The organism is Micromonospora sp. CMU55-4 (assembly GCF_011602315.1).
Lineage (GTDB): Bacteria > Actinomycetota > Actinomycetes > Mycobacteriales > Micromonosporaceae > Micromonospora > Micromonospora chalcea.
Map to the genome: position 1 here is coordinate 461,373 of NZ_JAAOLH010000004.1, position 55,959 is coordinate 517,331.

The 55,959-nt window shown below is 73.9% G+C and carries 53 protein-coding genes and 1 pseudogene (2 of these 54 running past the window's edge); 22 read left to right on the forward strand and 32 right to left on the reverse strand.

Features of this window, described 5'->3' with window-relative positions:
- Positions 1–2,405 carry the 5' portion of a SpoIIE family protein phosphatase gene (locus tag HA073_RS10360; RefSeq protein ID WP_166456237.1) on the reverse strand. The gene continues 1,750 nt to the left of window position 1, outside the view, so only the first 2,405 of its 4,155 coding nucleotides appear in the window; its start codon is at positions 2,403–2,405; its stop codon lies beyond the left edge, outside the window.
- A 257-nt stretch (positions 2,406–2,662) separates the two neighbouring features.
- Here HA073_RS10360 and HA073_RS10365 point away from each other — a divergent pair.
- The 4 genes and pseudogenes from HA073_RS10365 to HA073_RS10380 all read left to right on the forward strand — a co-directional run.
- Positions 2,663–3,967: pseudogene (locus HA073_RS10365) on the forward strand (PEP/pyruvate-binding domain-containing protein); the annotation flags it as partial.
- Between the two features lie 294 nt (positions 3,968–4,261).
- On the forward strand, positions 4,262–5,851 hold the full coding sequence (locus HA073_RS10370; RefSeq protein ID WP_043324274.1) for a DHA2 family efflux MFS transporter permease subunit: 1,590 nt from the start codon (positions 4,262–4,264) through the stop codon (positions 5,849–5,851).
- Between the two features lie 243 nt (positions 5,852–6,094).
- Complete coding sequence (locus HA073_RS10375) at positions 6,095–6,319, forward strand: DUF3040 domain-containing protein (RefSeq protein WP_064446063.1); 225 nt, start codon at positions 6,095–6,097, stop codon at positions 6,317–6,319.
- 35 nt (positions 6,320–6,354) lie between these two features.
- Positions 6,355–7,440 carry a PIN domain-containing protein gene (locus HA073_RS10380; protein WP_043324272.1) on the forward strand — a complete coding sequence of 362 codons (1,086 nt, stop codon included), beginning with the start codon at positions 6,355–6,357 and terminating at the stop codon, positions 7,438–7,440.
- Positions 7,441–7,620: 180 nt separating this feature from the next.
- Here HA073_RS10380 and HA073_RS10385 read toward each other — a convergent pair whose 3' ends face one another.
- Complete coding sequence (locus tag HA073_RS10385) at positions 7,621–8,862, reverse strand: hypothetical protein (RefSeq protein ID WP_309228006.1); 1,242 nt, start codon at positions 8,860–8,862, stop codon at positions 7,621–7,623.
- 91 nt (positions 8,863–8,953) lie between these two features.
- On the opposite strand from HA073_RS10385, the gene HA073_RS10390 reads away from it, so the two are divergent.
- Together HA073_RS10390 and HA073_RS10395 are read left to right on the forward strand one after the other, a co-directional pair.
- Positions 8,954–9,430 carry a molybdenum cofactor biosysynthesis protein gene (locus HA073_RS10390; protein WP_166456238.1) on the forward strand — a complete coding sequence of 159 codons (477 nt, stop codon included), beginning with the start codon at positions 8,954–8,956 and terminating at the stop codon, positions 9,428–9,430.
- Between the two features lie 153 nt (positions 9,431–9,583).
- Positions 9,584–10,150 carry a sigma-70 family RNA polymerase sigma factor gene (locus HA073_RS10395; RefSeq protein WP_043324268.1) on the forward strand — a complete coding sequence of 189 codons (567 nt, stop codon included), beginning with the start codon at positions 9,584–9,586 and terminating at the stop codon, positions 10,148–10,150.
- Between the two features lie 28 nt (positions 10,151–10,178).
- Here the strand turns inward: HA073_RS10395 and HA073_RS10400 are convergent, their stop codons facing one another.
- Positions 10,179–10,916 (reverse strand): zf-HC2 domain-containing protein, encoded by a 738-nt coding sequence (locus HA073_RS10400; RefSeq protein WP_166456239.1) that lies wholly within the window; start codon positions 10,914–10,916, stop codon positions 10,179–10,181.
- A gap of 49 nt (positions 10,917–10,965) precedes the next feature.
- Positions 10,966–12,792 (reverse strand): glycoside hydrolase family 15 protein, encoded by a 1,827-nt coding sequence (locus HA073_RS10405; protein ID WP_197494852.1) that lies wholly within the window; start codon positions 12,790–12,792, stop codon positions 10,966–10,968.
- A 52-nt stretch (positions 12,793–12,844) separates the two neighbouring features.
- Here HA073_RS10405 and HA073_RS31110 point away from each other — a divergent pair, with 52 nt between their 5' ends.
- From HA073_RS31110 to HA073_RS10420, 3 genes are read left to right on the forward strand one after another with little or no spacing between them, the layout of a single operon-like run.
- The gene (locus tag HA073_RS31110) at positions 12,845–14,047 is read left to right on the forward strand and encodes a D-arabinono-1,4-lactone oxidase (protein ID WP_030502307.1); all 1,203 of its coding nucleotides are present in this window, start codon (positions 12,845–12,847) and stop codon (positions 14,045–14,047) included.
- The gene (locus tag HA073_RS10415) at positions 14,044–14,421 is read left to right on the forward strand and encodes a sensory rhodopsin transducer (RefSeq protein WP_030502308.1); all 378 of its coding nucleotides are present in this window, start codon (positions 14,044–14,046) and stop codon (positions 14,419–14,421) included. Before HA073_RS31110 ends, HA073_RS10415 begins: the two co-directional genes overlap by 4 nt.
- Positions 14,422–14,454: 33 nt before the next feature.
- Positions 14,455–15,555, forward strand: coding sequence for an aromatic acid exporter family protein (locus HA073_RS10420; RefSeq protein WP_030502309.1), 1,101 nt, complete (start codon positions 14,455–14,457; stop codon positions 15,553–15,555).
- A gap of 9 nt (positions 15,556–15,564) precedes the next feature.
- Here the strand turns inward: HA073_RS10420 and HA073_RS10425 are convergent, their stop codons facing one another.
- The gene (locus HA073_RS10425) at positions 15,565–16,953 is read right to left on the reverse strand and encodes an acyl-CoA synthetase (protein ID WP_166456240.1); all 1,389 of its coding nucleotides are present in this window, start codon (positions 16,951–16,953) and stop codon (positions 15,565–15,567) included.
- Between the two features lie 111 nt (positions 16,954–17,064).
- On the opposite strand from HA073_RS10425, the gene HA073_RS10430 reads away from it, so the two are divergent.
- Positions 17,065–18,192 carry a CaiB/BaiF CoA-transferase family protein gene (locus tag HA073_RS10430; RefSeq protein ID WP_166456241.1) on the forward strand — a complete coding sequence of 376 codons (1,128 nt, stop codon included), beginning with the start codon at positions 17,065–17,067 and terminating at the stop codon, positions 18,190–18,192.
- A gap of 13 nt (positions 18,193–18,205) precedes the next feature.
- Here HA073_RS10430 and HA073_RS10435 read toward each other — a convergent pair whose 3' ends face one another.
- Together HA073_RS10435 and HA073_RS10440 are read right to left on the reverse strand one after the other, a co-directional pair.
- Entirely contained in the window at positions 18,206–18,622 is a 417-nt protein-coding gene (locus tag HA073_RS10435) for an ASCH domain-containing protein (RefSeq protein ID WP_166456242.1), read from the reverse strand.
- Between the two features lie 67 nt (positions 18,623–18,689).
- The gene (locus HA073_RS10440; protein ID WP_166456243.1) at positions 18,690–19,568 is read right to left on the reverse strand and encodes a S9 family peptidase; all 879 of its coding nucleotides are present in this window, start codon (positions 19,566–19,568) and stop codon (positions 18,690–18,692) included.
- A 108-nt stretch (positions 19,569–19,676) separates the two neighbouring features.
- Between HA073_RS10440 and HA073_RS10445 the strand changes: the two genes are divergently transcribed.
- Positions 19,677–20,213: a GNAT family N-acetyltransferase gene (locus HA073_RS10445; protein WP_064446059.1), complete on the forward strand. Its 537-nt coding sequence runs from the start codon at positions 19,677–19,679 to the stop codon at positions 20,211–20,213.
- A 1-nt stretch (position 20,214) separates the two neighbouring features.
- Here the strand turns inward: HA073_RS10445 and HA073_RS10450 are convergent, their stop codons facing one another.
- Complete coding sequence (locus HA073_RS10450) at positions 20,215–20,625, reverse strand: MmcQ/YjbR family DNA-binding protein (protein ID WP_166456244.1); 411 nt, start codon at positions 20,623–20,625, stop codon at positions 20,215–20,217.
- 162 nt (positions 20,626–20,787) lie between these two features.
- On the opposite strand from HA073_RS10450, the gene HA073_RS10455 reads away from it, so the two are divergent.
- Genes HA073_RS10455 through HA073_RS10465 form a run of 3 tightly spaced genes read left to right on the forward strand, consistent with a single transcriptional unit; the run spans position 20,788 to position 24,194 of the window.
- Positions 20,788–21,903 (forward strand): sialidase family protein, encoded by a 1,116-nt coding sequence (locus HA073_RS10455; protein ID WP_166456245.1) that lies wholly within the window; start codon positions 20,788–20,790, stop codon positions 21,901–21,903.
- Positions 21,900–22,196, forward strand: coding sequence for a MoaD/ThiS family protein (locus HA073_RS10460; protein WP_064446057.1), 297 nt, complete (start codon positions 21,900–21,902; stop codon positions 22,194–22,196). Before HA073_RS10455 ends, HA073_RS10460 begins: the two co-directional genes overlap by 4 nt.
- 48 nt (positions 22,197–22,244) lie before the next feature.
- On the forward strand, positions 22,245–24,194 hold the full coding sequence (locus HA073_RS10465) for a beta-propeller domain-containing protein (RefSeq protein WP_240925627.1): 1,950 nt from the start codon (positions 22,245–22,247) through the stop codon (positions 24,192–24,194).
- 49 nt (positions 24,195–24,243) lie between these two features.
- Here HA073_RS10465 and HA073_RS10470 read toward each other — a convergent pair whose 3' ends face one another.
- The 9 genes from HA073_RS10470 to HA073_RS10510 form a co-directional block, all read right to left on the reverse strand.
- Positions 24,244–24,858 (reverse strand): hypothetical protein, encoded by a 615-nt coding sequence (locus HA073_RS10470; protein WP_166456246.1) that lies wholly within the window; start codon positions 24,856–24,858, stop codon positions 24,244–24,246.
- Entirely contained in the window at positions 24,855–26,204 is a 1,350-nt protein-coding gene (locus HA073_RS10475; protein ID WP_166456247.1) for a hypothetical protein, read from the reverse strand. The genes HA073_RS10470 and HA073_RS10475 overlap by 4 nt, the downstream gene beginning before the upstream one ends.
- On the reverse strand, positions 26,204–26,998 hold the full coding sequence (locus tag HA073_RS10480; RefSeq protein ID WP_166456248.1) for an ABC transporter ATP-binding protein: 795 nt from the start codon (positions 26,996–26,998) through the stop codon (positions 26,204–26,206). Before HA073_RS10480 ends, HA073_RS10475 begins: the two co-directional genes overlap by 1 nt.
- Before the next feature lie 74 nt (positions 26,999–27,072).
- Complete coding sequence (locus tag HA073_RS10485; protein WP_166456249.1) at positions 27,073–27,885, reverse strand: zf-HC2 domain-containing protein; 813 nt, start codon at positions 27,883–27,885, stop codon at positions 27,073–27,075.
- Complete coding sequence (locus HA073_RS10490) at positions 27,882–28,466, reverse strand: RNA polymerase sigma factor (RefSeq protein ID WP_104113132.1); 585 nt, start codon at positions 28,464–28,466, stop codon at positions 27,882–27,884. The genes HA073_RS10485 and HA073_RS10490 overlap by 4 nt, the downstream gene beginning before the upstream one ends.
- Positions 28,467–28,530: 64 nt before the next feature.
- The gene (locus HA073_RS10495) at positions 28,531–29,697 is read right to left on the reverse strand and encodes a GDSL-type esterase/lipase family protein (protein ID WP_166456250.1); all 1,167 of its coding nucleotides are present in this window, start codon (positions 29,695–29,697) and stop codon (positions 28,531–28,533) included.
- 74 nt (positions 29,698–29,771) lie between these two features.
- Entirely contained in the window at positions 29,772–30,611 is an 840-nt protein-coding gene (locus HA073_RS10500) for a sugar phosphate isomerase/epimerase (RefSeq protein WP_166456251.1), read from the reverse strand.
- Positions 30,608–31,771: a dihydrodipicolinate synthase family protein gene (locus HA073_RS10505; protein ID WP_166456252.1), complete on the reverse strand. Its 1,164-nt coding sequence runs from the start codon at positions 31,769–31,771 to the stop codon at positions 30,608–30,610. Before HA073_RS10505 ends, HA073_RS10500 begins: the two co-directional genes overlap by 4 nt.
- Positions 31,768–32,919: a Gfo/Idh/MocA family protein gene (locus HA073_RS10510; protein ID WP_166456253.1), complete on the reverse strand. Its 1,152-nt coding sequence runs from the start codon at positions 32,917–32,919 to the stop codon at positions 31,768–31,770. Before HA073_RS10510 ends, HA073_RS10505 begins: the two co-directional genes overlap by 4 nt.
- A gap of 104 nt (positions 32,920–33,023) precedes the next feature.
- On the opposite strand from HA073_RS10510, the gene HA073_RS10515 reads away from it, so the two are divergent.
- Positions 33,024–34,046 (forward strand): LacI family DNA-binding transcriptional regulator, encoded by a 1,023-nt coding sequence (locus tag HA073_RS10515; protein WP_166456254.1) that lies wholly within the window; start codon positions 33,024–33,026, stop codon positions 34,044–34,046.
- Positions 34,047–34,085: 39 nt separating this feature from the next.
- Positions 34,086–34,595, forward strand: a complete 510-nt coding sequence (locus tag HA073_RS10520; RefSeq protein ID WP_064446045.1) for a pyridoxamine 5'-phosphate oxidase family protein — start codon at positions 34,086–34,088, stop codon at positions 34,593–34,595.
- A gap of 23 nt (positions 34,596–34,618) precedes the next feature.
- Here HA073_RS10520 and HA073_RS10525 read toward each other — a convergent pair whose 3' ends face one another.
- Positions 34,619–35,239 (reverse strand): class I SAM-dependent methyltransferase, encoded by a 621-nt coding sequence (locus tag HA073_RS10525; protein WP_166456255.1) that lies wholly within the window; start codon positions 35,237–35,239, stop codon positions 34,619–34,621.
- Between the two features lie 73 nt (positions 35,240–35,312).
- A complete protein-coding gene (locus tag HA073_RS10530) occupies positions 35,313–36,257 on the reverse strand; it encodes a sugar phosphate isomerase/epimerase (RefSeq protein WP_166456256.1) in 945 nt (314 codons plus the stop codon).
- 148 nt (positions 36,258–36,405) lie between these two features.
- Between HA073_RS10530 and HA073_RS10535 the strand changes: the two genes are divergently transcribed.
- Positions 36,406–36,819, forward strand: coding sequence for an NUDIX domain-containing protein (locus tag HA073_RS10535; protein WP_166456257.1), 414 nt, complete (start codon positions 36,406–36,408; stop codon positions 36,817–36,819).
- Here the strand turns inward: HA073_RS10535 and HA073_RS10540 are convergent.
- A complete protein-coding gene (locus HA073_RS10540; protein WP_166456258.1) occupies positions 36,816–37,712 on the reverse strand; it encodes an arginase family protein in 897 nt (298 codons plus the stop codon). The two genes, HA073_RS10535 and HA073_RS10540, sit on opposite strands and share 4 nt — an antisense overlap.
- Before the next feature lie 22 nt (positions 37,713–37,734).
- Positions 37,735–38,466, reverse strand: a complete 732-nt coding sequence (locus tag HA073_RS10545; RefSeq protein WP_064446040.1) for a class I SAM-dependent methyltransferase — start codon at positions 38,464–38,466, stop codon at positions 37,735–37,737.
- Positions 38,467–38,545: 79 nt separating this feature from the next.
- Here HA073_RS10545 and HA073_RS10550 point away from each other — a divergent pair, with 79 nt between their 5' ends.
- Positions 38,546–39,013, forward strand: coding sequence for a hypothetical protein (locus tag HA073_RS10550; RefSeq protein ID WP_309228007.1), 468 nt, complete (start codon positions 38,546–38,548; stop codon positions 39,011–39,013).
- Positions 39,014–39,048: 35 nt separating this feature from the next.
- Here the strand turns inward: HA073_RS10550 and HA073_RS10555 are convergent, their stop codons facing one another.
- A complete protein-coding gene (locus HA073_RS10555) occupies positions 39,049–40,947 on the reverse strand; it encodes a DUF2075 domain-containing protein (protein WP_166456259.1) in 1,899 nt (632 codons plus the stop codon).
- Between the two features lie 128 nt (positions 40,948–41,075).
- Complete coding sequence (locus HA073_RS10560; RefSeq protein ID WP_043324216.1) at positions 41,076–41,411, reverse strand: nucleotide pyrophosphohydrolase; 336 nt, start codon at positions 41,409–41,411, stop codon at positions 41,076–41,078.
- A gap of 235 nt (positions 41,412–41,646) precedes the next feature.
- On the opposite strand from HA073_RS10560, the gene HA073_RS10565 reads away from it, so the two are divergent.
- Genes HA073_RS10565 through HA073_RS10575 form a run of 3 tightly spaced genes read left to right on the forward strand, consistent with a single transcriptional unit; the run spans position 41,647 to position 46,318 of the window.
- Positions 41,647–42,237, forward strand: a complete 591-nt coding sequence (locus HA073_RS10565; protein WP_166456260.1) for a DUF7019 family protein — start codon at positions 41,647–41,649, stop codon at positions 42,235–42,237.
- A gap of 9 nt (positions 42,238–42,246) precedes the next feature.
- Positions 42,247–45,702, forward strand: coding sequence for a WD40 repeat domain-containing serine/threonine protein kinase (locus HA073_RS10570; RefSeq protein ID WP_166456261.1), 3,456 nt, complete (start codon positions 42,247–42,249; stop codon positions 45,700–45,702).
- Between the two features lie 4 nt (positions 45,703–45,706).
- Positions 45,707–46,318 carry a hypothetical protein gene (locus HA073_RS10575; RefSeq protein WP_104113106.1) on the forward strand — a complete coding sequence of 204 codons (612 nt, stop codon included), beginning with the start codon at positions 45,707–45,709 and terminating at the stop codon, positions 46,316–46,318.
- Position 46,319: 1 nt separating this feature from the next.
- Here HA073_RS10575 and HA073_RS10580 read toward each other — a convergent pair whose 3' ends face one another.
- The 3 genes from HA073_RS10580 to HA073_RS10590 are packed head-to-tail and all read right to left on the reverse strand — an operon-like array spanning position 46,320 to position 48,966.
- Positions 46,320–46,979 carry a response regulator transcription factor gene (locus HA073_RS10580; protein WP_166456262.1) on the reverse strand — a complete coding sequence of 220 codons (660 nt, stop codon included), beginning with the start codon at positions 46,977–46,979 and terminating at the stop codon, positions 46,320–46,322.
- Positions 46,976–48,130, reverse strand: coding sequence for a sensor histidine kinase (locus tag HA073_RS10585; protein ID WP_166456263.1), 1,155 nt, complete (start codon positions 48,128–48,130; stop codon positions 46,976–46,978). Before HA073_RS10585 ends, HA073_RS10580 begins: the two co-directional genes overlap by 4 nt.
- Complete coding sequence (locus tag HA073_RS10590) at positions 48,130–48,966, reverse strand: CPBP family intramembrane glutamic endopeptidase (protein WP_166456264.1); 837 nt, start codon at positions 48,964–48,966, stop codon at positions 48,130–48,132. The genes HA073_RS10585 and HA073_RS10590 overlap by 1 nt, the downstream gene beginning before the upstream one ends.
- 203 nt (positions 48,967–49,169) lie before the next feature.
- On the opposite strand from HA073_RS10590, the gene HA073_RS10595 reads away from it, so the two are divergent.
- The gene (locus tag HA073_RS10595) at positions 49,170–49,961 is read left to right on the forward strand and encodes a class I SAM-dependent methyltransferase (protein ID WP_166456265.1); all 792 of its coding nucleotides are present in this window, start codon (positions 49,170–49,172) and stop codon (positions 49,959–49,961) included.
- Between the two features lie 54 nt (positions 49,962–50,015).
- Here the strand turns inward: HA073_RS10595 and HA073_RS10600 are convergent, their stop codons facing one another.
- From HA073_RS10600 to HA073_RS10625, 6 genes are all read right to left on the reverse strand, one after another.
- Positions 50,016–50,489 carry a hypothetical protein gene (locus HA073_RS10600; protein WP_166456266.1) on the reverse strand — a complete coding sequence of 158 codons (474 nt, stop codon included), beginning with the start codon at positions 50,487–50,489 and terminating at the stop codon, positions 50,016–50,018.
- A gap of 14 nt (positions 50,490–50,503) precedes the next feature.
- Positions 50,504–51,793 carry a hypothetical protein gene (locus tag HA073_RS30575; RefSeq protein ID WP_309228008.1) on the reverse strand — a complete coding sequence of 430 codons (1,290 nt, stop codon included), beginning with the start codon at positions 51,791–51,793 and terminating at the stop codon, positions 50,504–50,506.
- Complete coding sequence (locus HA073_RS10610) at positions 51,790–52,071, reverse strand: type VII secretion target (RefSeq protein ID WP_166456307.1); 282 nt, start codon at positions 52,069–52,071, stop codon at positions 51,790–51,792. The genes HA073_RS30575 and HA073_RS10610 overlap by 4 nt, the downstream gene beginning before the upstream one ends.
- On the reverse strand, positions 52,068–52,499 hold the full coding sequence (locus tag HA073_RS10615) for a YbaB/EbfC family nucleoid-associated protein (protein ID WP_166456267.1): 432 nt from the start codon (positions 52,497–52,499) through the stop codon (positions 52,068–52,070). Before HA073_RS10615 ends, HA073_RS10610 begins: the two co-directional genes overlap by 4 nt.
- 123 nt (positions 52,500–52,622) lie before the next feature.
- Entirely contained in the window at positions 52,623–54,014 is a 1,392-nt protein-coding gene (locus HA073_RS10620; protein ID WP_166456268.1) for a pyridoxal-dependent decarboxylase, read from the reverse strand.
- A 9-nt stretch (positions 54,015–54,023) separates the two neighbouring features.
- Positions 54,024–55,959: the 3' portion of a BTAD domain-containing putative transcriptional regulator gene (locus tag HA073_RS10625; RefSeq protein WP_166456269.1), read on the reverse strand. It continues 23 nt past the right edge of the window; only the last 1,936 of its 1,959 coding nucleotides appear in the window; the start codon falls outside the window, past its right edge; the stop codon is at positions 54,024–54,026.

Here is a 55,959-nt window from a genome sequence, read left to right on the forward strand (position 1 = left end):
GGCAGGCCCTCGGTCCCGTAGCCGAGGACGTCGGTGAACGCCGCGTTGATCTCGACCACGGCGCCGTCCTCGTCGCAGACGAAGAACGCCTCCTGCAGCGAGTCGACGAGCGCGGTGCGCCAGCGCGCGTGGTGGTTGCGCAGCCGCGCCAGCTCCACGTTGGCGCGTACGCGGGCCAGCAGCTCGGCGGCCGGGAACGGCTTGACCAGGTAGTCGTCGGCGCCGGCCTCCAGCCCTTCGATCGAGGCCTCCTGGCCGGCGCGGGCGGACAGCAGCAGCACCGGCGTGCCGGCCGTACGGGGATCGGCGCGCAACGCGGCCACCAGTTGCAGGCCGTCGAGCCGGGGCATCATCACGTCGCTGACCACCAGGTCGGGCGTCTGCGCGCGGGCGGCGTCCAGCGCGGCACGCCCGTCGGCGACCGTGTGCACCTCGTGTCCGGCCGAGCGCAGCAGCCGGGTGAGGTACTCCCGCATGTCGGCGTTGTCGTCGGCCACCAGGACGCGGGCCGGCGCGCCGCCGGGCAGCGGATGCACCGGGCCGTCCGTGGCGGCGGGCCCGTCCTCGCCGACAACGGCGCCCGGGTCGGCGGGCAGCCAGCGCAGCGCCTCCTGCACGAACGGCTCGGCCGACCCGGGCGCCCGGCCGGCGCCGGCCGGGGTGAGCGCGTCGGCGGGCAGGTGAGCGGCGCCGAACGGCAACCGGACGGTGAAGGTGGTGCCGCGGCCCACAGTGCTGTCCGCGTCGATGTCGCCGCCGTGCAGCGAGACCAGTTCCTTGACCAGGGCGAGGCCGATGCCGCTGCCCTCGCCGGAGCGGGACCGGGCGTTCTCGATGCGGTGGAACCGCTCGAACAGGCGCGGCATCTCCTCGGCCGGGACGCCGATGCCGGTGTCGGAGATCCGCAGCACGGCCATCCCGTGCTCGGCGTCCATCCGCACCCGCACCGTCCCGTCGAAGGTGAACTTCAGCGCGTTGCTGAGCAGGTTGAGCACCACCTTCTCCCACATGCCCCGATCCACGTGCACCGGCTCGGGCAGGGGCGCGCAGTCGACCTCGAAGGAGAGGCCGGCGCGCTCGATCGCCGACCGGAAGACGCTGGCCAGGTCGGCGGTCACCGCGGCCAGATCCACCGGCTCGTAGCGGGCCTGCATCCGGCCCGCCTCGATGCGGGAGAAGTCGAGCAGGCTGTTGACCAGCTTGCCCAGGCGCAGCCCGTTGCGGCGGATGACGTCCAGCTCCGTGCGGACCCGCTCGTCGGCGTCGTGCAGCCGGCCGCGCAGCTCGTCCACCGGCCCCATGATCAACGTGAGCGGGGTGCGGAACTCGTGACTGATGTTGGAGAAGAAGGCGGTCTTGGCGCGGTCCAGTTCGGCGAGCTCCTCGGCCCGCCGCTGCTGCGCCTGGTAGCTGCGGGCGCTCGCGATTCCGGTCGCCAGGTGCCCGGCGGTCAGCTCCACGAAGCCGCGGTAGCCGTCGTCCAGCGCCCGGTAGCGGTTGAGTCCCGCCACCAGGAACCCGTACGGCGCGCCGCCCTGCTGCCGTAGCGGCACCAGCAGGGCCTCGGCCGGCGGGGCGGGCCAGACACCCGCGGGCAGGTCCGCGAAGGCCGGGCCGTCGAGCGTCACCCGTACCGGGTCGCCCTCGGTGAGCGCGCCGGCCGGCCACGGGGCGGCGGGGTCGGTGAGGGACAGCGTGGCCGGGGCCGCCGGGTGACCGGCCGGCAGCCCGGTCGCCTCCGCCAGCCGGGCGTCGCCGTCCTGGTCGTACAGGTAGGTGAGCGTGAACGGCAGGTCCTGCGGGTTGCGGGCCAGCTGGCGGCTGACGAACGTGAGCGTCTCCTGCTCGGTGCGGATGACGCTCGGGTCCGAGCCGAGGTCGCGCAGCGTGGCCATCCGCCGCTCGCCGATGACCCGCTCGGTGTCCTCGCTGACCACGCAGAGCATCCCGACGAGGCTGCCGTCGTCGTCGCGCAGCGGGCTGTAGGAGAACGTGTGGTACGTCTCCTCCCGGTAGCCGGCCCGCTCCAGGAACAGCAGCAGCCCCTCGTCCCAGGTCGCCTCGCCGGTGCGCAGCACGGTGTCGACGCGGGGACCGATGTCGTCCCAGATCTCGGTCCACACCTCGTTCGCCGGGCGGCCCAGCGCCCACGGGTACTTGCGGCCGAGCGTGTCCCGCCGGTAGGCGGCGTTGCAGAAGAACGTGAGCTGCGGTCCCCAGGCCATCCACATCGGGAACCGGGAGGACAGCAGGATCCGCACCGAGGTCCGCAGGCTCTGCGGCCAGGTGTCCGGCGGCCCGAGCGGGTGCGCGGACCAGTCGACGCGCGCCAGGTCCGGCCCGATCTCGCCGTCGACGGCGAAGACGTCGGCGCGCGTATGCGGGTCGGTGTCAGCGCCGCTCATCGCCCGAGTCTCCCCCACCCCGTCCGATCCCGCTCGTCCGGGCCGCGTCGCGGCCTCGTGATCGCTTCTTGCCCCGTCGCGCCCCCGGCACTCCACCCGGGGCGGGGAGATCTGACTCACGTGACGGCAGCGGGTCAGGGCAGGGGTTCGTGGTGCGGCAAAACGAAAGGCTGCGGCATAACGAAAGGCAAGGAGACAGATCTCCTTGCCACTATCAATGTATATCGCACCCCCGGTCTTGCCGCAAGGCCCCGGTGATGCCGCAGAATCATCGGCCGATGCGGGTTGAGCTGCGAAAACGGGGGCACGGCATGACCGGACGGTACGTGTGGCAACTGCACGAGGTGGACGAGGCGCGGATCGCCGCGGTCGGCGGCAAGGGCGCGCACCTGGGGGCGCTGACGCGGATCGACGGGGTGCGCGTACCCAGGGGTTTCTGCGTGACGACGGACGCCTTCCGGCTGGTGGCGCGGACGCCGGCGTTGGCCGGCCCGCTGGACCGGCTGGCCCGCGCGGACGCGGACGACCCGGCGGCGCTGCGCACGGCCGCCGCCGAGGTCCGTCGCGCCGTCGAGCGGACCGCCCTGCCCGGCGACGTCGCGGCGGCGGTCACCGCCGCGCTGGCCGCGCTCGGGGCGGACGCCGCGTACGCGGTGCGCTCCAGCGCGACCGCGGAGGACCTGCCGGACGCCTCGTTCGCCGGCCAGCAGGACACCTACCTCAACGTGGTCGGCACGGCCGAGGTGCTGCGGCACGTCAGCCGCTGCTGGGCCTCGCTGTTCACCGACCGGGCGGTGACCTACCGGCGGCGCCACGGCATCGACGACCGCGCCGTGGACATGGCGGTGGTGGTGCAGCGGATGGTCTTCCCGGACGCCGCCGGGGTTCTGTTCACCGCCGACCCGGTCACCGGCGACCGGCGGGTGGTCTCGGTGGAGGCGGGCTTCGGGCTGGGCGAGGCCCTGGTCTCCGGCCTGGTGAACCCGGACGTGTTCACGGTGCGCGACGGCGCTGTCGTCGGCCGGCGGATCGGCGCGAAGTCACGGGCCGTGCACGCGGCGCCCGGCGGCGGCACCCTGCAGGCGCCCGTCGACCCGGCGCGGCAGGCCCAGCCGGCGCTGACCGACGCGCAGGCGGTACGCCTCGCCGCGCTGGGCCGGCGGATCGAGGCGTACTTCGGCTGCCCGCAGGACGTCGAGTGGGCGGTGACCGGGGACGACGTCCACATCCTGCAGAGCCGGCCGATCACCACGCTGTTCCCGGTGCCGGCTGCCGCCGCCGACGGGACGTTCCACGTCTACCTGTCGGTCGGCCACCAGCAGATGATGACCGACGCGATGAAGCCGCTGGGCCTGTCGATGTGGCGGCTGACCGCCATGGCGCCGATGCACGAGGCGGGCGGCCGGCTGTTCGTCGACGCCACACCGCACCTGGCCACCCCGGCGGGCCGTACCGCGTTCCTGGGCATGATCGGCCGGGCCGACCCGCTCACCCGGGACGCGCTGGAGACGGTCCTCGCCCGCGACGTCGTACCGGCCGCGCCGGACCCGGCCCCGGCCGGCCTGCGAGCTGCCCGGACGTGTGATGACCTTCGTCACGTCGCCGGAGCGCCCACAGCCCCGCCGAGGTTCACGAATCGGCGCGCAACCACCCTTTTCCGTGAGCCGCCGGCCCGCCGTACGGCCGTGCGCAGGCCCGGGACGCCTCGTCCGTCGGCATAATCCGCCCCGGTCTGTCGCCGGTCGTGGTTAGGCTTCCCGCCGGACGTCGCCCCGCCGCGCGTTCCGCCCGCGCCCGGACGGTGCGTGGCGACCCCCACCGCCTTCGGCAGCCGAACCGGATCCAGGAGACCGTTAGTGACCCAGCAACCCGTCGCGACGTCGACAAAGCTCGACGCCGCGGTGCTCAAGGTGGCCGGCGTCGTCGTGCTCGGCGCGATCATGTCGATCCTCGACGTGACAGTCGTCAGCGTGGCGCTCCCGACGTTCCAGAGCGAGTTCGACGCCTCGTACGCGCGCGTCGCGTGGACCATGACGGGCTACACGCTCGCGCTGGCCACGGTGATCCCGCTCAGCGGCTGGGCCGCCGACCGGTTCGGCACGAAACGTCTCTACATGGTGGCGCTGGCGCTGTTCACCATCGGCTCCGGGCTCTGCGCCACCGCCGACTCGATCGGCGAGCTGATCGCCTGGCGTGTGGTCCAGGGCCTCGGCGGCGGCATGCTCATGCCGCTCGGCATGACCATCATGACCCGGGCCGCCGGCCCGCACCGCATCGGCCGCCTGATGGCAGTGCTCGGCATCCCGATGCTGCTCGGCCCGATCACCGGCCCGATCCTCGGCGGCTGGCTGATCGACGTCGCCAGCTGGCACTGGATCTTCCTGATCAACCTGCCGATCGGCGTGGTCGCGCTGATCTACGCCCAGCTCGCGCTGCCGAAGGACAACGCCGAGCCGTCCCAGGCGTTCGACTTCCTCGGCATGCTGATGCTGTCGCCGGGTCTGGCCCTGTTCCTGTACGGCATCTCCACGCTGCCCGAGACCGGCACGATCGCCGACACCAAGGTCTGGCTGCCGATGCTGGCCGGCGGCGCGCTCGTGGTCGCCTTCGTGGCCTACTCGTTCCGGCCCCGCCACCCGCTGCTCGACCTGCGGCTGTTCCGCAACCGCAACCTCACCATCGCCTCGATCACCATGTTCGTGTTCATCATCGCGTTCATGGGCGCGGGCCTGCTGTTCCCGAGCTACTTCCTGCAGGTACGCGGCGAGACGACGCTCGCCGCGGGCCTGCTGATCGCGCCGCAGGGCATCGGCGCCATGCTGACCATGCCGATCGCGGGCACGCTCGCGGACCGGGTGCCGGTCGGCCGGACGGTGCCCTTCGCGCTGGTGCTCATCGCGGCCGGGTTCTTCACCTTCACGCAGCTCGGCACCGACACCTCGTACTGGCTGCTCTGCGGCTCGCTGTTCGTGATGGGCCTCGGCATGGGCGGCACGATGATGCCGATCATGACCTCGGCGCTGAAGACGCTCAGCGCCGCCGAGGTGGCGCGCGGCTCCACGCTGGTCAACATTCTCCAGCAGATCGGCGGATCGATCGGCGCCGCGATCATGTCGGTCATCCTCACCAGCGAGCTGAACGGCTCGCGGCCCATCCCCGGCGTGACCGACCCGGGCACCGGCGCCCCGCTGACCGAATCCCAGCTCGCCATCGCCGCACAGCAGCGGCCCGAGCTGATCCAGCAGTTCCCGGTGCCGCCGTCGCTCATCGAGCGAGGGCTCGACTACGCCGCGGGCGCCTTCTCGACCACGTTCTGGGTCGCGTTCGGGCTGGTGCTGCTCACCTTCGTCCCGGCCGCCTTCCTGCCGCGCCGGCGTGAGCCGTCGCACCTGCTCGACGGCGAGACGGGCGAGGACAAGCAGCCGATGGCGCTGCCGATCCACTGACCGCCGCCGTGACCGGGGCCGGACGCCTGAGCGTCCGGCCCCGCGCCACATCGGTGCGGTGCCGCCCGCCGTGCCGGGTGGGCGCGTTGTCGGCCACCGCTGGTGTCCTCGCGCTGTGGGCCTGCCCGGCCGTGTCGGCGTGGCTTTCGCCGCCGGGACCGTGCCGGCGGGGCCAACCCGCCACCGGGGCCGTGACGAGCGCCTACGATCGGCACAGGGGGCCGGCGGGGAGAGGCGGGCAGCGTGAGCGCAGACGACGCGCAGCGGTCGGCGCGACGGCGTAACCGCATGCTGCTCGCGGGCCTGCTCGCCGTCGTCGGGCTCATCCTGCTGCTGCTCGGGCTCACCGTCGCCAGCGGCACCGTCGCCGGCGTCGAGGTGGTGCTGGCGCTGCTGCTCCTGGTCAGCAGCTACGCGATCCAGCGGCTGGCCCGCCGCGAGACGGTCTACCGCGACGAGCGGCGCTGACCGGCGCGGCGGTCCGGCCGGGCTAGGCTGCCAGTGTGGATCACGAAGACCGGATCGCGCTGTTCCTCGACTACGAGAACCTGGCCCTGGGCGTACGCGACCACCACGGTGGTGGTGCGTTCGACTTCCGGCCGATCGCCGACGCGCTCGCCGAGCGGGGGCGGGTGGTGGTGCGCCGGGCGTACGCGGACTGGTCGTACTTCGACGAGGACCGGCGGATGCTCACCCGGTCGCACGTCGAGCTGATCGAGATCCCGCAGCGGATGGGCGCCTCCCGCAAGAACGCCGCGGACATCAAGATGGCGGTGGACGCGGTCGAGCTGGCGTTCGAACGCGGCTACATCTCCACGTTCGTGATCTGCACCGGCGACAGCGACTTCACTCCGCTGGTCCACAAGCTGCGCGAACTCAACAAGCGGGTGATCGGTGTGGGGGTGGAGAAGTCCACCTCGGCGTTGCTGCCGCCGGCCTGCGACGAGTTCCTCTACTACGACCGCCTCGAAGGCGTCGACGTGCCGCCGCCGTCCGCCCGCCGGTCGCGTCCGGCCCGGACGGCGCCGCCCGGGCCGGTGGCGGAACCGGTGGCGGAGGTCGCGCCGGAAGCCGCTGCGGCCGAGGAGGGGCGGGCCCGGGACGTCGACACGCTCGCCGTCCAGCTCGTGCAGACGGTGGCCGGCATGCAGGGCAGCTCCAGCGGTGACGTGACCGCGTCCGCGCTCAAGCGCGCGCTGCTGCGTAAGGACCCGACGTTCAGCGAGTCCGACTACGGCTTCCGTACCTTCGGCGAGCTGCTGCGCCACCTCGCCGCGCGCAACGTGGTGGAGCTGGCGGCGGGGCCGGCGAAGGGCGACCCGGAGGTGTCGCTTCCGGAACAGGGCGACCGGGACGTCGCGTTCGGGCTGCTGCGATCAGTGGTGGTGGACCTGGCCGGGGAGGGCGGCGCGGTCGCGCTGTCCGGGTTGAAGGACCAGCTCCGGCGCGCCCGCCCCGACTTCAGCGAGAAAAAGCTCGGATATCGCAGCTTCCTGCAGTTCTGCAAGGCGGCCGCGACGGGCGGCGCGGTCGAGCTGCGCTGGAGCCCAGAAGACGGCGACTACCTCCTGACCCCCCATACCCCCTGACCCCCACCCCACCCGCCCCTCGCCCTTCGTTCCCGCGATCTTGCACTTGCGGCCCGCCTAAAGCGGGATGAATCCGGCATCTGCGGGGCGCGAAGTGCAAGATCGACGGCGAGGGTGAGGCGGGGTGACCGCGAGGGCGGGACGGCGGGGAAGTGGGAGAGCGGCGAGCGTGGGGCGGGGTCAGGGGAGGGTTGCGTCTTGCTGGGCTGTTGCGCCGGAACCGACGGCCAGGCCGAGGTGCAGGCCCACCAGGTCCAGGACGCTCGGCTCGGCGGATGCGGCGGACGGGCTCGGCTCCGCTGTCGGATCGGGCTCGCCGGTCGGAACCGGATCAGCCGTCGGGCTCACGCTCGGCGCCGGCGTCGCCGGACCGGCGGCGGGTGGGCCGGACGATTCGACGATCACGGGCGTACGGCCGCTCACGTGCGTCGACGGGGATCCGGCGGCAGGTGGCGCGGTGGTGGGGACCCGATCACCCGAACCGGCGGCCGGAGGTCGCGGCGCGGGCCGGGGCGGCCGGGACGCGGGGGGAGACGACGGGTTGACCGGGGTCGCCACGGGCGGCACTGACGAAACGGCCGGTGGGGGTGCGGTCGCCGGGTGGGTCGCGGTTCGGGCTGCCGGGTCGGTCTGCCCGGCGGTCGCGGTCCAGGTGCCGGCGGAGGTGACGCCCAGCAGTACGGCCATCGCTGCGACGCCCGCCGCGGCCAGCCGCTGGGGGAGCGCCCGTTCGGCGGGGGCGTCCCACGGCCCGAGTGGCCGGGGTGGGCGGGGCCGGGCGGCCCGGTGGGCGGACCACAGCGCCTCGACGTCCTCCACCACCGCGGTGCGCGTACCGGTGGCGTCGGCGTGGGCCAGGGTGAGGTAGAACCGGGCGTTCGCCGCGCCCGGCGCCGGCACGCGCAGACCCGCCGGTGCGCCGCCGTCCGTGCCGTGCAGCAGGGTGACCGGACGGCCGGGGTGGTGCCCGAGTCCGCGCAGAGTCGGCAGGGGCCACTCCCGGCCGACGCCGGGCCCGGTGAAGGCGACCCGCCGGTCGGTCACCACGGCGGCGCCGCTGGCGATCACGCGCAGCCCGGCCGGTAGCGGGCCCTCGGCCGGGTCGAGACATCCGGCGAGCGTGCCGTCCGGCACCGGCAGTCCGGGTAGGTGCCGGGCCGTGGCCTCGACGAGGTCGACGGTGGGCAGGATGCGGTAGACGACCTCACCGTCGTCCAGTGGCACCGGTAGCGGGGTGCCCGTCAGGACGCACCCGTGGAAGCCGGCCGCCTCGATCCGCAGCCGGTCGAGGTGCTCCGCGCGCCGCCGCCAGGCCCGCGCCGCCGTCTCGTACGCCTGGCGCCGGCGCTCGTTCTCGCGCCGCGCCCAGGACAGCCGCCGCCGGAGATGAGCCCCGATCGCGTCGGGTCGCCTCGCCGTCACACCTGGTACAACGGCCTGCCCACTGCGCGGATACGTGAGTGCGGCTATCGTCCGGTTTGGCGGTGGTATGCCCGCGATTACACTTCGGGGCATGCCGCGGATCGTCCAGTTGCTGGCCTCGCCCGTGCACCGGTACGTGGGCCGCCCCGCGGACGGGCCCGCCCCCGCGCCGCCGGGTGAACTGGTCGAGCGGGTGGAGGTGCGCGCCGGGCTCGGCATCGTCGGGGACCGCTACTTCAGCCGCCCGGCGCACCGGCAGGCGAGCGTCACGCTGATCGCGCGGGAGTCGCTGCCGCCCGGGGCGGACCTCACCCAGCTGCGGCGCAACGTGCTGACCGACGGCATCCCGGTGGACGAGCTGGTCGGCCGGGTGCTCACGCTCGACTCCGGCGACGGTCCGGTCCGCCTGCGGGTGCACCGGGCCGCGCCGCCGTGCGCCTGGCTCGACGTGGTGGTCGCGCCCGGCACCTGGAAGGCGATGCGTCGCCGGGGCGGTGTGCGCTGCGCGCCGCTCACCGACGGCGTCCTGCGGGTCGGGCCGGTCACCGTCTCCGTCGACGACGACTGACCCGGTTCGGGAACTTTTCCCGCCCGCCGGCCGACCAACCGGAGGTCGCCGACAGTCAGGCCCGGTGGCAGGAGGGACGCCAGGGATGAACCGAGCGGGCAGCGGATCCGTACCGTCGGGCATGACGATGTCGGGCCGGCGGGCCGGCCGAGGATGAGCCCGGACGCCGACGACGAGCAGGTGACCGGGTGGGCCCGGAGCGCCGCCCGTGGTGACCGGCTGGCCGCTGCCGCGTTCGTCCGTGCCCTCCAGGCGCCGGTGTGGCGGTTCCTCGCCCACCTGGCCGGGCCGGCCGAGGCCGACGACCTGGCCCAGGAGACGTTCCTGCGCGCGCTGCGCAGCCTGCCCGGCTTCGCGGGCCGGTCGTCGGCGCGTACCTGGGTCTTCACCATCGCCCGCCGGGTCGCGGTGGACCACGTGCGGGCGGCGACCGCGCGGCCCCGGACGGCCGCGCTGGCGGACTGGCAGGCCGCCGCCGAGGCGGCCGGGGCGGTGACCCGCGGCGGGGACGACGGGGTGGTGTTGCGCGGGCTCATCGCGGCGCTCGCCCCGGACCGCCGGGAGGCGTTCGTGGCCACCCAGGTGCTGGGCCTGTCCTACGCCGAGGCCGCCGAGGTGTGCGGCTGCCCGGTCGGCACGATCCGGTCACGGGTCGCCCGCGCCCGGGAGGACCTGGCCGCCGCCTGGTCCGGCGACGTCCGTGACCGCCGGGCCCGCTGACACCCGCGGGCCCCGGCCGTCCGGCGGTTCAGGCCGCGCGCCGGTTGCGGGCCTGTGCGGGGTACGGGCCCGGCTGCACCAGCCGCAGCGGCGCCGGCGCGGCCGGTTCCTCGGTGCGCAGCGCCCACCGCGATCCGCTCGACCGGCCCCGCCCGGGCGGCGTGTCGCCGGGGCGCCAGCCCGGCCGGGACAGCACCAGCATCACGGCCCAGCCGACCAGCAGGAAGCCGTGGCTGACCAGCCGGGTCATCGCGACCTGACCGGTGATCAGGTCGTTCACCGACAGCAGCACCAGCGTGGCGACGAACGCGCTGAGCATCGGCAGCAGGCCGGACGGCGTGGTCCGGCGTGCCGCCACGTAGAGGAACCCGGCGCCGACTGCTACGTTCCACGCCGCCGACTCGTGCCACAGGTGCTGGCCGGAGGTGTGGGCGTGCGCGACCACCGCCTCCCGGCCGATCTGGGCCAGGCCGAGTACGAGCTGCACCGCGCCGAGCAGCCCGAGCGCCCCGCGCAGTCCGAGCGCGATCCGCTGGCGGCGGCTCGGCCGGGGCGGCGGCGCGGCGGCGAGCACCGCGTCGACCAGGTCGGGTACGCGCGGGGCGAGCTGCGTACGGGCCCGCCGGGTGACCGCCGCGGCCGAGTCGAACCAGCCCCGGCAGCCGGCGCAGCCGGTCAGGTGCGCCTCGGCCGCCTCGATCTCCGAGCTGGACGCCTCACCGTCCAGCTGTGCCGACAGGATTTCCCGCCACTGCTCACACGCCATACAAGGATAGTCGTCCGGACCGGCGCGCTGGTTCCCGGCGGGGTGCCGGTCACGCCGCCGCGGCCGCTGACCGTTCCGCCCACGCGTGCAGCGCGTCCCGGTCGCCCGCCGAGTCCAGGTTCAGCGCAGCCTCGATCAGTGCCAGATGGGTGAACGCTTGCGGGAAGTTGCCCAGCGCCGTGCCGTCGGGCGCGCGTTCCTCCGGATGCAGGCCGAGCGGCCCGGCCCGGCCGGCCAGCCGGTCGAAGATGTCCCGCGCCTCGCCGTGCCGGCCGGCCAGTACCAGCGCCGAGACCAGCTCGAAGGAGCAGAGCAGGAACGCCCCCTCGGTGCCGGGCAGCCCGTCGTCGGCCCGGTAGCGCCGGATCAGGTCGGGTGCGACGGCGAGGTCGGCGCGGATCCGTTCGACGGTGGCGACCACTCGGGCGTCGTCGCCGGGCAGGAACCCGACGAGCGGCATCCGCAGCAGCGAGGCGTCCGGCTCGGTCCCGCCGTACGCCATGACGAAACTGCCGGCGCGCTCGTCGTACCCGCGGTCGAGCACCTCGGCGTGCAGCGCGTCACGTTCCCGGCGCCACCGGTCCACCGGCGCGGCGCCGTCGCCGAGCAGCCCGGCGAGGCGGATGCCCCGGTCCAGGCAGACCCAGGTCATCACCTTCGAGTAGACGTAGTGCCGGCACGGGCCGCGGATCTCCCACACCCCGTGGTCCGGTTCCCGCCAGCGCTCCGCCATGGTCTCGACGTGCCGCCGCAGCAGCGCCCACTGCGGGCCGGTCAGCTCGCCGGTGAGCAGCTGGTAGGCAAGCGCCGCGTCGAGGATGTGCCCGTACGTGTCGAACTGGATCTGGTTCGCCGCCTCGTTGCCGACCCGCACCGGCGCCGAGCCGGCGTAGCCGGACAGGTGCGGCAGCTCACGCTCCTCGGTGGCGTGGCCGTGGATGCCGACGAGCGGCGCGAGCGGATGCTGCCGCGCGCAGATGCCGAGCAGGAACCGCAGATAGCGGCGGCCCTCCTCGGCGTGGCCCAGGCGGAACAGCGCGAGCAGCAGCAGCGCCGCGTCCCGGTGCCAGGTGAAGCGGTAGTCCCAGTTGCGGACCCCGCCGATCTCCTCGGGCAGCGATGTGGTCGGGGCGGCCAGCAGCGCGCCGGTCTCGTCGTAGGACAGGCCGCGCAGCACCAGGGCGCTGTGCCGGACCGCGCCGGCCGCGAAGCCCGTGTAGTCGCCGCGCGCCGACCACGCCCGCCAGCTGTCGGCGGTCCGCTCGGTCAGCTCCTCGGCGTCGGCGAGGGCGGGCACCGGGTCGGCGTACCCGAGAAGCAGCGTCGCGTCCTGCCCGGCGCGCAGCTCCGCCTCGGCGACGAGCGTGCCGTCCTCGACGGTGACCGGCAGGTCGGTGCGCAGCCGCAGCGGCGTGCCGTCGGCGTGCCAGCCGTTACCGTCGCGCCGCCAGCGCACCGGGCGTGCCCCGTACCCGGGCCGGGGCGTCAGCTCGGCGCGGACCCGCAGCACACCGTCGGTGATTCGCAGCCGGCGCACCAGCGCCCGCTCGGCGTGGATCGGCCGGTCGGCGGCGCCGGGCCGGACCGCGAGCAGGTCCTCGCCGGCCGCCGCGCCGGACGGGGCGGCCCAGTCGTTCTCCAGCACCAGCGTGTCCGGCCGGTAGCGGCGCCGCGGCGCCGGGCAGCCGGCGACGGTGAGCGTGAACCGGCCGCCGGTGTCCCGGTCGAGCAGCCGGGCCGCGACCGCGTCGCCCGCCGCGTCCGGTACGCAGAACCACTCGACCGCCCCGTCCGGTGCGACGAGCGCCGTGGTGTGCGTGTCGGACAGGAACGCGTACGCGTCGATCGGCGGGAACGACAGCGGCGGCTCGGACACGGCGGTGACTACCCGGCGCGGGCACGGGTAAGCGGGCCGGGGAGGGGCCGCTGTGACACGCGAGTTCGTGAACTGGTCCGGCAGTCTCCGCTTTACACCGGCGGACCGGGCCGAGCCGGCCGACGAGGCCGAGGTGTGCGACCTGGTGCGCCGTGCCCGGGCCACGCGCGCGACCGTCCGGCCGGTCGGCTCGGGGCACTCGTCCAGCCCGCTGGTGCGTACCGACGGGATCCTGCTGAGCCTGGACCGGATGGCCGGGGTGATCTCCGACGACGGGCGGGTCGCGACCGCGTGGGCCGGCACGAAGCTGCGGGCGCTGGGCGAAGGGCTCTACGACGCCGGGCTGGCCATGGACAACCTGGGCGACGTCGACTACCAGTCGATCGCTGGGGCGACCGCCACCGGCACCCACGGCACCGGCATCGGATTTGGGAACCTGAGCACCCAGGTCACCGGCGTGCGCCTGGTCACCGGCACCGGCGACGTGCTGGACGTCGACGCGCGGCGCAACCCGGAGCTGCTGCCGGCGGTGCGCCTCTCCCTCGGCGCGCTCGGCGTGGTCACCCAGGTCACGCTCGACGTGCAGCCGACCTACCAACTGCACCGCCGCTCCTGGTGCGCGCACCTGGACTGGACCCTGGACCACCTCGCCGTGCTGCAGCACACCAACCGCAACATGGACTTCTACTGGTACCCGCGCAGCGACCAGACGCAGATCCGGGTGATCAACCGCACCGACACGGACGCCGCGCCGGACCGGGCACAGCCCCGGCTGCCGGACGGCGAGCCGCGGCAGAGCCAGGTCGGGCCCACCCACCGCACCATTCCCCGGCACCGGGAGCTGCGCTTCGAGGAGATCGAGTACATGCTGCCGTCGGAGGCGTTCCCGGCCTGCTTCGCCGAGGTGCGCCGCCGGGTGCGCGACCGGCACCGCCGGGTGGCCGCCTGGCGGGTCCTGGTCCGCACCATCGCCGCCGACGACATCTGGCTCAGCAACGCCTACGGCCGCCCCACCACCACGATCGCCTGCCTGCAGAACACCTCGCTGCCGTACGACGAGTACTTCCGGGACATGGAGGCGGTGTTCCGGCACTACGGCGGACGCCCGCACTGGGGCAAGAAGCACTGGCTCGGCGCGCGGGAGCTGCGTCCCCTCTATCCCCGCTGGGACGACTTCCAGGCGGTGCGCCGCCGGCTCGACCCGGACGGGGTGTTCCTCACCCCGGACCTGGCCCGGCTGCTGGAGGAGTCGTGAGCGCGCCGGTCGGCGCCCGGGTCTGGGTGGTGCCGGGCGGGCACGTGCCGTTCCCCGCGCACGGCCCGGAACCGGCGTTCACCGCCTTCGACCAGCTCTGCGTGCTCAACGCCGCCGACGAGGACGCCGAGCTGGAGCTGGACTTCTACTACCAGGACGTCGAACCGGTCGGACCGTACCGGCTACTGGTCGGCGCCCGCCGGATCCGGCACGTACGGGTGAACGACCTGATCGACCCGGAGGCGGTGCGACTGGACCGCCCGTACGGCTGCGTGCTGCGTTCCCCGGTCCCGGTGGTGGTGCAGTTCCTGCGCCAGGACACCCGGCTGCCCGGCGTGGTGGCGCTGACCGGCACGATGGCGTACCCCGGGTGAGGTTCGGGCGGGCGACCGCGGGTACCCGGCCGCATGCGGGATGCCGTCGACCGGGTACGCGACGCCGGGCGGTCCAGCCGCCGGCGACTGGGCACGTACTTCATCGTGGCGGTCCAGGCCGGCCTCGCGGCCACGCTGGCCTGGACGGTGGCCCGCGAGGTGCTCGGCAACCCCGACCCGACGTTCGCGCCGGCCGCGGCGGTCAGCGTCATCGCCGCCTCGCTCGGCAACCGCACCCGGCGGACCGTGGAGCTGGTGGTCGGGGTGGTCCTCGGCATCGTCGTCGGTGACCTGCTGGTGCATCTGTTCGGCACCGGGCCGTGGCAGACCGGCGTGATCGTGTTCCTGGCGGTCTCCGCGGCGGTGCTCGTACGCGGTACCGGCGCGCTCGTCACCCAGGCCGGCGGTACGGCGGTGCTGGTCGCCACGCTGACCCCGGTGTCGCCCGACCTGGAGCTGCCCCGGACCCTCAACGCGCTCGTCGGCGGCGCCGTCGGCCTGCTCGTGGTGCTGGTGATCGCGCCGCTGAACCCGCTGCGCGCGGTCCGCCGCGTGGCAGACCCGGCGCTCGACACGTTCGCCAGTCAGATGACCGCGTCGGCGGAGGCGCTTGCACACGCCGACGTGCGCGCGGCCGACGAGGTGCTGGCCCGGATGCGCGCCGCCGAGACGGAACTGGACCGGATCGACGAGATGGTCGGCGCCGCCGACGAGGTGGTCCGGTTCTCCCCGGTGCGCTGGCGGCGACGACGCGCCCTGGCCGCGTATCGGCACGGCGCCGAGCACCTGGACCGGGCGTTCCGCAACAGCCGGGGCATGGTGCGCCGCATCGGCACCGCGTTACGGGACCGGGAGCCGGTGCCGCCGCACCTGCCCGCCGCGCTGGAGCACTTCAGCGAGGCGATCCGGCTGCTGCACCGGGCGTTCCTGGCCGCCGAGGAGCCGGCCGCCGCCCGGGAGCGGGTGCTGCGCGCGGTCCGCGACGCGGGCGAGGCGTGCCGGCAGGAGATCGGCTTCTCCGGCACCATCGTGGTCTCGCAGTTGCGGACCGTCGCCAACGACCTGCTGCGTGCCACAGGCGTGCCGGCGGACGAGGCCCGCCGTCAGGTCCGCCGCGCGGCAGCGGCCCGCTGAGAGGGCCGCTCACGCCTCGGTCAGCAGGGTCTTCTGCACCTTGCCCATCGCGTTGCGGGGCAGCGCGCCGACCAGCCGTACCTGCCGGGGGCGCTTGTGCGCGGACAGGTGCCGCGCCACGAAGTCGATCAGCTCGGCCTCGGCCACGCCGTCGCCGACCACGTACGCGGTCACCTGCTGCCCCAGGTCGGGGTGGGGCGTGCCGACCACCGCCGCCTCCCGCACACCCGGGTGGGCCAGCAGCGCGTCCTCCACCTCGCCGGCCCCGATCCGGTACCCGCCGCTTTTGATCAGGTCGGTGGCGGCCCGGCCGACGATGCGGTGGACGCCGTCCGGGTCGACCGTGGCGACGTCGCCGGTGCGGAACCAGCCGTCGGCGGTGCGGGTGGCCGCGTCGGCGTCCGGCCGGTTCAGGTAACCGTCGAACAGCGTGCCGCCGCGTACCTGCAGCTCACCCATGGCCGCGCCGTCCGCCGGCAGCGGGTCGCCGTGCTCGTCCCGCACCCGCGTGTGCACGCCGGGCAGCGGCACACCCACGGTGCCGGGCCGCCGGGGAACGTCCGCGCGGGCGCTCACCGTCACGAGCGTCTCGGTCATGCCGTACCGCTCCAGCGGCCGGTGCCCGGTCAGCCCGGCCAGCGCCGCGAAGACCGGATCGGGCAGCGCCGCGCTGCCGGACACGAGCAGCCGGGCGCCGCGCAGCGCCCGCGCCGCCGCGGGTTGCGCCGCGATCCGCGACCAGATCGTGGGTACGCCGAAGTACAGCGAGCCGCCCGCCGCCGCGTACCGTTCGGGGTGGGGACGGCCGACGTGGCGCAGGCGGCTGCCGACGCGCAGCGGGCCGAGCACGCCCAGCACCAGCCCGTGCACGTGGAACAGCGGCAGCCCGTGGACCAGCAGGTCGTCCGGTGTCCAGGCCCAGGCGTCGGCGAGCCCGTCCAGGCAGGCGGCGACCGCGCGGCGGGACAGCATCGCGCCCTTGGGCGCGCCGGTGTAGAGGATCAGCGCGGTGGCCGCCGGGTCGGGCTCGGGATGGCTGGTGTCCGAGCGCCGGGCCAGGTCCAGCGGCACGAGCGGCGGCGAATGGGCTTTCCGTGTGCCCGGCGCCGCCAGCAGCACCTCCGCGCCGTAGTCACGCAGGATGTGGTCGCGTTCCATCGGTCCGGCGTCGGGCGGCACCGGCACCACCGCCGCGCCGGCGAGCAGCCCGCCGACCACGCCGACCACCGTCTCCAGGGTCGCCGTCGCGGGCACCGCCACCCGGGCCGCGCCGCGCAGGTCGTCGGCGACCGCGGTGGCCGCCCGGCGCAGCTCCACCCAGGACAGCGAGCGGTCCTGCACCCGGATCGCGCCCGGGCGCTCGTCGGTGGCTTCGGCGAGCCGGCTGAGCAGCGGCACGGGCACCCCTTTCCGGTACGTCCCCGAGGCGACCGTAGCCGGACGGGCCACCCCGGCCGGGTGGGCCGTCAGGAATGTGTCATCGTGGTCGGCGGCGAGAAAGGGGTCGGCATGTCGGGTCCGTTGCACGGGGTGCTGGTCGCCGACTTCTCCCGCATCCTCGCCGGGCCGTACGCGACGATGCTCCTGGCGGACCTCGGCGCGGACGTGGTCAAGGTGGAGTCACCGGGCGGCGACGACACCCGCGGCTGGCGGCCCCCGGTCCGCGACGACGTCTCCACCTACTACCTGGCGGTCAACCGCAACAAGCGCTCACTGGTGCTCGACCTGACCGACCCCGGCGACCTGACGCTGGCGCACCGGCTGGCCGACCGGGCCGACGTGCTGATCCAGAATTTCCGTCCGGGCGCGCTGCGCCGCTTCGGCCTCGACCACGACACGGTCACCGCCCGCAACGCCCGCCTGGTGTACGCCTCGATCAGCGGCTTCGGCGCCGCCGGGGGTGCCGACCTGCCCGGGTACGACCTCATGGTGCAGGCCGCCGCCGGGCTGATGAGCCTCACCGGGGACGCCGACGGCCCGCCCTACAAGGCCGGTGTCGCGGTGTTCGACGTGATCGCCGGGCTGCACGCGGCGGTCGGGATCCTGGCCGCGCTGCGGCACCGCGAGGAGACCGGGCGCGGGCAGCACGTCACGGTGGACCTGCTCTCGTCGGCGCTGTCCGGGCTGGTCAACCACACCAGCGCGCACGTGGCCGGGGCCGCGCAGCCGCACCGGATGGGCAACGCGCATCCGAGCATCGTGCCGTACGAGCCGCTGCCCACCGCCGACGGCGAACTGGTGGTGATCGCCGGCAACGACGCGCAGTTCCGTACCCTCTGCCGGGTGCTGGGCGTGCCGGAACTGGCCGGCGACGCGCGGTTCCGGCGCAACGCCGACCGCGTCGCGCACCGCGACGAGCTGCGGCCGCTGCTGGTGGCGGCGCTGTCCCGGCGCGGCAGCGCGGAGTGGTTCGGCGAGCTGCGCGCGGCGGGCGTGCCGTGCAGCCCGATCAACTCGGTGGCCGAGGGCGTGGCGCTGGCGCAGGGGCTGGGCCTGGAGCCGGTGGCGACGACCGGCGGCGTGCCGGGGATCCGCAACCCGATCGGCCTGTCCGGCACCCCGCCGCGCTACGAGCTGCCGCCCCCGCAGCTGGACGAGCACGGCGACCAGCTGCGCGCCTGGCTCGCCGCCCCCTGAGCCGGGCGCGCGGTCAGAGCGTCTCGACCAGGCGGAAGCGTTCCAGCACGGCCATGGTGTCGTCGTCGACGGTGAACGCCGGGTCGCCGAGCCAGCCGCGGTAGTCCTCGCCGTGCCAGAACCGCTCGTGGCCGGCCCGCCAGGCGGCGACCGACTCGTAGCCCTCGCCCTCGTCCCGCGCGTGGTCGAGATCGACGTCGCCGAGGCGGGCGACGCGGACCTCGACCAGCTCGATCACCGCCACGGGCCGGCCGTCGGAGTCGATCACCGCCGAGCGGGTACCGACGGCCGGCAGTGGCTCGCCGTCGATCTCGTAGTCCTGGACCAGCGCGGTAGTGGTGCTCTTGCTCCCGTCGAGCACCGCGGCGACGAGCTGGTCGCGCAGCGGGCCGGGGAAGGCGAACTCGAACGTGGGCAGCGCGGCATCCATGCCCGGCAGGCTAGCCGTCGGCGGCGGCGCGGCGCGCGGAGAATTGGAGGCGGAACCGGCAGCCCGCTCAGCCGGCCGGCGGCAGCAGGCGGTCCAGCCAGCCCAACAGCACCCGCTCGTACTGCGGGCTGACGCTGTCCAGGTCCTCACCCTCGCCGAGCGTGGGCGCGTGGTCGCAGCCCGCCAGCCGGGCCACCGTCAGCTCGGCGTCGCGGGCCGCCCGCCGCCACACCTCGAGGCTGTCCTCGATCGGGATCCAGGCGTCCGTCTCGCCCCAGCAGAGCAGCACCGGGCAGGTCAGCCGCGCCAGCACCGGCGCCGGGTCGTAGTCCATGTCGGTCCACGTGCCGGGCGTGGCGGGCAGTTCCTCGGGCAGGGACGCCAGTGGGAACCAGGGGTGGCGCACGGCGACGTCCAGCTCCGCCTGCGCCACCGCGCGTGGCACGTCGCCGCGCAGGTAGTCCTCGGCGAGCGCGCGCAGCCGGGTCAGCTCCACCACGTCGGCCGGCCCGTACCCGTGCCGGCGCAACTGCTCAGCGGTGCCGTAGCGCATCTGCCTCGCGGGGCTCACCCCGCTGCAACCGACCAGGACCAGGAAGTCGACCGGGTGCCGGGTGGCGGTCAGCGCCGCCGCCCACGCGCCCTGGCTGAACCCCCACAACCCGACCGGGACCGCCCCGACGTGCCGGCGCAGCTCGGTGAGCGCGGCGGAGGCGTCGTCGGCCTGGTCGGCCAGCGGCACGTCGTGCCCGTCGACGCGGGGGCGGCGGTCGTAGCGCAGCACCGCGATCCCGGCCCTGGGCAGCAGCCGGGCCAGGTGCGCGTACAGGAAGTGGGAACGCTGCCCGGCGTGCGAGCCGTGCAGCACCACCAGGCCTCCCCGTACCGGCGCGGCCGGCAGGTCGAGGACCGCGGGCAGGCCCGCCGTGCCGATCGTCGTCTCCATGCCGGGCAGTGAACCACCAGCCGTCCCGCCCCGTGGTCCCGGCCGCCGGCCGCGACGCCCGCGTGCGTACGCTGACCAGGTACGCAGCCGCGACCGTGGAGAACCGCCATGACCAGCCCCGCATCCCGTACCGTCCGGGTCGCCCGCCCCGGCGACGTGGCCGCCCTCGTCGACCTGATCGAGTCGGCGTACCGGGGTGAGCGCAGCCGGCAGGGCTGGACCCACGAGGCGGACCTGCTGGCCGGGCAGCGCACCGACCCGGACATGGTCGCCTCGGCGGTCACCGCCCCGGACGGCGTGGTGCTGGTCGCCGAGCAGGACGGTGACCTGCTCGCCTGCTGCCAGCTGGAACGCCGCGACGACCACGTCTACTTCGGGATGTTCGCGGTGGCCCCCGGCCGGCAGGGCGGCGGCCTGGGCCGGGAGCTGCTGGCCGAGGCCGAGCGGTACGCGACGCAGCAGTGGCATGCCGGTGAGATGCGGATGACCGTGATCGTCCAGCGCGACGACCTGATCGCCTGGTACGAGCGGCGCGGCTACGTCCGCACCGGCGAGCTGAGCCCGTTCCCGTACGGCGACGAGCGCTTCGGCGTGCCGCTGCGGCCGGACCTGGCGTTCGAGACGCTGCGCAAGAAGCTCGGCTGATTCAGCCGGGCCGGTCGACGAGGGCGACCAGCTTCTTCGGGGCCAGCACGCAGTAGCTCTCGGTGAGCAGCTCGGCGACCTCGGTCCAGTCCGAGTCCGCGTCGAGTCGCAGGCCGACCACGTCGGCGGCCCAGTCCGGCTTGAAGAAGTGCGGCCCGGCCGCGAGTAGCCCGGCGATCTCGTCGCCGGGGGAGCGGAACGTCATCACGCAGACCGGCTCGTCGGTCGCCGCCGCCCGCGCGTACGCGGCCTGGTGGCCGGGGTCGACGGTGAGCACGTGGGCGAACGTGCGGCCGCGCACGCGCCACCGCACACCCACCCAGGCCGGCTCCTCGTAGGCGTCGGGCAGGCCGAGGCAGACCGGGCGCAGGCGGTCGAGGTGCTCGGGCGGAACGTCTCCGGGACCGGTCATGCCCGCACGCTAGCCGCAGCCCCCGACATTCCCGCCGTACCGGCGTGGCGCCCGGCCGCCGCGCGTCCGGCGGAGAAATGTCAAGCCTGGGAGTACCACGACGATGAGTTTCGGCGAGGCCCGCGGTCAGTGCAGGGAAGACACCTGGATGGAGGACGAGACATGAGCGGCGTACGGGTACTTGTCGGCACGCGCAAGGGCGCGTTCATTCTGACGTCGGACGGCAAGCGCGACGACTGGACCGTCGACGGACCGCACTTCGGCGGATGGGAGATCTACCACCTCACAGGTTCACCCGTCGAACCGGACCGGCTCTACGCGTCCCAGTCCGGCGGCTGGTTCGGGCAGCTGATCCAGCGTTCGGACGACGGCGGCCGGAACTGGACGACAGTCGGCAACGACTTCGCCTACAGCGGCGAGGTCGGGCAGCACCTCTGGTACGACGGCACCCCGCGCCCGTGGGAGTTCAAGCGGATCTGGCACCTGGAGCCGTCCCGCCACGACCCCGACACCGTGTACGCGGGCGGTGAGGACGCCGCGCTCTACCTGTCCACCGACGGCGGCCAGAAGTGGTCCGAGCTGACCGCGCTGCGGCAGCACCCGACCGGCCCGTCCTGGCAGCCCGGCGCGGGCGGGATGTGCCTGCACACGATCATCCTCGACGCGGCCGACCGGGACCGGATCTACGTCGCGATCTCGGCGGCGGGCGCGTTCCGCAGCGACGACGGCGGCGCGAGCTGGCTGCCGATCAACAAGGGACTTCGTTCCGGCGAGATCCCCGACACCGACTCCGAGGTGGGGCACTGCGTGCACCGTCTCGCCCAGCACCCGTCCCGGCCGGACACGCTGTTCATGCAGAAGCACTGGGACGTCATGCGCACCGACGACGCCGGCGGCAACTGGCGGGAGATCAGCGGCGACCTGCCGACGGACTTCGGCTTCCCGATCGCGGTGCACGCACACGAGCCGGAGACGGTCTACGTGGTGCCGATCACCAGCGACTCGCTGCACTACCCGCCGGAGGGCAAGCTGCGCGTCTACCGCAGCCGTACCGGCGGTGAGCACTGGGAGCCGCTGACCGAAGGGCTGCCGCAGTCGCACTGCTACGTCAACGTGCTGCGCGACGCGATGGCCGTCGACACGCTCGACCCCTGCGGAATCTACTTCGGCACCACCGGCGGTCAGGTCTACCACTCGGCCGACGGCGGCAACACCTGGGCGCCGATCGTGCGTGACCTGCCGGCCGTGCTCTCGGTCGAGGTCCAGGTGCTGCCGTGATCCGGGTGGTGCTGCCGGCGCACCTGAAGAACCTGGCGCACGTCACCGGCGAGGTACGCGTCGAGGTGGCCGGGCCGCCCACCCAGCGGGAGGTGCTCGACGCGCTGGAGGCCGCGTACCCGATGCTGCTCGGCACGATCCGCGACCGGCACAGCGGGAAGCGCCGGCCGTTCGTCCGCTTCTACGCCTGCGAGCTGGACCTGTCGAACGAGTCGCCGGACGATCCGCTGCCCGAGGAGGTCGTCAAGGGCAAGGAGCCGTTCATCGTGCTCGGCGCGATGGCCGGCGGCTGAGCGCGTTCGGCCGGGAACCGCGCTCGCCGCGGCCACGTCTGACGGCCCATGACCTTTCGCAGATTCCGGACGATCGGATGGACGCTGGCCGCCGCGCTGGCCCTCGGTGGCTGCACCGCGTCACCCTCGGCCGATCCGCCGCCCACCGGCCGGCCCGTTCCGGCCGGTGGGTTGCGGCTCGTCGCGTTCGACTCCTGCGACGAGGCGCTACGGCAGATCCGGGCGGCCGCTCGGGCGGCGGTGGGACCGTGGGGTCTCGGGCCGGGCCGCGACCTGCTCCGGTTCGGCGCGGAGGCCGGGGCCGACAGCGGCACCCAGAAGGCGGCCGGGTCGGCGTCCACTCCGGACTTCTCCGGGACGAACGTGCACGAGGCCGGCGTGGACGAGCCGGACCTGGTCAAGACCGACGGCCGGCGCATCGTCACGTACGGCCGGGGCGTGCTGACGGTCGTCGACCCGGCGACCCGCCGGCAGACCGGCCGGCTGGCGCTCGATCCGGCCGCCGACCGGTTCTCCGGGCAGGAGGGCAGCCTGCTGCTGCACGGGGACCGCGCGCTCGTGCTGCTGCGCGCCGGAAGGGTCCCAGAGTCCACGGTGCCCGGTCGGCGTCCCGCACCCGGCGTGGTCGGGCAGGCCCGGCTGGTCCTGGTCGACCTCGCCGCAGCGCCGCGCGTCGTCGGCGAGTACCGGGTCGACGGCCGGATGGTCGACGCACGGCAGGTCGGCGCGACCGCCCGCATCGTGATCAGTTCCGGTCACCGGCTCGAGTTTCCGCAGCAGCCGGGGGAGCGTACCGACGCGCAGCGGATCGCCGCGAACCGCGCGGTCATCGACAAGGCCACGCTCGACGACTGGCTGCCCCGGTACGAGGTCCGCGACAGCGTCCGCACTGTCGGCAGCGGTCGGGTCGGCTGCGATCGGGTGAGTCGGCCGGCCGGCTTCTCCGCCGCCTCGACGCTCACCGTGCTCAGCTTCGACCTGGGCGCGTCCGCGCTCGGCGCCGGTGACCCGGTCACCGTGTTCGCGGACGGCGACACGGTGTACAGCAACGGTCGACGCCTCTACGTCGCCGCCGACCAGCGCTGGCGGACGTGGCGCGCCGCGTCACCGGAGGCGCGCGACGTCAGCACCGAGATCTATCAGTTCGACACCGCCGCGGGCACGCCGCGCTTCGTCGCCGCCGGGTCGGTGCCCGGCTGGCTGATCAACCAGTACGCGCTGTCCGAGTGGGACGGTCACCTGCGGGTCGCCACCACCACCGGCGACACGTGGAGGCGGGAGAGGTCCTCCCAGTCGGGCGTCTACGTGCTGCGCGCCGACGGTCCCACGCTGAAGCGGGTCGGCGCGGTCACCGGCCTCGGCAAGGGCGAGCGGATCTTCGCGGTGCGGTTCGTCGGCGGTACCGGATACGTGGTCACGTTCCGGCAGACCGACCCGCTGTACGGCGTGGACCTGCGCGACCCGGCCGCGCCCCGGGTGACCGGCGAGCTGAAGATCAACGGGTATTCGGCGTACCTGCACCCGGCCGGCGACGGCCGCCTGATCGGCGTCGGCCAGGACGCCACTGACGAGGGGCAGGTGACGGGCACCCAGGTGTCGCTGTTCGACGTGGCCGACCCGGCCCGGCCCACCCGGATCGCCCAGCACCACGTCGCCCGTGGCTGGTCGGAGGCGGAGCACGACCCGCACGCGTTTCTCTACTGGCCGCCGGAGCGGCTGGTGGTGATCCCGGTGATGCAGTCGGGCGTGGACACCGATGGGCCCGACGGCACGAAGCGCCCGCCGTCCGGCGGCGTGCTGGCGTTGCGGGTCGGCGACAAGGGCTTCACGGTGGCCGGCGCGGTGGACCATCCGGGGAGCCTGGCCGACGGCGGCGAGCGGACGCCGATCCGCCGCTCGCTGATGATCGACGGTGTGCTCTGGACGGTCTCCGACGCCGGTCTCAAGGCGACCGCCCTGGCCGGCATGACCAGCCTGGCCTGGGTGCCGCTGACCTGACAGCGGCCGGGCCTCGCCGCGCGGTAGGCGTGCGACGAGGCCCGGCGCGTCACTGTTCCAGCGCCGCCTCGGCCGCCGCGACCTGCGGGCCGACCCGCAGCGCGTAGGCGACGACGCCGCCGAGGAGGAACGTCGTGGCGGTGACCGCGGCGATTCGGTTGCCCGGCTCCTGCGCCATCCACAGCGCCGCCTGCCGCCATTCCGGCCCGCCCGGCGCGGCCATGAAGGACGCCATGGCGGCCCAGGCGGTCGGCGCCTGCCAGGCGGCCCGGGCGCTGGCCAGCGCCGCGCCGAGGCCGACCAGCCCGATCAGCCCGGCCGTGTTGCGGGCCAGCACGGACAGCGGTCCGAAGTCGACGCCGAGGACGCGGGCGGCGGCCAGCAGCCCGACCACCGCCGCGGCGTACCCGAGCAGGTGCCCGGCCCGGCGCGGCGCCCACTGCCACGCGGCGGTCCGCTCCAGCGCCGGGTCGGTGCCGGCGAGCGTCGGCCCGAGCGGCGCGACCGCCAGCGCGGTGGTGAGCACGGCGAGGCCGGCGGGCACCTCGGGGCGGTCGGTGAAGCCGGCCCAGGCGACGGCCATCACGGCGACGGCGATAGCGGATCCGGCCAGGGCGGCGGGTAGCCGGCGGGACCGCACGTACAGCGGCAGCCAGCGGGTCACGGCGCGGCCCGTCCGGTGAGCGCCGGCATCAGGTCCGGCTCGCAGCGCGCGGCGGCGTCCCGCAGCGCGGTGATGCGCCGCAGCTGCTCCGGCTCGGGCAGGGCGCGCAGTTGCCGCACCCCGGCCCGGATCTCGTCCTGCTGCGTGTCGGTGTGCCGGTATCCGGTCCAGGAGTCCCACAGCCGGACCGTCTCGGCGTCGAGCAGCCAGGCCGCGGCGATCGCCGGGGCGATGTCGTCGCCGCTGCGCCCGCAGCCGTACCACATGGTGCCGCCGCCCAGGGCGATGCGCTCTGCCACGTCGGCGGCCCGGCCGGTGTCCGGGTCGACCTCCAGGAGGAACTGCACGGTGCCGGGTGCCGGCTTGGGCCGGTGCCACTGCTCGCTGTCGTTGCTGCCGATGGTGTCCAGCCGCAGTTCCACCGCGCGGGTCGGCGCGTCCGGCAGCTTTGCCAGCGCGCGCAGCCCTCGGCGGGCCTCGGTGGTGACCTCGGGCAGCAGATGCGCGTTGACGGCGGTGACGCACACCTGCGGCGTGCCGTCGGCGCAGACGTACCGGCGCGCTCCCGCGTCGAGCTGCCAGATCCCGGCGGGGCCGGGCACGCCGATCAGCACGAGACCCGCCACGCCACCGGCGAGGCCCGCGAACGCGCCGGCCCGGGTGAGCCACGACCCGCCCGCCGCCAGCAGCAGCCCGGCGAGCGCCAGCCCGGCCCCGAGCGCCAGCCGGCTGAGCAGAAGCCGGTCCGACAGCGTCTCCCACGGCGTGTCCGGCGGCCAGTTGATCATGAGGGACGGACTCGACAGCGTGCTGTCGACGCCCGCGATCAGGGACGTGCCCTCCTGCGCCACCAGCGCGGCGGCGGCCAGCAGCGGGGGCAGCAGCGGTGAGGACCACAGGCGGCCGACGGCCGTGCCACACCAGGCCGCGCCGACGAGCACCAGCACGTCGACCAGGGGCCCGGCGAGCCCGCGTACGCCGAGGTAGGCGCCGCCGGTGGCGACCAGCGCCGCGCCGCCGGCGAGCACGAGCAGGTGCGCGGCCGCGACGGCCACGCCGAGCGCGGTCATCGCGGGCAGCGCGCGCTGCCAGCGGGGCCGGCCGGTGCTGTTCATCAGCTCGTCGGCGCGGGTGCGCCGGTCCCGGCGGCCGAGCACCGCGCCGCCGGCCAGCGCCAGGGGCATCAGGAAGAACATGGCGGAGGAGTGCACGTAGCCCAACCGCAGCCACTGTCCCTGCCAGAAGCTGTACATGCTCGCGACGCCGAGGATCCCGATGGCGAGGAGCAGCACCGCCACGGCCGGCGCGTTCGAGCGGCGCAGTTCGACGCGTACCTGTCGGATCATCAGGCGCTCCGGTGCTGCTTGAGGAGGTACGAGTAGCCGCGCTCGGCGGCGCTGTCGCCGACGCCGCCGGTCTCGCCGTGGCGGATCAGGTCGGCGGGCAGGCCCTGGAACACGCGGGTGCCCTGGTCCATCAGGATGACGTCGGAGCAGGCCGCGACCACGTCCTCCACCAGGTGGGTGGAGACCAGCACGCAGGCGTCCGCGCCGAGTTCGCGGATCAGCTCACGGAACTCGACCCGCTGTTCCGGGTCCAGGCCGACTGTCGGTTCGTCGAGCAGCAGCAGGTCCGGTTCGTTCACGATCGCCTGGGCGATGCCGGCCCGGCGCAGCATGCCGCCGGACAGCGACTTGAGCTTGGCGTCGGCCCGGTCGGTGAGGCGTACCCGGTCGATGGCCCGCTGCGCCGCGCCCGGCACCGCGGCGGCGGGCATCTCCCGCAGCCAGGCCACGTACTCGACGTACTCCCGCACCGTGAACCGGGGGTAGTAGCCGAACTGCTGCGGCAGGTAGCCGAGCCGGCGGCGCATCGGCCGCAGCTCACGGGTCGTGGCGGCGTCCGCGCCGAGCAGCCGCAGCGTGCCGCCGTGCGGTTTGACCACTGTGGCGAGCGCGCGCATCAGGGTGCTCTTGCCGGCGCCGTTGGGGCCGAGCAGCCCGTGCACACCGGTGCCGAGCGTCAGGCCGAGGTTGTCGACGGCCAGGTGCCGCCCGGCCTTCACCGACAGTCCCACCGCCTCGATCCGCCAGGCGTGCCGGGTCGGCGCCACCTCGTCGGCGCTCACTGCGCGTACCAATGTCGTCTCCTTCTCGGGGCAGGGTCGTCCGCGGCGCCGGCGGGGCGCCGTGGCGTGGTTCCGGAGGGCCGGCGTCAGCCGGCGGGCCGCCGCAGGTGGTCGGCGCGCAGCACGGTCAGCGCGGTGAGCACGGCGGTGGCCGCCGCCCAGGCGGGCATGGTGGCGGGCCGGAGCAGGGCTTCGGTGACGGCGGCGGCGCGGGCCGCGTCGGCGTCGCCGGTGAACGACGCGGCCGCGACCGCGGTGAGCCAGCCGCCGCCGAGGACGGCGGCGGCCAGCGGCACGCCGACGCGGCTGCCGAGCAGCAGCGTCGCCGCGGTGAACGTCAGGCAGGGCAGCAGCCACAGCGCGGGGTTGCGGCCGACCGCCAGCCCGGCCACCGCGAGCACGGGCGCGACCAGGAGCAGAACCGCGAGGGTACGGCGCAGCAGCAGTTCCAGCCCGGCGCGGGCGGTGCCGGCGACCACCTCCCAGTTCGGGTTGGCGCGTCGGGACCAGGCCACCGCGAGCCCGGCCAGCGGCGCGACCGGCGCGAGCAGCAGCACCGTCGAGGGCTGCTCGGGGTAGTTGCGGTCCAGCAGCACCGCGGCGAGGATCGCCGTGCACGTCATCGCCGCCCAGGCCAGCAGCGACCAGTCGGTCCAGCGCAGCCACCACCGTCGCAGCGGTCGCCGGGGCACCGGTCGCGGCCCGGTGCGGGCCTGTGCCAGGATCGCCTCCCGGGCGCCGCCGAGCAGCGCCCGCAGCGGCGGCGCGGCCAGCTCGCCGAGCCGGTCGCGGCACTCGGCGCAGCCCTCCAGGTGCACCTCGATCGTCCAGGCGGCGGCGTCGTCGGGGCTGCCCGCCGCGTACGCGACCAGTGCCGGCGGGGGAACGTGAGCGGTCATGCCAGTGCCTCCCGTAGCGCGTTGCGGGCACGCCGCGCCCGGCTCTTCACGGTGCCCTCCGGCACCCCCAGCAGGACCGATGTCTCCCGGACGGTCAGTCCGTCCAGGACCATCGCGGCGAGCACCGCCCGCAGTTCCGGGGCCAGCGCGTCCAGCGCGGCTCCTACCTCCGAGCCGAACGACCCGGCGAGCGCCTCGTCCTCGGCGGCCGGCGCGCTGCGTACCGGAAGCACGTCGGTGGGCACCTCCTGGACGCGGGCGCGGCGGCGCAGCGCGTCGACCAGGCGCCGGGCCGCGATGGTCCAGATCCAGCCGGCGGCCGAACCGCCCGGCGCGTCCGATCCACCGGAGCGCCGGATGCCGGAGAACGAGCCGGCGGCCCGCCACACCGTCAGGTACGTGTCCTGGAGGACCTCGGCGACGATGCCGTCGTCCGCGCAGCGCCGCCGCAGCCGGATCGCGAGCCACGGCGACGTACGCCGGTACAGCTCGTCGAACGCGTCGAGGTCGCCGCGTGCGACCCGCCGCAGCAGCCGCTCCTCGTCCTGTTTGCTTCCTCCCACGCCTAGATGGTCGTTCACGGCCCCTCCGACGGATCACGACGCGGCGTGACCTGGGTCACACCGCGCCGCGGGTGGGTGTCCGTCACTGCGCGGCGGCGAACGGTCCCTTCGGTCCGAACGCCAGCGCGGCGAACCGCTCGCCGATGCGGCGGTCGGCGGCCGGGTCGGGGTGCAGCTCGTCGGGCAGCGGCAGCTCGGCGTAGTCGGCCTCGCCGTACAGCTCCAGCCCGTCGAGGTAGTGCAGGTTCGGGTCCGCGTCGGCCCGGGACGCCACGATCCGGGCCAGCTCGGCGCGGATGACGCGCAGCGTGAGCCGGCCGGATGCCACCTCGGCCGGGTCGCCGGTGGCCCGGAACCGCACCTTCCCGTCGACGAACTCGACAGCGCCCGGGCCGGGCGTGTCCTCCTGGATCGGGCACAGGATCGACGACACGACGAGCAGCGGCGTGTCCGGGTGCCCCTCCCGGATGGTGTCCAGGAAGCCGTGCACGGCCGGGCCGAACGCGCGCAGCCGCATCAGGTCGGCGTTCACCACGTTGATGCCGATCTTGACGCTGATCAGGTCGGCCGGGGTGTCGCGCATCGCGCGGGCGGTGAACGGATCGAGCAGCGCGCTGCCGCTGAACCCCAGGTTGACCAGCTCCACGCCGGCCAGCGTGGCGGCCACCGCCGGCCAGGTGCCGGTGGGGCTCTCCGCGTCCGAGCCGTGGCTGATCGAGCTGCCGTGGTGCAGCCACACCCGGCGGTCACCCGTGTCGACCGGCTCGACCGGCGCGTCCGTGCGCAGCGCCACCAGCTCGGTGATCTCCCGCTGCGGCAGCCAGATCACCACCTCCTTGTCGGTGGCGGGCAGGTCGGTGAAGCGCACCGTGCCGACCGGCCCGGGCTCGATGCCGGACGTGCCGGTGGCCAGGTCGATGGTGAGCACCTTGCCGCCACCGGCGGTGGCCTGACCGGCGAGGCGGCCGTCCACGACCAGGTCGTAGCGGCCGTCGGGACGTGGCCCGGTGCCCCGGTAGACCATCTTCATCGGCAGCACGTCCAGCTCGACGGTGGTGGCGCGGGTGCGGAACACCAGCCGTACGCCCGAGGGCATCGCCTCCGCCGTCGTCAGCTGCGGGTCGATGTTCTGCGCCCGGGCCCACGCGGGCAGCCGGTGCGGCAGCACCCCGTCGGAGGTCTGTTCCAGGTCGAGCGCGCCGCGCAGCAGGTCGGAGGTGATCGGAGTGGTGAGGTGCGGGGATGCCATGATCCCGATCCTGCCCCCGGATCCGGGGGACCGGCCACCTGATTTATCCGACAGGCCGGACTCGTGACACTGAGTCAGTCGGTGAGCACGAGATCCACGTACCGGGCGGTCATGGTGGCGAGCACCTGGTCCGGGTGGGTGGCCCACACCTCGGCGTTGAAGATCTCCACCTCGACGTCGCCCGAGTATCCGGCGGCCTCCACCGCGCGGCGCAGCGGCGGGAAGTCGATGTGCCCGTCGCCCATCATGCCGCGCCCCAGCAGCACGTCGGCCGGGAGCGGGGTGAGGAAGTCGCAGATCTGGAAACTCGCGATCCGCGTCCCGGCGCGGGCGATCTGCCGCCACACGTCCGGATCCCACCAGACGTGGAACGTGTCCACCACGACGCCGACCTGCTCGGCCGGGAACGCCTCGGCCACATCGAGGGCCTGCCCGAGCGTGGACAGCACGGCCCGGTCGGCGCAGTACATCGGGTGCAGTGGCTCCAGCGCGAGGCGTACCCCGCGCGCAGCCGCGTACGGGGCCAGCTCGGCCAGCGCGTCGGCGACCCGCTGCCGGGCGCCCGCCAGGTCACGGGAGCCGGGCGGCAGCCCGCCGACGACGAGCACCAGGCAGGCGGCGCGCAGCGCGGCGGCCTCGTCGATCGCGCGCCGGTTGTCCGCCAGTGCCGCGGCCCGTCCGGCGTCGTCGGCGGCGGTGAGGAACCCGCCCCGGCACAGCGACGACACGCGCAGCCCGGCGTCGGTGACGAGCCGCGCCGCGGCCGGTACGCCGATCTCGGCCACCGGCTCGCGCCACAGCCCGATCGCCGGGATGCCGGCGCGCACACAGCCGTCGACCGCCTGCGCCACCGACCAGCGTTGCGTGGTGCGCTGGTTGAGCGACAGCCGGGCCAGCCGGGGATCGGCGCTCATCCGGGCACGCCCGCGACGTCCAGGTACGCGCGCATCCGCTGTGCCGCCAGCTCGGGGTCGAGCAGCAGCCCGGCGGCGTCGGCCAGCCGGAACGCCTCGACCAGGTGCGGGACGCCGCGCCCGCCGTGCAGGCCGCCGACCATGGTGAAGCCGGGTTGCCGGCCGTTGAGCCAGGACAGGAACGCGATGCCGGTCTTGTAGTAGGGCGTCGGCGGGGCGAACAGGTGCCGGGACAGCGGCACCGTCGGGTCGAGGATCGCCCGGAACCCGGCCGGGTCGTCCGCGTCGAGCCGGCCCAGCGCGGCCGACGCGGCCGGGGCGATCGCCGCGAACGCGCCGAGCAGCGCGTGGCTGAACCGTTTCCCGTCGCCCTCGATCAGCTCCGGGTAGTGGTAGTCGTCGCCGGTGTAGACCTTCACCGTCGGCGGCAGCAGTTCCCGCAGCCGCACCTCCCGCCCGGCGTCGAGCAGCGACACCTTCACGCCGTCGACCAGGTCGGCGTGGGCGTGTGCCAGCGCGGCGAACGTGGCGGTGGCCTCGTCCAGGTCGGTGGAGCCCCAGTAGCCGGACAGCGCCGGGTCGAACATGTCGCCGAGCCAGTGCAGCACCACCGGCGCGCCGGCCTCCCGCAGCACCCGCTCGTAGACGCGCAGGTAGTCCTCCGGGCCGGTGGCGAGCGCGGCGAGGTGCCGGCTGGCCATCAGCACCGGCGTGGCGCCGTACCCCTGCACGACCGCGAGCTGCTCGGCGTACGCGGCGACGACCTCGTCGAGCGTGTGCGGGACGCCGGTGAGCTGGTCGGTGCCCACCCCGGCGACGATCCGTCCGCCGCAGGAGGCGGCCTCGGCGGCGCTGCGCCGGATCAGCTCGCGGCTGGCCGTCCAGTCCAGCCCCATCCCGCGCTGCGCGGTGTCCATCGCCTCGGCCACACCGAGCCCCCAGGACCACAGGTCGCGCCGCACCGCGAGCGTCGCGTCCCAGTCCAGGCCCGCCGGGCGGCCGGGGGAGTTGTCGGCGTACGGGTCGGCGACGACGTGCGCGGCCGCGTACGCGATCCGGCTGGCCGGCGGCGCGGACGGCCGCTGCCAGGCGGGCGGTTCCCGTAGCGTCAGCCGCTCGGAGCCGCCGTCCGGCGCCGGCAGCATGATGCGCGTGCTCACCGGGGGATCTCCTCGATCTGCACCCGCCGCCCCTCCCGGGCCGAGCGCAGCCCGGCCTCGGCCAGTTGCACGCCGCGCGCGCCGGCCAGGAAGTCCCACGGGAACGGCTCGTCGTCGACGACGTGCCGCAGGAACGCCTCCCACTGCACCTTGAACGCGTTGTCGTGCTCGCCGTTGTCCGGCACTGTCTGCCACTGCGCGCGGAACGGCTCGGTGACCGGCAGGTCCGGGTTCCACACCGGCATCGGGGTGGTGCCCCGGTGCTGGATACGGCAGTCGCGCAGCCCGGCCACAGCGCTGCCGTGCGTGCCGTCGACCTGGAACTCGACCAGCTCGTCCCGGTGCACGCGCACCGCCCAGGAGGAGTTGATCTGCGCGACGATGCCGCCGGCCAGTTCGAAGATGCCGTACGCGGCGTCGTCGGCCGTGGCGCGGTAGTGGCCGCCGGTCTCGTCGACGCGCTCGGGGATGTGCGTGGCGGTGACGGCGGTGACGGCGGTGACCGGGGCGATGATCTGCTCCAGCACGTAGTGCCAGTGCGGGAACATGTCCAGCGTGATGCCGCCGCCGTCCTCGGCGCGGTAGTTCCAGCTCGGACGTTGCGCGGCCTGCCAGTCGCCTTCGAACACCCAGTAGCCGAACTCGCCGCGCACCGACAGGATCCGGCCGAAGAAGCCGCCGTCGACCAGCCGCTTGAGCTTGCGCAGGCCGGGCAGGAACAGCTTGTCCTGTACGACGCCGTTGCGGACGCCCTTCGCGGCGGCGAGCCGGGCCAGCTCCAGCGAGGCGAGGAAGTCCTCGGCGAGCGGCTTCTCGGTGTAGACGTGCTTGCCGGCCTCGATCGCCGCCCGGATCGCCTTCTCCCGCGCGGCGGTCACCTGGGCGTCGAAGTAGATCTGGTGGGCGTCGTCGGCGAGCGCCGCGTCCAGGTCGGTCGTGTACGCCGACAGCCCGTGCCGCTCGGCGATCTCGGCCAGGCGGCCCGCGTCGCGGCCCACGAGCGTCAGCTCGGGCCAGATCCGGCTGCCGTCGCGCGCGGGCACGCCGCCCTGGTCGCGGATGGCCAGCAGGGACCGGACGAGGTGCTGCCGGTAGCCCATCCGCCCGGTGACGCCGTTGAGGATGATCCCGACGGGTGTGCGCTCCACTGTGCCCCTCCCAGCGCTGAATGCGCTTTCAGTAAGCGCTTTCAGGGTGCTACCGTAGCCACGCCGGAACACCGGGTCAAGACGTTCCGCAGGGAGACTCATCGATGCCGCACGTGACGCTGGAAGACGTGGCCAGAGCGGCCGACGTCTCACTGGCCACCGCCTCCCGGGCGCTCAACGGGCGGCGGGTCACCCCGCACCTGCACGACCGCGTCCTGGCCGCCGCCGCGCGGCTCGCGTACACCCCGAACGCCCACGCCCGCGCGCTGGCCGGCGCGTCGCACCGCAGCGTCGGCGTGATCTGCCACGACGTCACCGACCCCTACTTCGCCGCCGTCGCCGGCGGCGTGATGCGGGTCGCCGCCGACAACGACCTGCTGGTCATGCTCGCCAGCACGTTCCGCGACCCGGAACGCGAGATCGCGTACGTGTCGATGCTGCGCGCCGAACGCGCCCCGGCCATCCTGCTCATCGGCTCCGGCTTCGAGGACCCGCGCTGGGACCGCGCGCTGGCCGCCGAGCTTGCGCCCTACCTCGACGGCGGCGGCCGGGTCGCCGTGGTCAGCCGGCACCGCAACCTGAAGGTCGACAGCGTCCTGCCGGAGAACCGGGCCGGGGCCGCCGCGCTGGCCCGCGCGCTGCTCGGCCTCGGGCACCGCCGCTTCGCCGTGCTCTCCGGCCCGTCCGAGCTCACCACCGTCGCCGACCGGTTCGGCGGGTTCCGCGACGAGCTGGCCGCCGCCGGCGTGACGCTGTCCCCGGCGGCGGTGGCCGAGGCGGAGTTCACCCGTGACGGCGGCTACCAGGCGATGGCCGAGCTGCTCGGCCGTGGCCTCGACGCCACCTGCGTGTTCGCGCTCACCGACGTGATGGCCGTCGGCGCGTACGCGGCGCTGCGCGACCACGGGCTGTCCATGCCCGGCGACATCTCGGTGGCGGGCTTCGACGACATCCCGATCGTCCGCGACCTCACCCCACCGCTGACCACAGTGGCGCTGCCGCTGCGCCAGCTCGGCGAGAAGGCGATGGAGCTGGCGCTCACCGAGAACCCGGGCCGCCGCCGGCGGATCACCCGCCTGCCCGCGGAGGTGGTGCTGCGGGCCAGCACCGCGCCGGCCCGCGCCTGAACCCGGCCGGTAGGGTGCCGTCATGATCGAGGATGCCCCGTGCCGCTGACGAACCCCTGGCTGACCGGGCCGGCGCCGACGAGGAAGCTGGACCGGGACCGCCTCGCCGAACGCATCCTCAACCTGCTGTCGTCGCAGAACATGTGCGTGCTCGCCACAGTCGGTCCGGACGGCCCGCTGGCCACGCCGGTGCGCTACTACCCGCTGGGCTTCACGCTGATGTTCACCGCCGCGCCGCGCTCGCCGAAGATGCGCAACATCGCCGCCGACCCGCGCGTGTCGGTCGGCGTCTTCGCGCCGCTGGTCGGGCTGGCCAGCAGCCGCGGCGCGCAGGTGTTCGGCACCGCCCGGGTGCTCGGGCCGGAGCATCCGGACCGGGCCCACCACTGGGCCGCGTTCCGCTGGGAGAGCGAACACGCCGAGCGCGGCCGGTCGCTGTCCGAGCCGCCCGAGGACCCGCTCGTCGTGATCGAGGCCGACCGGATCGTCTACACCGAACACTGGCTGCGCCGCGAGGGCTACGCCCCACGTCAGCACTGGCACCGCTGACGCCGCCCGCCGGACCGGTCCCGCTACGGACCGACGGGGGAGCGGGTGGCGCGCAGCAGATTGCCGGCCAGCCGCAGGTCCGCGCCCTCGACCCGGGCCAGCACGTCGATCCGCTCCACCGTGACGTGTGACCACAGCGGCTCCGGGAACGCCGCGCGCAGGGCGTCGGCGCCCAGACCCCAGCCCTGGCCCGCCTCCGGCGACACCGCCAGCACGAACACCGCCCCGCCGGGCGCGGTCAGGCGCGGCAGCAGCGCCAGGTAGTCGCGTACGGCGGCGCCCCGCCGGTCCAGCGAGTGCAGCAGCCCGGAGTCGAACACCGAGTCGTACGGCACCGGCGGCACCGGGATCGCCGTGGCGTCGCACACCTCGAAACGCGCCGGCAGTCCCGCCTCGGCGGCCCGGGCCCGCGCCTGATCGATCGCCACCGCCGAGATGTCGACACCCGTCACGTCGAGACCGCGGCGGGCCAGCGCGAGCGCCAACTCCCCGGTGCCGCAGCCGACGTCGAGCACGCGCGGGCCGCGTACCCCGGTGTCGAGGACCGCGGCGAGCGCCGGCTGCGGACCGCCGATCTCCCACGGCGGCCGTTCGGTGTCCCGGTAGAGGCGGTCGTAGTGGACGTCGTCCGGCTCGTCGGTCATCGCGTACCCCCTCGGTCGGCGCGGCCACCCCCGAGCGTGTCACGCCCGGCGGCCGTCCGTGCCCCGCTGCGGGTCAGAACCGCAGGCGGCGCAGGTAGCGGTAGCCGACCTCAGCGGTCCGTTGCGGCGTCACGTCCGGCGTGTCGTTCTCCACGATGTACTCCAGCACCTGGTGCCCACGGAGGATCCGGGCGAAGTCGATCATCCCGGTGCCCAGGTCGGCCATGTCGCCGGTGGCCGGGTCGCGGTCCTTGACGTGGTACTGCAGGACCCGCTGCGGCGCCGAGCGGATCACGTCGAGCGTGAAGCCCTCCGGGTCGGCGACGCCCTCGCCGGAGGTGATGCCGCCGGTGACCGCCCAGTAGATGTCGATCTCCAGGTGCACCAGTCGCGGGTCGAGTTCCTCGGTCAGCACGTCCCACGGCCGCCGGCCGTTGCCGAAGTCGATGGTGAACTCGTGCGCGTGGTTGTGGTAGCCGTACCGCAGACCCGCCTTGCGCGCCGCGGCGGCCTCGACGTTCATCTGCTCCGCCCAGCGCTTCCAGTCGTCCTCGCGGTCGGAGTTCAGGTACGGCACCACCATGAACCGCTGGCCCAGCGTACGGGCGTCGGCGATCTTCTGGTCCAGCGCGGCGGCGTCGGCGGCGATGCCGTCGTGGCTGGAGCTGGCCTTGATGCCGATGCCGTCCAGGAAGCGGCGCAACTCCCGGGCGGTACGGCCGAAGTAGCCGAGCGCCAGCTCGACCCGGGGGTAGCCGATGCGGGCCAGGTGCGCCAGCGTCGCGTCGTAGCCGGGGGAGCCGTTGAGCGCGTCGCGGACCGTCCAGAGCTGGAGGCTGATCAACTCCTTCGGCACCGGGCGCCGGCCGTGGTGGTGCCCGCCGCCGGCCTGGGCGGCCGTCGCGCCGAGCCCGGTGGCGAGCCCGATCCCGGCGAGCGCCGCCAGGGAGCCGCGCAGCAGGCCACGCCGGTCAAGTGACTGTTGCAGCGCGGCGTGTCCGTCATGTCCGTAGCACATGGTCGCACTCCTTCGTCGCCTGTGCGCTGACGCTACAAAAGCTATGTCGATATGTCTATGGCTTCTGGTGATCTGAATCGAACTTTCGGTCGATGCTGCGGAAAGTGGGGGGCTGCGTGTCGCCGGTGCCGCGTGGCAGGCTCGGGGGGTGGCCGCATACGACGTCGCCCTCGTCCTGCTCGTCGACCGGACCGGCGCGATCCTCATGCAGCACCGCGACGGCAACGCGCCGGTGTCTCCGTACCAGTGGAGCCTGCCCGGCGGCAGCATCGAACCCGGCGAGACACCGGAGCAGGCGGCCCGCCGCGAGCTGCTGGAGGAGACCGGCCTGACCGCCGGGGAGCTGCACCTGCTGTGGAGCGGCCCCCGCCCGCACGAGGACGGCTTCCCGCACACCGTCACCGTGTACGTCTTCCGCGGCACCACGCAGGCACGGCAGGAGGACGTGATCCTCGGCGAGGGACAGGCGATGGTCTTCGTACCCCGCGACGAGGTGCTCGACCGCGACCTCGCGGTGAGCGCGGCGAAGGTGCTGCCGCTGCACCTCGCGGAGACCGCCTAGCCCTCGGTCAGCGCCCCGGCGAACACACCGGCGAACCGGGGGAGCAGCTCGTCGTCCGGCAGATGGTGCGGGTTGATCTCGGTGACCGACAACCCGGCGAACTTCGGGCTCGCCACCAGCTCCGCCAGCGTTGCCGCCGCCTCGCCCAGGCTCAGCCCGGACGGCTCCGGCACGTCCGCCAGCGGCGCGTCCACGAAACGCAGCACGTCCACGTCGAAGTGCACCACGAACGCCTCGGCCGCGCCCTCGGCCACCGCCCGGGCCCGGCGCGCCGCCGCCCGCGCGTCGGCGTGCACCTCGTCGGCGGGCACGTACGCCAGCCCCAGTTCCGCCACCAGCTCCCGCTCGTGGTCACCCCGGGGCAGCGAATCCCCGTACACCACCACGCGCTCCGGCGACAGCAGCGGCACCACCGGCCCGACGCCCGCCACCTCAGGCAGCGTCCCCGGCAGGCCCAGCATGTGCGCCAGCCCCATCGCATCCAGGTTGCCGTTCGCGCGGGTCACCGGCGTGTAGAGATCCGGGCCGCCGTCCACGTACACCAGCGCGGGCGACAGCCCGGCCCGCGCGCACCCGGCGACCAGGCCGACAGTCACGGTGCAGTCGCCGCCGAGCACCAGCGGCACGCGGCCCCGGCCCAGCGCGCCCGCGACCCGGTCGGCCACCGCCGACGCGACGGCGGCCACCGCGCCCGCGTTCTGCCCCCTCGGGTACGCCGGATCGGGCCGCCACCGGAAGCCCGGCACGTCACCGCAGTCCTCGACGTCCGCCCCGTCGCGCAGCAGGTCGAGCAGGCCGGCGGCGCGCAGGGCGGCCGGGGCGCGCTCGACACCCGGGGTGTGCGCGCCGGCGCTCGACGGCGCGCCGACGACCATCCACTGACGATGATCCATCGCCCCACCCTAACCGCGTGTTTCAGCGCAGCACGAGCAGATCGAGGGCGTCGACGACCGGGCCGTCGACCGTCCTTGCTGCCTCGCGTAGCCGCTGGATGCCGGCGGCGTACTCCGCATCGGTGATGAGCTGAAGCGGCGTGTGCGCCTCCCGGCGCAGGCCGGCCGCCGCCTCCCGCAGCGAGGGTGCGGTGACCTGCGGGACCGCCTCGACCGCCGCGGTGGCGAAGCCGGCGGCGGCGAAGGCGGCCCCGACGTCGGCGATGCTCGGGTACGTGTCCAGCACGCGGACCGCCTCCGGGAAGTAGTCGAACAGCGTGATCGCCTCGTGCCTACCGGCGAACGCGGACCGGATGAGCACCGGGGCGCCGGGACGCAGCACCCGGCGCAGCTCGCGTGCCGTCGCGGCCAGGTCGGGCACGTGGTGGATGACCGTGGACAGCCAGGCGCCGTCGACACTGCCGCCGGCCAGAGGGAGGTGCCCGGCGTCGCCTGCGACGAGTGGCGCGAACACACAGCGGGCGCGCATCGCCGCCGACGGCTCGACGGCGACCACCTCGACGCCGGGAAACCAGTCGGTGAACGCGCGTGCCCAGCTACCCGTCCCGGCACCCAGGTCGAGCAGTCGCATCCCGGAGCGCGGGGTGAGATGCCGGGCGACGGCGGCCCGCCAGGCCGTGAGACCGTCGTCGGTGAGGTGCCGGGTCGCGGCGAACGCCTCGGCGTCAGCGTCGTGGTACGCAATGCGGGCCATACTCGACAGCCAACTCCCCGGCGGGCCGCCGAGGCAAGACACTGTGGCGGATCGGGCTCGGCTTCGGAGAGGGACAGGGGTGCGATATTGGATCCACTTCGAGGGCGAGCTGCCGGCGGACGCCCTCCGCCGGTTCCTGCTGACGGAGTACGGCGTCGCGCCGGAGAGCGTGTACGTCGGTCGGGTCGAGGAGCGGGCCGTGGACGATCCGCGCCCGGTGGCGATGCTGACGCCGCCCGACGCGGACGAGGGATTCGGCTGGATCCTCACCGGCGACACCGAACTGGCCGCCGCCACCGACCACGGCGAGCGTGATCTCGCGGTCACCCTCGCCCGCGAGTTCGGCGTATGGGCGCTCGTCGACGACGGCGGTATCCACCCTGACCGGTGGCTGCTGGTGAGCACCGACGGCAGCAGCGGCCGGGTGCTGACCGACTCCGACGCCGCCGCCGACGGGGACCTGCGGATCGTGCACGCGCTCGAACCGATCAGCGGGGAGCCGCAGCTCGCCGTCGTACCGCCGCCGGACTGGGCCCGCGACTGGTGACCCGGCCGCGCCCCGAACCGGCAATTCCCAGGGAATTATGAACCGCCGAGCTGCTCGTAGATCGTCTCGAGGCCGCGTTCCACGCGGATCAGCGAGCCGAGCCATGCACGGGTCTCGGCGTCCGTCGAGTACAGGATGGTGCCGCGCATGCCTCGCGTCATCAGCACCTTGTAGGTGTTACGGATCAGGCGGTCCGCCTCCGCGTCACTGAGCGACTTGCGGCTACGGAAAGCCGGATCCTTCGACTCCGCCCGCTGGGTGACGAGCCGTCCGTCCCGGGCGACCAGGTCGGGTCCGAGGATGACACCGGACCACTCGTACTCGAAGCCCTGTGCGGTGTACACGCAACCGACCTGGCCGAAACCGTGCGGATCGGTGGCCCAGAACGCGCTGCCCGGCGCGTCACCGACGCTGCGGTCGCTCTTCACGTTCCAGGGCCGGGCCCAATCACCGATCCGTACGTCGGCCACCAGCGAGTCGTCCGGCCGTGGATCGCTCCACGGCCAGCAGTAGCCGGCCGACATGCGCGCCGTCTCCCCGGCTTCCTGCTTCGCGGCCAGGAAAGCCTCCATCTCCTCCGGCGAATCCGCCAGCCGCAGGTCGAAGCGTCCGTCTCCGGCCCACACCGACGGCTTGCCGCCGTCGAGGCCGAGCAGGTCGACGACCCACTCCTCGTACGCCTCACTGCCGCCGCACCGGAACTGGTCGTGCAGCGACACCACCTCGATGTCCAGATCGAGCTGTTTCGCGTACGTGGAGATGACGTCGACGTTCCCCAGCTCGCCCGGCTTGACCACCTGGTGCTCGTCGAGCAGGAAGACCGGTACCCGGGCCGCGGCGATGAGCTCGTCGATCTGCGGCCGGGCACGGTCCCGCTTCGCCTTCGGGGTGAACCGGTTGACCGACGTCTCCCTGATCCGGTGCGCCTCGTCGCAGATCAGCACGTCGAGGCCGTTCCGCTCGGCGGTCATGAAGCTGTTGAAGTAACCGAACAGGTTCTTCAACCGGGTGGAGCCCTTGCCCGCGTAACGCCGCAGCGTCTGGGTAAACGAGCGGGAGCCCGTGGCGTGCATGACCGAGCGCTGCTGCCGGGCGAGCTCACCGAGCACCGAGAGTGCGATGACGCTCTTGCCGCTGCCCGGTCCGCCGGCCACCACCACTACCGACTTGCGGTCGGCGCTGCGCGCACGCTCCACGGCGTGCAACACCAGCTCGTACGCCAGGCGCTGCTCGTCGAGCAGGGTGAAGTGGGACCGGTCCTTCAGCTCGGCGGCGGCGTAGGACAACAGGCGCTTGCTGGGGCGTACCGAGCTGGTGAGGAAGCGATCCGCGGCGGCCGCGCCGGAGCCGGGCCCCAGGTGGCTGCGCAGATAGTCGAGGAACCGGCCACGGCGCTGCTTGGTGAAGATCCGGCTCTGCTCCGTCGCCCGCCGGGCGAAGAGGTCGTCGACGTCGCGGTCGACGGCGTTGTGCAGGTAGGCGGCCCCGACGATCGGGTTGTGCGAATGGGCGAGCACCCCGAGGAAGTCCGCGAGGTATTCGCAGTAGTCCTCGACCTGCACGCCTGGATGCAGCCGAGGGGTGGCGGCGTGCTCGACCAGGACCAGGCTCTCGGACCCCTCGTACGACTCGACCCGCGACCACTGCTTCAACTCCACCACGACGTAGGAGTCCTCGGCCGTCCTCGGATGTGTCCCGGCGAGGACGACGTCGATCCGCTTGCTGGTCAGCGGGAGCTGGTACTCCACCAGCATTTCGACCTGGCCCAGACCCGCGTCGGCGAGATCCTGGGCTAGCACCGGCAGGCTCCGCTCCCAGGACCGCCGTTCGGAGGCGCTCACGTTGTGCCCGATGTGCTCCGCGATCCGGTCGGCGAGGGCGCCACCGGCCGCGTAGCGCAGCAGTCCGTCGGCGGAGGTGCGAAAGGCTGACACGACTTGCCCCCGGGCAGCACGAAATGATCGTGCGCATGGGGGGCGTGTCCGGCGACGACCGGAAGCCCGTCGTTACGCGCTTGTACGGGTGGACTGTAGCGGAGAGATCATCCGCATGGCACGCCCTGCTACCGCTTGGCCGCGGAGCCTCTGACATCCTCGGCGGGATAGCGGACGGCGACCTCGGTCAACTTGGCGAGGGCGGCCTCCGTCAGGTCGATGTCGAGGACGTCTGCCAGCCTCGTCAGGTAGATCATGACGTCGCCGATCTCCGCTCGCACGCGTGCGCCCGCCTCGCGGTCGTCCATCACCGTGGCGGCCTGCTCCGGGGTCAGCCACTGGAACTCGGCGACCAGTTCCCCGACCTCGCCGGCCAGTGCCATCGCGAGGTTTTTCGGCGTGTGGAACTGCTGCCAGTCTCGTTCCTCCGCGAACGCCCGAACGCGGGCCGTCAAGTCCTCCATCCCCGCAGTCTGACACCGCTCTCGGTAGCCCGAGAACGGGCTTCGCCCCACTACCTGCGGCGGCGAGCGCCCGGATCTCCGCGGCTTCCCCCGTGGCGGTGCCGGCGTCGGCGAAGGGGAGGATGTCGTGGTTGGTGGCGTGGCGGACACCGATCATCGTCGATCGAGGGTCGGCGGCGCGAGCGTGCGCCACGTAGGGTGGGCTTCGGACGTCTCCCCGTAACCGGAGTGCATCTTGAGCCTCAAGTACTACCTCTACCTGTCGCATCTCAAGATCGGGCTCCTTGCGGCACAGGTCGCCTCCTCCGCGCAGCACGAGACCGAGCTCGCCGTGGACCTGAAGGTCGTCCGCTACAGCCGCAAGACGGTGCTGCCCGAGCGCCACGACCTCGACAAGCTGGAGAAGGTCATCCGGCATCTGCAGGACGCCGACCAGATCGGCGCCGCGGACGAGGAGCGCCCGTACGTCCAGGCCTGTCTGGAGATGCGCTGGCAGGTCTTCCCCACCGCCGGCATCGTGGTCTTCGCGGGGACGCTCGACGACCAGGTCGTCGTCCTCGGCGGCTCGGCGTCGCACGTGGTCGGTGGAGGTGACGCCGAACCGGTCGGCTCGGTCCCGCCGTACCTGTTCCGCAAGCTGCAGGAACTGCGAGCCGACCCGGGCGAGTTCGACGACGAGCGCTTCCACGAATCACTGGCGCAGATCGGCGCCGCGCTCCCGGGGCCGGCGCAACGGGTCGAGTTCGTCGCGAAGCGACTCGCCGAGAAACCGGGCCCGGACGGCACGCTGCTGGGCAGCCCGATCTACGTGGCGCTCGTCGACTAGGGCCTCGGCGTGGACGCGGGGCAGCTCATCCGGTGGCGGCCGGGGGAGACCGTCCTCGACACGTTCCGCATCGAGGAGGTCGTCGAGACCGGCGGCACGGGGTTCGTGTACCGCGCCCATCACCTCGCCTGGGGCGTCGACCTCGCGGTGAAGACGCCGCGCCCGGACCTGGCCTCAGCGCCCGGGATCCTCGACCTGCTTGCGCAGGAGGCGCAGGCCTGGACCGATCTCGATCCCCATCCGAACGTGGTCGGCTGCAACTACGTGCAGCGCGTCGGCGCGTACCCGGTGATCTTCGCCGAATGGGTCGCGGGCGGTGACCTGACGGCGGCGGTGCGGGACGGGCGGTGCCGCGATCTCCCGCGGGCCCTGGACGTGGCGATCCAGATGCTGCGCGGCATCGGCCACGCGCACGCGGCAGGTCTGGTGCATCAGGACATCAAGCCGTCAAACGTCATGTATGACGGCGAGACGGCGAGGGTGACCGACTTCGGCACGGCCAAGGCGAAGGCGTCCGTCTCCGCGCTCCCGCAGGGTGGCGACGAGATTTCGTACGCGACGCTCGGCGGCTTCACACCGCAGTACTGCTCGCCGGAACAGGTCGATCCGGAGGGCCGGATCGGCCGGGCCAGCGACATGTGGTCCTGGGCGCTGACGGTGATCGAGCTGCTGCACGGGCGCCGGCTCTGGAAGTGGGGACACGACGGTGCGGATGCGCTGGCGTCGCTACGCGGCGATCTCCCGCGGCCGCTGCGCGACCTCCTGTCCGGCTGCCTGGTGCGCGACCCCCGGTCGAGGATCGGCGACATCGCCGAGGCGGAGGCCGTCCTGCTCAGCGTCTACGCGGACTGCGCATCTGGTCCCTACCCGCGCCCCGACGAGGTGTCGCCGTCTCTCCAGGCCGACGGCTTGTCCAACAAGGCGCTGTCCCTGTGGGACCTCGGCGACCAACGCCGCGCGATCGAGATCTTCGAGCGGGCCAAGGCGATCGACCCGCACAACGTCCGCGCGGTCTACAACCACGGGCTCCTCAAATGGGCCGACGGCCTGGTCACCGACGAGATCCTCCTGTCGGAACTGCGCGCCACGGGCGACTCCTGGGAGGCGGACTACCTGGCCGCGATGGTGCACATGGAACGCGGTGACGGCGTCCTCGCGGCCCGGCACCTGGCTGAGGCGGACCGCAAGCATCCGGGATCGCCGGAGATCGCGGCCGTGCGGGAGCGCTGTGCCCGACTGGAGCCGAGGGGCACGCTCGAGGTGTTCGGGCAGCTGTCCGGCCAGGTGGTCGCGATGGCCTGCGATCACGACGCGACACACGTGGTGGTGGCCGAGAGGTCAGGGCGGGTGCGGGTCTGGGACGCCTTCGCGGGCCGGGTGGTCGCGGAACTCGCCGCCTCCGGCCCGGCTCCCGTCGACGTCGCGATCGACCACGCCGGAGCGCGGGTCGTCGTCTGCTACCAGGACTCCCGCGTCGAGCGGTGGCTGCTCGCCGGCGGCACGGCCTACCTCGAAGGCCGGCTGGACGGAGGAACAGCCGTGGCGCTCAGCCCCGAGGGTGGCTTCGCGGCTGTGGGTACGGGCGACGGCCGCGTCCTCGTCTTCCGCACCGACGCGTGGAAGCCGGTCGCCGAGATCCGGCCCCACGACGGCACTGTCACCCGGGTGATCCTCGGCCCGGACGCCGAGGTCTGCGTCTCCGCCTCACTGGGCCGTCCCGGCTCCGCCGTCGACCACCGGGTGGAGCAGTGGTGGCCCCTGCGGGACACGAGGATGCGGGGGCTGCACATACCCGCCGACGAGATGGACGGCGACGGCCAGAAGGTCGCCCTGGCGCCGGACGGGTCGACCGTCCTGAGAACCGGCTACCAGTCCCTGACCGTGGTGGACATGCGGGTCTGGGACGAACCGCGACGGTGGGAGATCCCCTGGCTGACCGGATACCGCATGCTCGGCGTCTCCGGCCGGGCCGGCTGGGCTCTGCTCGACCCCGGGACCGGAGACCTTCAGGTCCTCGAACTCGCCATCCGCCGATGCGTCCGCACCTTCCCGAAGGACTGGGCGCGGGGCTCACGCCGCGACGCGACGGCGTTCAGCGGGGACTGCGGCTACGCCGTCATCGCCGAATCGCACGGCTACAGTGGCCAGACCTCGCTCTCCCGACTCCCCATGCCACTCAGCGGACACCTCGCTCCGCGGTCGTACGCGCCGCCCCGCCCGGTCGGTGCCCTCGCGCGCGACGAGCGGGCGTTCGACCAGGTCATGGAGCGCGTCGAGGCGATGATCGCGGCCGGAGAGGATCGGCGCGCAGCGGACGCGATCCGCGAGGCGCGTGCCGTTCCCGGCCACGAACGTCATCCGCGGCTACGCCGGGCCTCCAGGGCCCTGGGCCGGAACCTGCGGCGCACCGGATTGACCGGCATCTGGCTGGAGCAGGAGCTGTCCGATGTCATGCTCACCCGTGGCACCTTCGACATCGGCGCCTCCGGCCGGTTGTTCGCCTTCGCCGCCAATGTCGACGAGGTCGAGATCTTCGACCTGGAGACGCTGGAGAAGGCAGGCGGGGTCACCAAGCGGCGGAACCCCGCCACCAGCCTGTCCTTCGCCAGGGGCGGCCGGGACATGATCATCAGCTACTCCGACGGATCGGTCGCCTGCCACGACACCAGGACGTTCCAGCCCCGCTTCAAGGTGGCCGGCGCACTGCCTCGCGACGACGGCAACACCACGCTCGACATCACGGGCGACCTGTTGGCGGTCGGCTTCGGCCACGGGTTGGCGACGGTGTGGTCGCTGGAGGCGGCTGCCTGCGTCGCGACGGTCCGCACCGGACCCGGCACGATCGTCGGCGTCACGGCCGACGAGGCGTCCCGCTCGATCGCCGTGCAGCTGCGAACCCACGACACGGCCGCCGTGGAGGTCCGGTCGATGGACACCGGAAAGCCCGTGAAGACCTTTGCGGACGTCGACCTGCACACGGAGATCCGCTTCGCCTCCGGGATGCTGCTGCTGGCCGGGATGACCCGCCTGACCGCGTGGCGACCGGGTGACAGGCGCCCGTCGTACCAGCTCGACCGGGTCAAGCACAGCTCGTCGGCGGCGTTGGCCTTCGCGGACTCCCGCCGGCTCGCCGTCATCGCCGGGCTGACCGGCTTCGTCGTATGGGACGCCGCGAGCGGAGAGCCGGTGTTCGACGGGAGGGCTCTCGACGACCCGGCTGGACGCCTCTCCGGGGTCGAGGAGGTGGTGGTCTCGCCCGACGGGAGGTTCGCGGTGGCCGGAGACCCGGGAGAGCAGACCGTCGACGTCTGGGACCTGCGCGCCGGACGCCGGATCCGCTCACTGCACGGTCACCACGCCCAGGTCACAGCGATACGCGCCGACGACGCGTTCGGCACCGTCGGCACCGGCGACCACCAGGGCAATGTCCGCATCTGGGGCCTCGATTGGGACTACGGAGAGTGATCCGATGACCGGACGCCGCCAGCGCGATGAACTGCGAGCCGCGTTCCTGGCCAACCGCGAGCGCGTCAGAACCTGGCTCGACGCCTGGGAGATTCCCGAAGTCGTGTGGACCGACGAGTTCAACGAGATCCCTCTGCCCTGGATCCTGCGGGAACAGGACAGGGAGAGCTGGCTCAAGCGCCACGCACCCTTCCTGGACGCGTACGACTGGTTGTTCGTCGGACGGCCGCTGACCCCAGGGGTCCGCGAGGTGCGGGCACTGTGGCACTTCGGGCCGGCACACCGGTTCGCGGAACTCGACCTGACGATCACCAGCGTCTGCGACCCCGAGTACCTGGCGGAGAAGCTGACCCTGGCGGTTCACCACGCCGGCTTGAAGGGCTGGCGTGACGCGGACGCGCAGCCGGTCTATCAATGGCTCGTCGAGGGTGTGCACACGATGCCCCTCGGCAACGGCGTGCGGGGCAGTAACCGTTCGGGGTTCGTCCTGTTGCGTTTCACCCGCTTTCCGACCTCCGACGGCGACGTGATCGTGCGTCTGACCGCCGCGGAGACCGATCGCGCCCTGGACGGCTCACCTCTCGACGACGATGGTGTGTCGGTTCCTGGCGGGTAGATCAGGTGACCAGGCCGGTGCGGTACGCGTACACCACCGCCTGCACCCGGTCCCGCACGTCCAGCTTCGTGAGAATCCGCGACACGTACGTCTTCACCGTCTCCTGACTGATCACCAACCGGGCCGCGATCTCGCTGTTCGACAGCCCGTCGGCGATCAGCCGCAGCACCTCCAGCTCACGCGGCGTCAGCCCCACGTCCGCCGGCGTGCCCTCGGCCGGGCGGATCCGCGCCGCGTACCGGCCGACGAGCTGCCGTGTCACCTCGGGCGCGAGCAGCGCCGCGCCGGAGGCGACGGTGCGGATGCCGTGCAGCAGCTGCGCCGGCGGGGCGTCCTTGAGCAGGAATCCGCTCGCGCCGGCGCGCAGCGCCTCGTAGACGTACTCGTCGAGGTTGAACGTCGTCACCACCAGCACCTTGACCGGCTGGGCGATGCCCGCGCCGGCCAGCAGGCGGGTGGCCTTGATGCCGTCGAGCACCGGCATGCGTACGTCCATCACCACCACGTCGGGCCGCAGGCGGCCGGCGAGGTCGACCGCGGCGCGGCCGTCGCCGCACTCGCCCACCGCGGCCATGTCCGGCTGCGCGTCGATGATGGTGGTGAATCCGGTACGGATCAGCGCCTGGTCGTCGCAGACCAGCACCCGGATCGGCGTGGTCACGACGCGCTCCCGGTGGGGATGCGCGCCCGGACGACGAAGCCGTCGCCCGCCCGGCGTCCCGCGTCGAACTCGCCGCCGAGCAACGAGACGCGCTCGCGCAGCCCGGCCAGGCCGCGTCCGCTTCCGCCCGGACCCGCGGCGCGCGGGCCCGGGCCGTCCGTGCTGATCTCCACCGTGATCTCCCGGTCTCCATGGTGTACGTGCACAGCGGTGGGGCGGCCGTGCGCGTGTTTGAGGGCATTGGTGAGCGCCTCCTGCACCACCCGGTACGCGGCCATCTCCGCGCCGCCGGTCACCTCCGCCGGGGTGCCCTGCTGCGTGAACTCCACCGGCTGCCCGGCCTGCCGGGTCTGCTCCACCAGGGCGTGCAGCTCGCCGACCGACGGGGCGCGTGGCTCCGTACCGTGGTCGGGGTTGAGCACGTCGAGCAGCAGCCGCAGGTCGCCGATGGCGCGGCGGCCGGTGTCGGTGATGGTGGTCAGTGTGGTGTCGAGGCGGTCGGGCGCGGCGGTCAGGTAGCGGGCCGCCTCGGCCTGCACCACCATCGCCGTCACGTGGTGGGTGACCACGTCGTGGAGTTCACCGGCGATGCGGGCGCGTTCGGAGGCGCGGGCGGTTTCCGCGACGTGCCGGCGGCGTTCGGCCTCGGCGAGGCGGTCCTGCCGCAGCCACGACCCGGTGCCCCAGGCGAGCGCCAGCAGCAGGTAGAACGTGGTGAACCCGACCACGCCCTCGGTCGACCCCTGTCGATCCAGCACGACCGCCAGACCGATGTACGCGAGGGAGCCGGCGAGCACCGTCGTACGGCGGCCACGTTCCAGGTGGGCGCCCGCGCTCACCAGCGCGACGGCGAGCGCGGCGCCCGCGAAGGTGTGGTAGGCGCGCACCTGATCGAGCGCGAAGCCGAGTGACACCAGGGCGAGGGACAGCGCCGGGCGGCTGCGGCGCAGCGCCAGCGGAAGGCACTCCAGGGCGATCACCACCACTGTCAGCGCGTCGAACGGCCGGGCGGGCAGATCGCCGAGCTGCGTACCGATGCCGCGCAGCGGTGGGGTCACTGCTGCGAGCGCGATCATCAGCGCGAGCGGGAGATCCCGGACCGTGACGGGCCAGCGCCGCCACGAGTCCTGGAGCATCCGTCGGGTGATCATCAGGAGACCGTAACGCTCTCCGCCGGCGCCTCGGCCGCGCGGCGGCGCCGCGTCACGATGTGACCACGGCGGTGCGCCAGCCAGAGGAAGACCACTGTCAGCGCCGCCCCGGCAGCCACCGTGTAGAGGCTGCCCTCCGGCCCGAAGCCGCCGCCGCTGAGCAGCGTCGAACCCGACGTGCTGGCGTCCAGCAGCCCCGTCGACTCGCCGTTGCCGGACACGACCACGCCGAAGATGCCGCCGGCGGCGAAGTTCCAGCCGAAGTGCAGGCCGATCGGCACCCACAGGTTGCGGGTCGCGGCGTAGCAGGCCGCCAGCATGAACCCGGCCTCGATCGCGATGGCGGTGGCACCCCACAGGCTGGCGTCCGGGTTCAGCAGGTGCATCAGGCCGAACAGTACGCCCGTCAGCAGCAGCGAGAGCCACGTACCGAGCCGTTCCTCGACCAGGCGGAACAGCAGCCCGCGGAACATCAGCTCCTCGGTCACCGCCGCGGCGGCCATGAACCCGACCATGCCCACCGCGCCGGACACCGAGCCGATGCCGTGTACGTGGTAGCCGCCCATGAGGGCGATGTTGCCGATGACCGCCGCGAACATGGCGAACCCGATCAGCACCCCGCGGTTGAGCCGGGCGGCCGCGCCGCTCCGGGCCAGCTCGGTGACCTCGCGCCGTTCGGTACGACGCACCACCCACCCGTACACGATGATCGCGGCCGCGGCGGTCGCGGCGCCGAGGATCAGGCTGAGCACGGCGTTGTCCTGTGCCGCGACGACCGCCTGGCTGCCGACGAGACTGACCGCGACGACGGCCAGGAACTGCTTCACCACACGCATGACGATTCCTTCGGAAGGTCCGCGGCCGGAGCGCCGCGGTTCACCTGGAACGCTATGGATTCGCAGGCCGGGAAACGTCACCGTGCGGTGGACACTTGCGGGTAGCTCGCACGGGGGACAGGCGCGGCGGTCGCGGCGTTTCGAGGGCGTGCCCTGAGCAGAACGGCTGGCCTCGCGACGGTCGCGGCGGGCAGGCTGCCGGCATGGCGACGGGCTTCGGCGGTGAGGTGGCGACCTACTACGCACGGCATCGGCGTGGCTATCCACCCGAGGCGGTCGACGCGCTGGCGGCAGCCTTCGGTCTCGGCCCTGACGACACCGTCGTCGACCTCGGCTGCGGCACCGGTCAGTTGAGCATCCCGCTCGCCGACCGGGTGGGCGCTGTCGTCGGCATGGACCCGGAACCGGACATGCTGGCCATCGCCCGGCGTGCCGCCCTGGACCAGGGGACCGCCAACGCCACGTGGATGCTCGGCAGCGACGGTGACGTGCCCGCGTTGTCCCGGCTGCTCGGCGGGGGGACGGTCGGTGCGCTGACCGTTGCCGTCGCCATTCACTTCATGGACCGCGACGCCCTCTTCGAGGCGGCACGGCCGTTGTTGCGCTCCGGCGGTGGCATCGCGGTCGTCACCAACGGCGAACCCCTGTGGATGCAGGACACCGAGTGGTCGATCGGGCTGCGCGGATGCCTGGAGCGGATGGTCGGCCACCCGGTCACCGGAAGATGCCAGACCGACGAGGATGGGCGTCGGCGCAACCGGGAGGCGCTCGTGCGTGCCGGATATCGGTACGAGGAGACGTCGGTGCGGTACGACGCGCCGCTCACCGTCGACGACATGGTCGGCGGCGTCTTCTCCGCGATATCCGCTGAACGTCTGCCGTCGTCGCGGCAGCGCACGGCGTTCGCCGCCGACGTACGCGACGCTCTCGGCGGGGTGGATGTGGTGACCGAGCGCGTCACCGTCCGGCTGCAGTGCGGGATCCTCGGCTCGTAGCCGATTCCCGACGGGGTTCAGCACGATGCCCACGACGCCGCACCACCAGCCCGTTCAACCCGCCGACGGCCGGCGGTGCTTCTCCCAGAGCGCGCGGTGTACGAAGTCGGGCGTGGTGCCGGGCGGGAAGTCCCGGTAACCCGACCGGGGCTCCCAGGCTGCGACAAGCAGGTCTAGGCCGTGCAGGAGAAGCACCGGCCAAGGGCTCACCGCGGTCAACTCGGTGAACAACCGTCGCGCCTCGTCACGCTGCACCTCGCCGTCCCGTCGGCTGTATCCGACGTCCCACACGACGCTGTACCCGTCGATGACGGACTCTTCCTCCGGCTCGTCGAGCGGATAGCTGTAACGGTTGACGGACAACTCGCCGCCGACGACGCCGGGCCGCCCGTCCGAGGCCGGCCGACTGAGGTACACCTTGCCCTCGTCGTCTCGGCTGAACTCCACGTGCATGCGGCTGGCGAGCTCTGCCGCCACACCCTCGGGGGCCAGGTCGGTGTGAATGAAGATGTGCTCGAAGGTGGACATGCGCCGCCCGGCTCCTAGGGAAGATCGATGATGCGGCCGTTGCCGAGAATGATGCGCACAGTCGCCGGCATCTGCTGGTCATGAACACGGGCCTGTCCTGCCGCCCGGCCGTAGCCTCGTCGCGCATCCTCCTCGGTCAAACCGACGTTACGACCGTCGAGAACCGCGACCCCGTCCGATCCTGCCTGTTCACCCGCCTCAAGGATATTCCGCCGCACGCTACTGCTGCCTGACCCGACCAGTGTCTTGAACTCGGTGATCACGCCGGGATCCTCCGGACCAGTCCGCACCATCGCATCGGGATTCTTCATTTTGTGAGCGTCGTCGATTCGTTCTCTCGGGTGCACCATGTCACCCTCGACCGCGAGGCGGTCCGCGATGGCCCGCTCCTTGTCCTCGAACAACCCGCGCGGATCGTGCACCCCCGGGCGGAACTCGTCGCCGAGTGGGCCGTGGTGTCGGCCCGGATCGAAGTCGGTGGGCCTCAACCCGTGCGGGCCGTCCGGTTTGGCGGATCCGCCACCCGGAGCCTCAGGCGAGCGACGACCCAGAAGGCGGCTCAGCGCCTCCCTGAGCTTCCCGATCAGGTCACCCAGCCGGCGCATCTCCGGCATCAGCCGCCGCAGACTTGCCAGCAACCCCCGCAACAACCGCCCGATCCGCGCCGCCCACGACGCCACCGTCGTCGTCACCTGCTCTACCACCAGCGGCGTCGCCAGCCCTGCCGTGGCGACGAGTTCGGCCGCGTACACGATCAGGCGGGACACGCAGGCGGCGATGGCGTCGCGGACCAGCAGCCGCACGGCCGCGACCAGGCCGGCGGCGCCTTCGGTGATCGCGGCCATCGCCTCGGCGCCCTGCGCGAGCCCGGTGATGGCCTGCTGCTGTTCGCTCGCCCAGCGGCGGTAGCCGGTGGCGGCGGCGCCGGTCCAGCCGGCGACCTCGGTGCGTACGGCGTGGGCCAGCTCGGCGGCGTCCTCGCGCAGGGACGCGGCGACGTTGCGCCAGGTCTGCGCGTGCGCGGTGATCTCGGCGGGGTCGCCGGCGAGCCAGTCGAGGGCTTCGCTGAGCGGCTTGACGTGTTCGATGAGCCAGGCGATGCCGTACTGGAGGAGGACCCCGGCCGGGTCGGACACGAGCGCGAGCGCGTCGAGGCCGGCGCTGACCACGCCGAGGCTGCCGTCGATCCAGCTGCCGGTGCGGACGCCCTGGGCGATGAGTTCGATGTCCTCGCAGATCCACACGCCGGCCCAGGGACTCGGACCGGAGTCCGCCGCGGCGGCGACCAGTGGGTTCGTGGTCACCGCCGCTGCCGTACCCGGTCGAGCAGGTCGGCGGCGTGCGCGTCGGAGGCGCGGTAGCGCTCGGCGCTCGACCGCAGCTTCCCGGCGGTGTCCCGGACCGACGTGGCGGCGGTGCCGATGCCGTCTGTGAGCATCCGCTGGAGACCGTCGAGCAGGGCCGGCATGATCGCGCAGAGCTGCCCGTACGCGTCGGCGCCCAGCCTGACGTGCTGGCCGGCCTGCCGGGCGGTGTCGATGCTGTCGGCGCAGCGGCCGAGGTGTGCGGCGTGCGCGGTCAGGTCGTCGGGGTCGACCTGGAGGCCCCGACCCGGGCGGCATCCGACGTGCCCGGGTCGGGGCCGAGCCGCCGCTGGTGGGACTCGACGATTGCCTGCCCGGCCGGGTCGTCCGCGCCGAGTGCCGCGGTGGTGGCCTCGGCGAGCCGTCGCAGCAGGTCGGCGCGGGCGTCCCGGCTGACGGCGAGAATCTGCCGGGCGGTGTGTGCGGCGGAGTGCTGCCGGACGCGTTCGTCCAGCCGCAGGTCGGCGAGCAGCCCGGACGAGTCGACGGTGACCTCGACCAGCCCGTCGGCGCTGCGCGCGGTGCCGGTCAGCGTCTGGGCGCGGGCGGACAGGTCGCGGGCCCGTGCCGCCCGATCGGCCAGGGACGACTCCCATTCGTCGAGCCGGCGTGCCGCCGCGTCCAGCGCGGCCTCGTCCGCCCACATGTTGACCCTCCCCAGGGGACTGCGGCAGCGCCACGCTACCAACCGATCGCGCTGCGTGTGTGCCCCGCCGAGGCATGTGAAGCGGTTCGGCCAGGCAACTGCCGCCGCGGCCGGTAACCGTCCTCAGTGAACCGTGTCGCCGCCGTCCCGGTGGGCCACCCGGATGAGGGCCGCCACCGACCGGTCCACGTCCGCCTCCGTCGTGGTCGCGTTCGACACCGAGATCCGCATCAGCCGCCGCCCCCGCCACGTCGTCCCGCCCACCCAGCACGTCCCGTCGACCTGCGCTGCGGCCACCACCCGGTCGGTGCGCGCGTCGTCGCCGAACCCGACGAGCACCTGGTTGAGCACCACGTCGTTCACCACCTCGAACCCGGCCGCGCTGAGCCCGTCGGCGAACCGGCGCGCCAGCGCGCAGCACCGCTCGACCAGCGCGCCGACGCCGTCGCGGCCCAGCTCCCGCAGGCCCGCCCAGACCGCGAAACCCCGGGCGCGGCGGGAGGACTCCGCGGTCAGGTCCGCGCCCGCGGGCACACCACCGGAACCCACGAGGTACGCGGCCGCGAGCGACATGGCCGCCGCGTGCGCGTCGGGCCGGGCGCAGAACGCGAACGCGCTGTCGTACGGCAGGTTCAGCCACTTGTGGCCGTCGCAGGCCCACGAGTCGGCGTTCTCCAGCCCGTCGACCAGGTGCCGGGTCGACGGGCTGGCAGCCGCCCACAGCCCGAAGGCGCCGTCCACGTGCGCCCAGCCGCCGTACCGGTGGACCAGGTCGCAGGCCCAGCGCAGGTCGTCGCACGCGCCGGTGTTCACGTTGCCCGCCTGGAGGCAGACGATGGTCGGGCCGGGACCGGCGTCGCGCAGCGCCGCTTCCAGGGCGTCCGGGTCGATCGCGCCCTGCGGGCCGGTCGGCACCGCGTGCAGCGCGTCGGTGCCGAGGCCGAGCAGGCGCAGCGACCTGTCGATGGTGGCGTGCCGTTCGGCCCCGGCGAACACGCGTACCGCAGGTGCGCCGGGCAGGCCGCGCCGCTCCACGTCCCAACCGGCGTCGGCGAGCACCTGGTGGCGGGCGGCGGCGAGCCCGGCGGTGTTCGCCGCCTGCGCGCCGGTGACGAAGCCGACCGACGCGGTCGCCGGGATGCCCAGCAGCTCCTTGAGCCAGCCGCCGGCTGCCGTCTCGGCGGCCACGGCGGCGGGGGAGGTGACCGCGTTGAACGCGATCTGGTCCCAGCCGACAGCCAGCATGTCGGCGGCGGTTGCGGCGGGCGAGGCGCCGCCGACGACGAAGCCGAAGTAGCGGGGGCCGCCGCTGGCGACCAGGCCGGGTTCGGCGGCGGCCACCAGGTCGGCGAGGACCTGCTCGGCCGGGGTGGGCGCGTCCGGCAGTGGACCGGCGAACGCCTCGGTCAGCGCGGCCTGGTCCACGGGTACGCCGACCGGCCGGTCGGGCAGCGACAGGCGGTAGTCGGCCGCGTGGTCGGCGGTGCGCCGGAACAGGTGCCTCAGCTCGTCCATCGCCGCACCCTAGCCCCGGTCGCCGCTCCCTTCGAGGGCGGCGTCGAGGCGGTCCAGGTGTGCGGGGACCGGCCCGGCGGTGAGCAGCCCGCTGCCCGCCCCGGCCAGCTCGCCCGCCGCCGGGGCGAGCGCGTCGCGCGCCCGGAGCGTCGCGTCCCGGTCCCCGAGCGCCACAGCGGCGCGGCCGGTGAGGCACCACAGCGCCTCCTGCAGCAGGTCGCGCGGCGGCGCCGGGGTGCGGCGCAACGCCCTGGCTGCCTCGTCGCGCCGGTCGGTGGCGAGCAGCACCAGCGGGCGCGCCCAGGGCGCGTACGGGCCCCAGTCGGTGTCGGCCGGGAAGTCGGCGGGCCGGTCGTGCCACACCCGCAGGCACAGCAGCGCCAGCGGCAGCAGGCCGCGCTCCACGCCGGGCATCCCGCAGCCGGCCAGCCCGGTCGCCCACGACCGGTACGCCGCCTCCGCATCCGGGCACGCGCCGGTGGCGGCGGTCCGCATGGCCCGGTAGCCGCCGGTGAACACGCCGACGAGGGGGCTCTCATGCCGGGCGGCGAGCCGGTCCGCCGCCTCGGCGTGCGCGTCGGCGGCGGTGAAGTCGGCGAGCGCGCTGCGCGCCTGCACGCGGATCAGGTGCCCGAGGATCTCCACTGTGGCCAGGCCGTGCCGGGCGGCGAGCGCCACCAGTTCCGCGCCGATCCCGTCCCGCTCGGCGGCCAGCCCGGCGCGATGGAACGTCTGCATGTAGACGCCGTTGAGCGCCTGGGCCAGCAGCGCCGGGTCGGCCACCCGCCGGGCGATCGCCTCCGCTTCCCGCGCGGACTGCGCCGGGCCGGGTGACGCCGTACCGCGGGACTCGATCGCGACGGTGGCCAGCAGCCGGGCGCGGGTCGCCTCCGGCGCGTCCGGGCCCAGCCCGGCGAGCGCCCGCTGCGCCGCCGCGACGACCCGGGCCGCCTGCGCCGGGTCGTCCGAGCGGGTCCAGATCGCGGGTACGTCGTATCCGCCGATCACGCGTGCGGTGAACTCCGGGTCGCCCAGCTGCTCGGCGGCGGTGATTGCGGCTTCGCGCTGGTCCCGGGCCGCCTCCAGTCCGCCCGGCCCGGTCACCGCGAGGCTGCGCAGCAGGCCGACAGTGGACTCCAGCCGGGCCCGCGCGCCGGGCACCACACTGCGCTCGTACGCCGCGGCGGTCTCGGCCCAGACGCGCGCCGCGCCGGTCGGTTCGGGTTCGGCCTGGCGCAGCAGGTCGGTCTCCAGCCGCCGCAGCCGGGGTCCGGGGTCCAGCCCGAGCTGGTCGCGCAGCAGTTCCCGGGCGCGGCGCAGCACGGCGAGCGCGTCGGCCTGCCGTCCGGCCCGGTAGAGCGCCGACGCCAGCAGCGCCCACCCGTCCTCCCGCCACGGGTACGCGGCGACGTGCGCGTCGAGATCGGGTACGGCGTCGGCGGCCCGGTCCAGCGCCAGCAGCGCCTCGGCCCGCCGCTCCACGGCGGTGAGCCGGATCTGGTCGAGCCGGGACCGTTCGGCGTGCGCCCACGGCTGGTCGAAGTCGGCGTACGCAGGTCCGCGCCACCAGCCCAGCGCCTCGTCGAGCCGGTCGAGCGCCGCTCGGGGCAGCGCGTCGGCTACCGCGCTGACCGTGTCCTCGAACCGCCAGGCGTCGACGGCGCCCGGGTCGGCGCGCAGCGCGTACCCCGGTCCCTCGGTGACCAGCAGCCGGGCCGCCTCGCGTGGCGGACGGCGCGGCTCGAGGCGGCGGCGCAGCGCCGCGACGAACGTGCGGACCGCGCCCACCGCGCCGGCCGGCGGGTCGTCCCACAGGTCGTCGACGATCTGCCCGACCGGCACCACCCGGCCCCGGGCGGCGACCAGCCGGGCCAGCACGGCCCGGTGCCGGGGCCCCTTCAGGTCGACCGGCTCACCCGCGTCGTCCCAGGCCGTGACCGGACCG

Excerpts from the sequence above, each read along its gene's own strand:
- HA073_RS10390 (WP_166456238.1), top strand. The coding sequence starts at position 8,954 with ATGCCGCGGATCGTCCAGTTGCTGGCCTCGCCCGTGCACCGGTACGTG.
- HA073_RS10395 (WP_043324268.1), top strand. The coding sequence starts at position 9,584 with ATGAGCCCGGACGCCGACGACGAGCAGGTGACCGGGTGGGCCCGGAGC.
- HA073_RS10400 (WP_166456239.1), bottom strand. The coding sequence starts at position 10,916 with ATGGCGTGTGAGCAGTGGCGGGAAATCCTGTCGGCACAGCTGGACGGT.
- HA073_RS10420 (WP_030502309.1), top strand. The coding sequence starts at position 14,455 with ATGCGGGATGCCGTCGACCGGGTACGCGACGCCGGGCGGTCCAGCCGC.
- HA073_RS10430 (WP_166456241.1), top strand. The coding sequence starts at position 17,065 with ATGTCGGGTCCGTTGCACGGGGTGCTGGTCGCCGACTTCTCCCGCATC.
- HA073_RS10435 (WP_166456242.1), bottom strand. The coding sequence starts at position 18,622 with ATGGATGCCGCGCTGCCCACGTTCGAGTTCGCCTTCCCCGGCCCGCTG.
- HA073_RS10440 (WP_166456243.1), bottom strand. The coding sequence starts at position 19,568 with ATGGAGACGACGATCGGCACGGCGGGCCTGCCCGCGGTCCTCGACCTG.
- HA073_RS10445 (WP_064446059.1), top strand. The coding sequence starts at position 19,677 with ATGACCAGCCCCGCATCCCGTACCGTCCGGGTCGCCCGCCCCGGCGAC.
- HA073_RS10450 (WP_166456244.1), bottom strand. The coding sequence starts at position 20,625 with ATGACCGGTCCCGGAGACGTTCCGCCCGAGCACCTCGACCGCCTGCGC.
- HA073_RS10455 (WP_166456245.1), top strand. The coding sequence starts at position 20,788 with ATGAGCGGCGTACGGGTACTTGTCGGCACGCGCAAGGGCGCGTTCATT.
- HA073_RS10465 (WP_240925627.1), top strand. The coding sequence starts at position 22,245 with ATGACCTTTCGCAGATTCCGGACGATCGGATGGACGCTGGCCGCCGCG.
- HA073_RS10475 (WP_166456247.1), bottom strand. The coding sequence starts at position 26,204 with ATGATCCGACAGGTACGCGTCGAACTGCGCCGCTCGAACGCGCCGGCC.
- HA073_RS10485 (WP_166456249.1), bottom strand. The coding sequence starts at position 27,885 with ATGACCGCTCACGTTCCCCCGCCGGCACTGGTCGCGTACGCGGCGGGC.
- HA073_RS10495 (WP_166456250.1), bottom strand. The coding sequence starts at position 29,697 with ATGGCATCCCCGCACCTCACCACTCCGATCACCTCCGACCTGCTGCGC.
- HA073_RS10500 (WP_166456251.1), bottom strand. The coding sequence starts at position 30,611 with ATGAGCGCCGATCCCCGGCTGGCCCGGCTGTCGCTCAACCAGCGCACC.
- HA073_RS10515 (WP_166456254.1), top strand. The coding sequence starts at position 33,024 with ATGCCGCACGTGACGCTGGAAGACGTGGCCAGAGCGGCCGACGTCTCA.
- HA073_RS10525 (WP_166456255.1), bottom strand. The coding sequence starts at position 35,239 with ATGACCGACGAGCCGGACGACGTCCACTACGACCGCCTCTACCGGGAC.
- HA073_RS10530 (WP_166456256.1), bottom strand. The coding sequence starts at position 36,257 with ATGTGCTACGGACATGACGGACACGCCGCGCTGCAACAGTCACTTGAC.
- HA073_RS10540 (WP_166456258.1), bottom strand. The coding sequence starts at position 37,712 with ATGGATCATCGTCAGTGGATGGTCGTCGGCGCGCCGTCGAGCGCCGGC.
- HA073_RS10545 (WP_064446040.1), bottom strand. The coding sequence starts at position 38,466 with ATGGCCCGCATTGCGTACCACGACGCTGACGCCGAGGCGTTCGCCGCG.
- HA073_RS10560 (WP_043324216.1), bottom strand. The coding sequence starts at position 41,411 with ATGGAGGACTTGACGGCCCGCGTTCGGGCGTTCGCGGAGGAACGAGAC.
- HA073_RS10575 (WP_104113106.1), top strand. The coding sequence starts at position 45,707 with ATGACCGGACGCCGCCAGCGCGATGAACTGCGAGCCGCGTTCCTGGCC.
- HA073_RS10585 (WP_166456263.1), bottom strand. The coding sequence starts at position 48,130 with ATGATCACCCGACGGATGCTCCAGGACTCGTGGCGGCGCTGGCCCGTC.
- HA073_RS10590 (WP_166456264.1), bottom strand. The coding sequence starts at position 48,966 with ATGCGTGTGGTGAAGCAGTTCCTGGCCGTCGTCGCGGTCAGTCTCGTC.
- HA073_RS10595 (WP_166456265.1), top strand. The coding sequence starts at position 49,170 with ATGGCGACGGGCTTCGGCGGTGAGGTGGCGACCTACTACGCACGGCAT.
- HA073_RS10600 (WP_166456266.1), bottom strand. The coding sequence starts at position 50,489 with ATGTCCACCTTCGAGCACATCTTCATTCACACCGACCTGGCCCCCGAG.
- HA073_RS10615 (WP_166456267.1), bottom strand. The coding sequence starts at position 52,499 with ATGTGGGCGGACGAGGCCGCGCTGGACGCGGCGGCACGCCGGCTCGAC.
- HA073_RS10620 (WP_166456268.1), bottom strand. The coding sequence starts at position 54,014 with ATGGACGAGCTGAGGCACCTGTTCCGGCGCACCGCCGACCACGCGGCC.